This window comes from Streptomyces sp. NPDC003635 (assembly GCF_053587635.1).
On record NZ_JBSFOK010000061.1, the window covers coordinates 1 to 44,492 of the forward strand.

The following is a 44,492-nucleotide window of genomic DNA, read 5'->3' on the forward strand; positions in this document are numbered from 1 at the left end:
GGGACGACCCACGACCGGGACGTGAACGCGGCGAAGAAGATTCTGGCCGTCGGGCTGACGGCGTCTGTCTGTGGAGCCGGTGTAAGGCCTCAACGAAGCACTCCGGGCGGGCAGTCGGCGACGAAGCAGAAACCCCTACGGCGCGAGCCGTAGGAATCCCCCTCCTTCAGGAGGGGGAGGAAGTCAACGAAACTTTCCTCGTACGAAGGACTGGGACCGGTCCTGCCGACAGACGGAGGCGGGTGACACCGCCGGTGCCGTCCGTGGCGTCTGTGATCGGGTGTGCTGGCAAGCAACGGCATTGCAACGATGTAAAGGGAGTGGCAGCGGAATGACAGCACGCCGCTCGACGACTGTCCAGACCCCGTGCAGCGCTCGGCCGATCAGCGGAGGACTGGAATCCGCCAACGGAGCAAGTGAGCGGTACTGCGCGGTTGTTGAGGGTTCCTGAGTGGTTCCGTTGGAACGTGTCCCGTGCTACGTTCCCCGCACTTCACTCCTGGGCCTTCGCGCCCGGCCTGGACCGCGAGGGCTCGCAGCCCGCACCCGATTCGCTCGCCCCACACCGCACGGACTCCCGCACGCTGCCTGGACCGGCGGCCGCGCGGCGCGCCGGACTCCGCGCCCTGTCCTGCTCGGAGGAGTTCGATGCGACGCGTCATCGCCTGCCTGGCGGTGCTGTGCGTGATGGCCGGGAGTTTCCTCCTCACCGGTCTCACCGGCACTGCGACCGCCGCCGTCACCCCCAAAACACCACCGCTGAGCACCCCGTGGACCAGTCAGGTGTCCACCAGCAACCCCCTGCCGGACTATCCCCGGCCGCAGATGACCAGACCGGACTGGCAGTCCCTCAACGGGGAATGGCAGTTCCTCAACCCGCCGACCGACAGCTCGGGCAACGTCAACCGCAACGCGGCGCCCCCAGTGGGCCAGACCCTCCCCGAACGCATCCTGGTGCCCTATCCGGTGGAGTCGGCGTTGTCCGGCATCATGCGCAACGACAACCGGGACCTGATGTTCTACAAGCGCACCTTCACGGTCCCGCAGAGCTGGGCCGGCCAACGGGTGCAGCTGCACTTCGGCGCCGTCGACTACGAGGCCACGGTCTGGGTGAACGGCAACCAGGTCACCACCCACAAGGGCGGCTACGACCGCTTCGAGGTCGACATCACCCCCCAGCTCAACGGCGGCACCAACGAACTGATCGTCCGGGTCTACGACCCGACCGACGGCCGAGGCGAGAAGCAGCCGGTCGGCAAGCAGGTGAACAATCCCAGCGGCATCTTCTACACCCCCACGTCCGGCATCTGGCAGACGGTGTGGATGGAGCCCACCCCCGCGTCCTCGATCTTTTCCGTCGACATCCTGCCGAATCTTTCGGACAACACCGCGCGGGTCCGCGTCTTCACCCGCGGCAATGTCACCGGCCACACCGCCCTGGCCGAGGCGATGTCGGGCTCCCAGGTGGTGGGCAGCTCGACCGGCGGGTTCACAGAGTTCACCGTCCCCGTGCCCAATGCTCGCCGCTGGTCGCCCGACGATCCCTTCCTGTACGACCTGCGCGTCACCCTGCGCGATGCCGCAGGCAACCAGGTCGACCGTGTCACCAGCTACTTCGGCATGCGCGAAATCGGCAAGAAGATGCTCAACGGCGTCATGCGCCCCACTTTGAACGGCGAGTTCGTCTTCCAGATCGGCACTCTCGACCAGGGGTTCTGGCCAGACGGCCTCTACACCGCGCCCACCGACGCGGCCCTCGCCTCCGACCTGCAAAAGCACAAGGACCTGGGCTTCAACATGGTGCGCAAGCACATCAAGGTGGAGCCCGCCCGCTGGTACTACCACGCCGACCGGCTCGGACTGCTGGTGTGGCAGGACATCCCCTCCACGCCCGCCTTCGACGACACCCGCACGCCGGCGCAGACCGCACAACTGGAGACCGAGGCCCGCGAGATCATCGACGAGCACCGCTTCTCGTCGGCCGTGGTCACCTACGTCCCGTTCAACGAGGGCTGGGGGGAGTGGGACCTGGACGCCACCCGGCGCGTCACCACCGACCTGGAGAACTACGATCCGTCCCGTCTGATGAACGCCCACAGCGGCTACAACTGCTGTGCGTCCAAGGGCGACCCGGGCACCGGTGACGTCATCGACTGGCACGTCTACACCGGCCCTGACGCCCCACGCCCGTCGGTCACACGGATATCCGTCCTCGGCGAGTTCGGCGGTATCGGTCTGCGCACGCCAGGCCACGAGTACAGCCCGAACGGCCAGTTCTTCGCCTACGAGCAGGTCACCAGTCAGGCGCAGCTGAACGACCGCTACACCGGCATGGTCCGCGACGCACAGCAGCTCATGACCACCAAGGGCCTGTCCGCCTACGTCTACACCGAGACCACCGACGTCGAGGGCGAGTACAACGGCCTGTTCACCTACGACCGGCGCGTGCAGAAGGTCGACACCGGCCAACTGCGCTCGGCACACGGCGCACTCATCCGCGCCTCCCGCAACCTCAACGCGGCCGTCCCGCTCACCTTGGGGCACGTCCGGTCGTTCAAGGTGACCACCCCGGGTTACACCGACCGCTACCTCCGGCACGCCAACTATGCGGCCAGGACCGATGTCCTGAGCACCGCCTCCGGTGACGGCGCTCGCCAGGACGCCTCCTTCCGCACGGTCACCGGACTGGCCGATCCACGCTGCTACTCCTTCGAGTCGGTCAACCAGCCCGGCCGATATCTGCGGCACGCCGACAGCCGGGTACGCATCGACGCGGACACCGGCGGCCCGTTCGCCGCGGACGCCACCTGGTGCAGCCGGGCCGGTCTCGCCGCGGGCGGCACGTCCTTCGAGTCGCTCAATTACCCCGGCCACTACTTGAGGCACTACGCGGACACCGTGTACCTCGCCCGCAGCGGCGGCCCCAACGCCTGGGACACCGCCGCCTCCTTCGCCGCCGACGCCACCTGGAACACCGGCGAACCGGCCCTCTGGCGCAGCTCCGCACTGCTTCCCACCGACGTGCGGCGGTCGTTGCGGGTGACCACCTGGGGCCACACCAACCGCTATTTGCGGCACGCCGACAGCCTCGCTCGCACCGACATCGTCGACGCGGGCAGCAGCGCGCTGCTCAAGCAGGACGCGACGTACACCGTGCGGCGCGGGCTCGCCGACTCCTCCTGCTTCTCGTTCGAGTCGGTGAACTACCCCGGACAGTTCCTGCGGCACGCCGACAGCAGGGTGCGCAACTCTCCCGACGACGGCTCGGCACTGTTCCGGCAGGACGCCACGTTCTGCGCCCGCCCGGGAATCGGGGGTACAGGCGTCAGCTTCGAGTCGATCAACATCCCCGGCTCGTTCCTGCGGCACCACGCCTCGCAGGTGTACATCGCATCCGGCGCCGGCAGCGGCGACGCCTTCGACCGTCCGCAGACCCTCACCGCCGACAGCAGCTGGGACCTCGCGGCCCCGTGGGCGCCCTGACCGCCTGACCAACGGTTGGGCCGGCGCTGTGCCCTTCGTCGTTCACGACGCGGCGAAGGGCACAGCCGGCACCCCGCGGCGCCCGGCCCCACCTCATCACTTGGCCCGGCTCCTCCTGCGTCGTCGGAGACGAGATCTGCGTGAGCCGCGGCGACGCCTCGACGGTCACGCCCGACTTCGACGGAACCGTCCCCCTCTGCCGGAGGCACGGTCGGCGGTCAGAGCTACCGGACATACGACGGGGCCTGCGGGCTGACGGGCCAGGCCGCGGAGACGGCCTACTTGGACCGAACAGTCCACTGGGCGCATCGCTTCGAGGCAGCGGCCGCGCGCTGACGCGGCCCGGCGCCGTGTCCATGAGGACGTCCGGCCGACGCGAGCCGGCCGGACGCCCTTTCCGGAGCCCTTCCAGCCCCAGGCATGCGCACACCGCTCCTGGGCCGTCGTCCGGGCCGGTGGGGGCTCGGGCCCCAGCAGGCGTGGTGCGCGCAGGCGAGCGGCAGTCTTGACCCGAACCGCCCTCAAAGCCCACGGACGGCTGGGGGTGGGGTCGTGAGCGCCCATAGACCGCGTTCCTCGGCGCGGATCCGATGGGCGAGGCCGCGGCTCCCGCGACTGGCACCCTCGGTGCGGTAACAGCTGTTACCATGCTGGCATGGCGAAGACACAGCTGGGCGCGCGTGTGGATGAGGATGTGGCGGAACTCGCCAGGAAGCGCGCCGCCGACCTGGGACTGAGCATCGGCGACTACCTCGCCAGGCTGGTGCAGGACGACGCCAGCGGCCTTCGCGCCCGAGCGGTGGACGCGGCCGCCCGTTTCCTGGCCGAGCACCAGGCGGTCTTCGATGAGGCCGAGGACGCCCAGCAGGCGGGTCGGGGAGCACGCGCGGCCTGATGGACCTGAACATCGACGTTCCCTGGATCCTGCAGGTCGCCGAAGCAGCCGGAGCGAACGATCCGGCGCCCGACGACTACGGCGTTCCCATTTCGGCGGTCGCCCGTCACCGGGCCGAACTGTTCGAGCAGTCTGTCTATGACAGCCCCTACGCCAAGGCCGCCGCCCTGGTGCACACGCTGGGCCGCTGCCGCTGGCTGGAGCGGTCCAACATGGCCGTGGCCGCCGCCTCCGGCGTCATGTACCTCGAAGCCGCCGGAATCCCCGTCAAGCCGGCCCGCGAGGATGCCGTCGCCCTGAAGGACCTGCTCCTCGACCCCGCCTGCACCGCCGGGAAGATCGCTGCTCTGCTGCGGACCTGGCCCACCGCGACCTGACTCCCGTACTGCCGGATTCACTTCCCGGCGCCGGGAGCAGTCCGGCCGCTCTCGTTGCGGGCGCCCGGAGTCTTGCCCCGGACAGGGGGGTCTGGTTCTGTACCGCGCTACGAGTGTGTGATCACGTGGATGCGGGGAGAGGCAGCGGCGTGGAGCGAGGAACGCAGGCGGGGGTCAGGGAGTGTCTGCCGGAAGGGCTCGGTCGGGTGATACGTGAGGTCGCCGGTGACATTGCCGGGCTCCTGAACGATGCGGCGGACTCGGACATGAGCGTTCGGGTGCCGGGGCTGGAGTGGACGGTGGGGGAGACGGCCGCGCACCTGGTCCTGGCGGGTGGTCTGATGGCTGATCTGGTGTCCGGTCGGGAGCGCCCGTACGGGGACGGCACGCCGCAGGGCCTCGCGGCGGCCAATGCGCACGCTCTCGCCGCGTTCGAGGAGCGTGCGGCGGAGCCGCTGGCGGCGATGCTGGTTCAGCAGACCGGAGCGTTCCTGGACGCGTTGGAGGACGCCGTGGCGCAGGGGCGTGCGGGACGGACGCTGCTGACCCCGCTCGGACCGATGGACCAGGAGGTTCTGGCCGCTTATCTGCTGACCCACCTGCTCGGGCATGGCTACGATCTCGCCCGGGGACTGCGTCGGCCGCACATGATCGATGCGGGGCGGGTGGGGTTGTGCCTGCCGTTCTTGAAGACGGCGATGCCACGAATCGCCGACGCCTCCACGGTGACGGCCCGTTACACCTTGCGCGTCCGGGGCGGCGCGGTCTTCGGTGTCACCTTCACCGACGGCGTTGTTGAGGTCCATCCCGGCCCGCCTGAGCGTTCGGACTGCACCATCCTGACCGAACCGGTCGCCTTCCTCCTCATCGCGCTGGGACGGCTGGGCCCCTGGCAGGCCATGGCACGCGGGGCTGTCCTCGCCTGGGGCCGCAAACCCTGGCTTGCCCCGCGTTTTCCCACCCTGTTCACTGCGCCCTGAGCTCGGGTTCTTTGACACGGAGGATCCGAGGGCGCCTGGAGGCTCCCCGCGCGGTGACGGGACGTCGGGGAATGGAGCCGCAAGGAACCGCACCGTCAGGGGCGGACACCGGGCCTGCGCAAGCGGAACAGTCGGTCCGGCCGGCCGGTTGCATCGACTGAGGGAACGGCGCCGCACCGGCGGGGAACATGAGACCAGATGGTCGTCGCCCCCACCTGGGGCCGGGCCTCAGTAGTGGTATGCCCGCCCCGCAGTGGGACCAGTAGATGTTCTTGCAGGAGGACTGTTTCATGACTGACCGGCCTTTGACGCTCATGGCAGTACACGCTCACCCGGACGACGAGGCCACCGGAACCGGAGGGGTGCTCGCGCGGTACGCGGCGGAAGGTGTCCGCACGGTTCTCGTGACATGTACCGACGGCGGTTGTGGTGACGGACCGGGGGGCGTCAAGCCGGGCGATCCCGGGCACGATCCGGCGGCGGTGGCTCTGATGCGCCGTGAAGAACTCGAGGCGAGCTGTGACGTCCTGAAGGTCAGTGATTTGGAGATGCTGGACTATGCCGACTCCGGGATGATGGGCTGGCCGAGCAACGACGCCCCTGGATCTTTCTGGCAGACCCCCGTGGTGGAAGGCGCTGCCCGACTCGCGGAACTCATGCGGCACTACCGACCTGATGTGGTCGTCACCTACGACGAGAACGGCTTCTACGGCCACCCCGATCACATCCAGGCCCACCGCATCACGATGGCGGCGCTGGAGATGACCGAGCTGACGCCGAAGGTGTACTGGACCACGATGCCCCACTCGGCGATGCGGCGGTTCGGCGAGATCATGCGTGAGGTCGGCGAGGACGTGCCGGAGCCGGATCCTGCCGAGGCTGCCGCGCTGGCCGAGATCGGCCTCCCCGACGACGAGATCACCACGTGGGTGGACACCACCGCGTTCAGCGATCAGAAGTTCGACGCGCTGGCCGCGCACGCCAGCCAGGGCGAGAACATCTTCTTCCTCAAGATGGGCAAGGAGAGGTTCGGCGAGTTGATGGGCATGGAGACCTTCCTGCGTGTCCAGGACGCCACCGGCACGGCCGTACCCGAGAACGATCTGTTCGCCGGACTGCGCTGATCCAGCCAGCCAGCCAGCCAGCCAGCCGGCCGGGGTTCCGCTCCGGCCGGCCGCGGCCAGGCCGACAGGCCTGGCAGACGGCGTCGACATGTGCCCGCACCGCCGACAGGGAGGGCGCGACAGCTCAGGTCACGAGCCGGCAGTCCCCGTGGCGTCGGTAATTATGATGAGCGCGTTGTCGTCGGGTGTGGGTCGGTACGCAGGGGAGAGACCGTGAAGCTGTACCTGGCCGTGCCCCTAGTCTTGTTGGCGCTGCTCATCGCCGCCTCCGGCGTGGCGGCGGTGACGAGCGGCTGGGTGCTTCCCATGAACCGGCGCCATGTTCGCGCCCCTCGGACCTATGGCTGGGGTCAGCTGGTGGTGGCCTTTGCACTGTGCTGGCAGCTGGTTTTCGGGTTGATGATCAGCGATTTTGGTGTTCGGCCGTTTGGAACGTTGATGGGCGCCGCGATGCTCTTTGCGGGCGTCGTCGTCATGATGGTGGGCCAGCTCGCCGGCGGTAACCGGAAGGGCGGCGGCACACCGTAAACCCTGTCCGAGCCGCACCTGTCAATGATCCCGCCTTCGGCGCCGCGCCTGCGGGCAGGGGCATGCCTGCGTGAAGCGGCACCATGCCGGCCTCGCCCGCGGTCGTAGTGCCGAACCCCGCTGGCGCGGTTGGTCAGCCAGACAGCTCGTTGCGCCGGATTCCCGGGTTCGCCTGGCGGTGGTGCACATTGGCGCGCCGAGTGTCGCCGTCGTAGTGCGCTAGCACCTTGGGGTCCATCACCCGGCGCCACAACGGGGTCGCCCAGGCCAGGACGATCATGGAGGCGTAGCCGGAGGGGAGTTGGGGTGCTTCGTCGAAGTGGCGCAGTGTCTGGTAGCGGCGCAGTGGGTTGGCGTGGTGGTCGGAGTGGCGCTGGAGCTGGTACAGGAAGATGTTGCTGGTGGTGTTGTTGCTGTTCCAGCTGTGGCGGGGTGCGACCCGCTCGTAGCGGCCGTCCGGTCGCCGCTCGCGCAGCAGGCCGTAGTGCTCGAGGTAGTTGACCGTCTCCAGCAGCAGGACGCCGGCTGCCGCCTGGACGAGCAGGTAGGGCAGGACGTCGGGACCGAACGCGGCGGCGAGGGTCGCGAACAGCAGCACGGTCAGTCCCCACGCGGTCAGTACGTCGTTGCGGTGTGACCAGGTGCGGTACCGGCGGCGGCTCAGGCGGCGGGCTTCCAGGTGCCAGGCCGACCGCACGCTGCCCGCGACGGTGCGGGGCAGGAACGCCCACAGGCTCTCACCGAGTCGCGAGCTTGCCGGGTCCTCGGGTGTCGCGACACGGATGTGGTGGCCGTGGTTGTGCTCGACGTAGAAGTGGCCGTAGCCGGACTGGGCGAGCGCGAGGCGGGCGAGTCGGCGTTCCACCGTCTCCCGTTTGTGCCCGAGTTCGTGGGCCGTGTTGATGGCGACGCCGGCGACGACGCCCACCGTGGCGGCCAGGCCCAGTGCGTTGGGCACGCGCATGCCATCCGACCACAGCAGGCATGCGTAGAGCAGGCCGGCGTACTGCAGGGGCAGGTAGAGGTAGGTGCACCAGCGGTAGTACCGGTCCTGCTCCAGCAGCGCGATCGCCTCGTCCGGTGGGTTCTCCTGGTCCGGGCCGATCAGCAGGTCGAGCAGGGGGATGATCATGAAGGCGAAGATCGGTCCCCACCACCACAGCACCTGCCAGCCGCTCACCGCGACCAGCACCGCTGCCTGGAACGGCAGGGTGGGGACCGCCAGGCCGAGCAGCCACGCGTAGCGCTTGCGATCACGCCAGGGTGTGCCGGCGGGGGAGGCGGGGGGCGTCGTCGAGGGTGCTGTCATCGGGCGGTGCTCCTTGCGGGCGGTCGGCTGTGACCCGGCTGAGCGTGACAGCGGCCCGGAGCGCTGACAATCGGGGACGCACTGTCAATGTTTTGACGGTTCGTCAGGTCGGATCGGCCGGGTCAGTACGGCCGTGGCCGCCGCGGTGATGACCTCGGCCGACTCGCGCAAGGAGTGGTCGGGCGGTGGCAGCACGATGTGCGACAGGGTGAGGCGGACGATGAGGTCGGCGGCCTGGTCCGTCCGTACGGCGTCGAACTGCCGGTACTGCGTGTGGCACCACTGGCGCACCAGATGGCGCGCTCCGGTGACCACCGGCTCCGAGCGTGCGGTCAGGTAGGGCAGCAGGGAGTCCGTGCCGGTGCGGGCCGCCTTGATCACCGAGGTGACCAGCACGTTCTCCCGAGCCTCCCGCAGGGCGTACAGGATGGCGGCGGCGAGTGCGTCCGCGGCGGTGGGTGCGGGCTGCCGCAGCGCGTGCTCCACGCCGCTGAGGAAGCGCTCCGCCTCTCGGTGCACCAGAGCCTGGCTCAGACCGCCGCGGCTGCCGAACTCCTTGTAGACGGTCGGCCGTGACACCTCGGCGCGGGCGGCCACCTGCGACAGGCTGACGGAGTCCCAGCCCTTCTCCGCCGCCATCGCGCGGGCCGCGTCCAGCACGTCGTCCCGCATCTGCCGTCGCCACGCCTCACGGGGCGGCAGCGCGGAGCCGCGGTCCGCGTCCGTGGCGAAGGGTCTGTCTTCCACGATGTGTCTCCTCGCATCGGTTGGGCGGCCAGGATGCCGATGATGCGGCGCCGCGAGCTCTCTGACGAAACGTCAGAACATTGACATCGGGTCGCCCTGGGCGCCGCCCGGACGGCGTGGCACGCTGGCCGCCGGCGGGCCTCCCCCCGTGTCCCGCCGTGCTGGTGACGCGACCCGTACCGCCGTTCGCCGCCCCGTCGGCGGCGGTACGGGTCGCCCACGGTCAGGAGCCGCCGGTGGTGCAGCTTTCCGGCGTGCCGTTGTACAGGTTGGCGTCGGCGACGCCGTCGATGACGCTGCGGCGGTAGTAACCGCACACGGGACGGTCGGCGAAGTCGAAGGTCGTGCCGGGCGTCAGTCGCCAGATCTTGTAGTCGGTGTAGGTCAGCGGCCGTCCGGCCACGGCCAGCTCGGGCTGGTGGTCGCCGAGGACGACGTAGGTGTTCGCCCCGTACTGGGTGGCCAGGCCGTCGCCGTCGATGAACAGCGAGCCTCCTTCGTCGATGCCGACTCCCCAGGCCCGGCCGCCCGGGGTGAGGCCGTCCTTGATGGACCGGGCCACGAAGGCCATGGTGCGGCCCATCCGGTCGCGTTCGCGGAAGTGGGAGTCGTTGACGACACCGGCGTAGTGAGGCCACTCGAACATGCCCGTGGTGAAGGTGAGCGCGCGGTCGTACGGATCCGCCAGGGCGTCGGCGCTGGTGGCGCTGCCGCCGCAGGCGTCGTACACGACGGGGCTGCTGACGTGGTGGCCCGCGCTGCCCCCGCCCGCCCCGCCGCCCTTGGCCACCACGGATTCCACCGAGGCCTCCAGTGCCGTGCCCTTCCAGCGCACGTACCGGCACTGGTCGCCGCCCGCGAAGTACACGAACTCGGCGTTGCGGATGTCGGTGTTGGCCCGGGTGTTGTTGCCGTCGGCGGCGCGGGTGAGTGTCCAGGTGGTGCAGGAGTTGACCCCGGCGAGCTTCATGACGTCATCGCACTCCGGGGTCCTGCTGCCCGAGGACGGCGCGGAGCCGGCGAGGACGACGACGTCGAGGGAGCCGGTACCGCCGCGGATCGTGTCGATGGCGCGGGCCATGGAAGCGGCGACCACCGAGCCGCTGCCGTTCATGGTGAACGCCGGGCCGTTCCAGGTGGAGCGTTGGACGTCGGAGGCGCTGCCGAGGCGGATCCGGTCGGCTGCCGCCTCGGCGGGGGCGGCGGAGGCGAGCATGCCGGCGAGGGAGAGGAGCGCGAGGGCGGCTGCCGTGGCCGAACGGCGTGGCGGGCGGGGGGACATGGGGCCTCCAGGTGAGGAGCGTTGATGTGTTAGCGGAAGGTACAACTCGGCGATGATGGCGGGAAGGTGTACCGCGATATTTGCTGAGCGCTAGGGGATAGGTGCCCGAAATGCACCTTTTTAAGGGGTATTGGGACGGGCGGCGGGCGCTTCCGCGGCACGTTACGTGAACGTAATGTGCGATACATCTAGCCAAGGATTGAGGCGTTCTGTAATTTCCGCAGTGCAGTCGGCGGCACCTCCGCCGACGAAGGATTGACGAGAGGCCCGATCCGCCATGAACGCTCGCACGGTCCGCCGCCTGGCGGCCGCCATCGCCGTGACCACCGCCCTGACCGCGCTCACCGCCTGCTCCGGCGACGACGACACCGCACCGGCCGCGAGCGGCAGCGTCACGGTCGCCGGCGTGAAGATCAAGAAGGACTCCGCGCTGCACGACGCGCTGCCCGCGGAGATCAAGGACGCGGGCACGGTGAAGGTCGCCACGGACGTGCCGTACCCGCCCTTCGAGATGTACGTCAAGGAGGGCGAGAGCGAGCTGACGGGCCTCGACTACGACCTCGGCCAGGCCCTCGGCGCCAAGCTCGGCGTGCGGTTCGCCTTCACCCCGCAGAAGTTCGACGGGATCGTCCCGGCCATCCAGGCCGGCAAGTTCCACGCGGCGATGTCGGCCATCACCGACAACAAGGAGCGGCAGCAGGTCGTCGACTTCGTCGACTACTCGCAGTCCGGCTCGGGCATCCTCGTCGTCGAGGGCAACCCCGAGAAGATCGCCACCCTCGACGACCTGTGCGGCGAGAAGGTCGCCGTGCAGGCCGCCACGAACCAGCTCGACCTGCTCAAGGAGCACCAGGCGCAGTGCGAGAAGGCCGGCGGCGGTCAGATCGACATCCAGACGTTCCCCAAGGACTCCGACGCCCAGCTCGCCCTGCGCTCCGGCAAGGTCGTCGCCCAGCTGCTGACCAAGCCGGCCGCCGGCTGGACCGCCAAGACGGCCGACGGCGGCAAGACGTTCGACCTCGTCGAGGACCCGGCCGCACCCGGCGGCTACAACGCCTCGCCCAACGGCATCGCCGTCACCAAGAAGCTGCCCGAGCTGACCGACGCGATCCAGAAGGCCCTGCAGGCCCTCATCGACGACGGCACCGTGACCAAGATCTTCGAGAAGTACGGCGTCGCATCCATCGCGGTGAAGGAAGCCACCAAGAACGCGGCGGTCGACTAGACATGGTCGAGCTGAAGACACCCCGGGACACCGCCGCGCCCGCCCCCGGGCGCGCGGCGGAGACACTCGTCGTCGTACCGGTACGCAACTACGGCCGCTGGGTGGCCGCGGTGGCCGCCCTGGCCGCACTCGTCGGCCTCGCCGGCTCCTTGGCCAAGAACGAGAACCTGCGCTGGGACATCGTCGGCGACTACCTCTTCGCCGACCTCATCTTCGACGGTCTGTTCACCACCCTGTGGCTGACCGCCGCGGCCATGGTCCTGGGGCTCGCCCTGGGCACGCTGATCGCGGTGATGCGGCTGTCCCCGAGCCCCGTCCTGTACGGCCTCGCCACCTTCTTCGTATGGATCTTCCGTGGCACCCCGCTGCTCGTGCAGATCATCTTCTGGGGCTACGCGGCCGCGCTGTACAAGTACGTCAAGATCGGCGTCCCGTTCACCGACATCACCTTCTTCCAGGCCGAGACCAACTCGCTGCTCACCCCGGCCGTCGCGGCCCTGCTCGCCCTCGGGCTCAACGAGGCCGCGTACGCCTCCGAGATCGTGCGCGCGGGCATCCAGTCCGTCGACCCCGGGCAGACCGAGGCCGCGCACTCGCTCGGCATGCGGCCGGCCCTGACGATGCGGCGCATCGTGCTGCCCCAGGCGATGCGCGTCATCATCCCCCCGATGGGCAACGAGACCATCAACATGCTGAAGATGACCGCCCTGGTCTCGGTCATCTCCGCGCACGACCTGATGTCCAACATCCAGGACGTGTACGCCCAGAACTACCAGGTCATCCCCATGCTGGTGGTGGCGAGCCTGTGGTATCTCGCCCTGGTCACCCTGCTCGGCATCCCGCAGTCCTGGCTGGAGCGGCGCTACGGCCGCGGCACCGCCCGCGCCCAGCACGTGTCGCCCCTGCGGCGCCTGCTCGGCACCGCCGCCCGGCCCAACCGTGTGAAGAACAAGGAGGCGGGCCGGTGAGCGCCCCGACCCTGAACGACGAGAGCGCCCCGACCGTGGACGACGAGAGCGTGCCGATGGTGCACGCGCAAGGCGTGCGCAAGCACTACGGCAAGCTGGAGGTCCTCAAGGGGATCGACCTCACCGTCCGGCGCGGCAGCGTGTCCTGTCTCCTGGGGCCGTCCGGCTCCGGCAAGTCGACCTTCCTGCGCTGCATCAACCACCTCGAAAAGGTCGACGGTGGCAGGCTCACTGTGGACGGCGAGCTGGTCGGCTACCGCCAGCACGGCGGGAGGCTGCACGAGCTGAGGGAGCGCGAGGTCGCGGAGCGGCGCCGGGACATCGGCATGGTGTTCCAGCGCTTCAACCTCTTCCCGCACATGACCGCCCTGGAGAACGTCATCGAGGCACCCGTACGGGTCGGCGGGGTACCGAGGGCGCAGGCTCGCGAGGAGGCCGGGCACCTGCTGGAGCGCGTCGGTCTCGCGGACCGCGCCGGACACTACCCCGCGCAGTTGTCCGGCGGGCAGCAGCAGCGCGTGGCCATCGCCCGGGCCCTCGCCATGAAGCCCAAGCTGATGCTGTTCGACGAGCCGACCTCGGCCCTTGACCCGGAACTCGTCGGGGACGTCCTGGACGTGATGCGACAACTGGCCGACGACGGGATGACGATGGTCGTCGTCACCCACGAGATCGGCTTCGCCCGCGAGGTCGGTGACACGGCCGTCTTCATGGACGAAGGCGTGATCGTCGAGGCCGGCGACCCACGCCGGGTCCTGGTCGACCCGGAGCAGGACCGCACCCGCGCCTTCCTGTCGAAGGTGCTGTGAGCGCCCCCTCGCGGCAGCGGCCCCACCCCGTCGACCTGCTCGGTCCGGCCCACAGCCGTCTCCCGCGGTACCTGCACGACCTCGCCGAACTCGTGGCCATCGACTCCGGGTCCTACAGCGCCGACGGAGTCAACGCCGTCGCCGACTGGGTGCAGGCGCGGCTGATCTCGCTCGGGTTCACCGTCGAGCGGATCCGACCGCCCGCCGCCGACGGCCCCGGCCCCGATGCTCTCCGCACGGGCGACGTACTGGTCGCCCGCAAGGCGGGCCGGCTCACCGAGACGGACGGCGGGCGCAGGATCCTGCTGGCCGCCCACATGGACACCGTGTTCGAGGACGGCACCGCCGCCGAGCGGCCCTTCACCCACGACGGCACCCGCGCCCACGGACCCGGCGTCAGTGACGACAAGGGCGGCCTGCTCGCCGGTCTGACCGCGCTGGAGCTCCTCCAGGAGCAAGGCACGGCGGAGTACGCGGAGTTGGTGTTCCTCGCCACCCCCGACGAGGAGATCGGCGCCCCGGTCAGCCGGCGCATCACCGAGGACGTCGCCCGTGGCATGCACTACGCCCTCGGCCTGGAGTGCGCCCGGGAGAACGGAGACCTGGTGCTCGCCCGCAAGGGCGTCGCCGACTTCCGGCTCACCGTGACCGGCCGAGCCGCCCACGCCGGTATCGAACCCGAACGGGGCGCCAACGCCGCCCTCGCCGCAGCCCACCTCGTCGTCGCTCTGCAGGCCCTCAACGGCCGCTGGGACGACGTCACCGTCAATGTCGGAGTCGTCAGGGCGGGCCACCGCCCCAACATCGTCTGCCCCGAGGCGGAACTCCGCCTGGAGGTACGCGCGGTGACCGCGATGGGCCTCAGCAGAGTCAGGCAGGCCATCGAGGACGCTGCCGCCTGCCCGGCCGTCCCCGGCACCACCGTCACCGTCGAACAGCTCGACGACTGCCCTCCGATGGAGGCGACCTCGGCCTCGCACCGCATGCTCGCCGCGGCCGAGGAGGCGGCGGCCGCCCTCGGCTTCCCCCTCGGCGCCACGGCCACCGGAGGCGTCGGCGACGCCAACCTGATCGCCGGCGCGGGCGTCCCCGTCCTGGACGGCCTCGGCCCGGTCGGCGGCGCCGACCACAGCCCGCAGGAGTGGCTGGACACCGCCAGCGTGCCCGAGCGCATCGCTCTGCTGGCCGCACTGATCGTGTCGTTGGGCCACAGCAGCGACAGCGACAGCGGCGGCGGGGACGCCTGACCGCCGGGACCCCGGCCGTGCAGCGGTCCTGCCGGGGTCCCGGCTCTTCGTTCGATCTTCCGATCACCGCCCAAGGAGGCACTCATGCGCGACAGATCCCTGCCCAACCGGCGCCACATCCTGGCCGGGGCCACCGCCCTCGTGCTCACCCTCACCGCCGCGCCCGCGGCCCAGGCGAGCGTCCGCGCCGACAGGACAGCCGAGGCCGGCTCCCTGGTCCTGATCGGGGGCGCTCTCGCGGCCGACAACACGGAGGTCTACGGGGAGATCATCGAACGGGCCGGAGGATCCCGTGCCCGCATCGGCGTCCTCACCGCCGCGTCCGTTCCCGAGAGCCAGGACCCGGACGCCGGCGACCCCGAGCGGTGCAGCAACTCGGCCTGCAACGGCGCCTACTACGCCGGGCTGTTCGAGAAGCACGGCGCGGCCGACGCGCAGTGGATCCCCGTCGACCTGGATCACATCGACAACGCCGACTCCGACGCCGTCGTCGACCAGATCAACTCCATGACCGGGTTCTTCTTCGGCGGCGGCGACCAGTACCGCTACGTCACCACTCTCCTGCACGGCGACCGGCACACCGACTCCAAGGTGCTCGCCGCCATCCGCGCCAAGCTCGCCGACGGCGCGGTCGTCGCGGGTACCTCCGCGGGCGCGCAGATCGCCGCCGGCCCCGACATGGTCACCGGCGGCGAGTCCTACCAGGGCCTGCGGGACGGCAGCGCCCCCGGCTACTTCGACGACGCCACGCGTCTTGGCTACCTTCCCGCCGGCGGATTCGGCTTCCTGCGCTCCGGACTCGTCGACACCCACACCGGCGCCTACGGGCGGGAGGGCCGGGCCCTGCGCCTGGCCGCCGACACCGGACACGACCGCGTCTACGCCCTGCAGGAGAACAGCGCACTCGTCGTCGACAACGCCGGAACACACCACGAGACCATGACCGTCCTCGGCGACAACGGCGTGGGCATCCTCGACCTGCGCGACGCCCGCACCCACACCTCACCAACGGGCTGGACCCTCACCCGCGCCCGCTACTCCCACCTCACCGACGGCGACCGCTACGACACCCGCCGCTGGGCCGTACGCCCGGCCCCGGGCAAGCGTCCGCTGATCCCCCGTACGACGTCACCCGTGCCCGCCAACGACGACGTCTTCTACTCGATCGACAACCCCGCCGGTGTCCCGTACTCCTTCCTGAGCACGGCCCGGGCCCTCGCCGCGGCCAGGAACCAGCACACCGCCACAGCCACCACCTACGAGAAGGCGCCCCGCTTCACCGTCAACTTCACCAAGCGGCCCGGGTTCACGGCCTGGACCGACGACGGCACCACGGCGCGGACTCTCGTCGGTCTGCGTATCGACATCGCCCCGCGGTGACCGGTTCCGACCGCCCGCGCGGGCGTTAGGCTCGGCACCGGCGCACCGCAAGATCCGAAAGGACCCCTCATGGCCACCGGCACACTCGCCGACGACATCCGTCTCAAGCTGGGTACCCTCAGCCCCGCCGAGCGGAAGGTCGCGAGGGTGCTGCTGGCCGCCTACCCGGCCGCGGGCTTCGAGACCGTCGCCACCATCGCCGAACGAGCCGCTGTCAGCGCCCCGACGGTGCTGCGCTTCGTCGCCCGCCTCGGCTTCAACGGATTCCCCGAGTTCCAGGCCGCCTTGCGCGCCGAGCTCGACCAGCGCAACGCCTCGCCCCTGACCCTGTACGAGGGGACCGAGGACACCACCGGCGACGACTCCGCCGCGGGCCTCATGGCCCGCAGCGCCAAGCTGTTCAGCACCGCCGTCGCCCAGACCCTGGCCGAGACCCCGCCGCACGACCTGGAACGGGCCGTGGCCCTGCTGTCCGACCGAAAGCGCCGGATCACCCTGGTCGGAGGCCGGTTCACACACCTGCTCGCCCAGTATCTGGGCCTGCACCTGATGCAGTTGCGCGACGATGTCCACGTCCTGTCCGAACGCGACGTGGAACGCGCCGCGGCCCTCACCCGGTTCGGGCGCCGCGACGTGCTCGTCGTCTTCGACTACCGCCGCTACGAGAGCGACAAGATGGCCCTCGCCCAGCTCGTGCAGGAACGCGGCGGCAAGGTCGTCGTCTTCACCGACACCTGGTTGTCACCCACCAGTGGGCACGCCGAGGTCGTCCTGCCCAGCCAGGTCACCACCCCCTCCCCCTACGACAGCCTGGTGCCGACGGTCGCGGTCATCGAGACGGTCGTCGCCGGTCTCATCACCTCCCTCGGCGACGAGGCACACCAGCACATGCAGCACACCGAGGACGTGGCCCGCCGTATCGGCCTGGTGTGACCGGCTGCCGGCCGTCGGCTGCAGGCGGACGGTCGCAGCGGAAGGCACCCCGAGAAGCACGGTCTCGCGACGGTGTTCGTGGTGGCGCCGAGGAGCGGGCCGGGGGCTGGAAGTCCTTGTTCTGGTCTGCTCGGTTCACTCGCAGTGGATGCACCATGTCGGCAGGACCGGCCGAGACCGCGCACGGACGCCCTGGGCATCGGACGGCGTGAGCCTGGGACCGGGGTCCGGCTTGCCGCGGGCCTCCCGGACGCGGGCGAGCGGCACTACGGATCCGCGAAGTCGGCGCCTGCCCCGTATCCGGAGCCGGAGGCCGCCGGCGTCCTGGAACGGGTGCGCCGATGGCACGTCGGCGGCGGCTGGGACTGACCGCCGCCCCTCATGGAGCTGTGTGCCGGTCAGTCGGGGACCGTGTCGGTGTCCGTGGCGGAGCTCGTCAGTGCTTCGACCTGGGCGGCGAGGCCGGGGTGGGCGGCTGTCAGGTGGGGGTGGGTGGCGTGCAGGGGGTGGAGGAGCGCGGCCGGGTCGTCATGGGCGAGGGCTGCGTTGAGCTGGCTGAGGGGAGTGCGGGCCGCGGCGGGCAGGTCGGTGAGGGCGCTGATCTGGCCGGCGAGGCGGCGCAGGTCGGCGGCGTTGCGGCGGGCGAAGGCGGCGGCGTTGCGGTCGGCGGCGCGACGTTCGCGGACGGCCTGGACGCGTTGTTCGCCGGTGGTTCCGGCAGGGCCGGGGCGGCCGCGCAGATAGCGGCGTTCGGCGGCCTGCCGGCTGGCCACGCCGAGGGGGGCGGCGAGGTCGGCCCAGCTGGCTCCCGCGTCCCGGGCGGTTTCGATCAGACCGTTCTCCCAGCCGGCGAGCTGTTCGCGGACCTGCCGCAGCAGCAGGAGGGAGGCCAGGGCCTGCTCCGGGCCAGGCTCGGGCGGCTCGGGGACGGCGGGATCCTGGCGCTGGGCGGCGCGCAGGGCGTCGTCTATCGCTTGCAGGGCCGCCGCGGCGGCGAGGAACGAGGCCGGGCTGCGGGCGTCGGAGCCGGCGGAGACCGGTTGGTCGGCTGCGGTCACGGGCACCTCCCTCGGGTTGTCGTCCTGTCGACGACACCGTGCTTGTCATCCATTGGATGACATGTTACAACGGTTTCAGTGAAGCGCATTGGCAGCAACTGCCCAAAACTGCTGGAGGTGTTTTCACGATGTTGATGCGCACCGACCCCTTCCGTGAGCTCGACCGACTGGCGCAGCAGCTGGTGGGCCCGGGTACCTGGTCGCGGCCGTCCACGATGGCGATGGACGCCTACCGTGAAGGCGACGAGTACGTGGTGGCCTTCGACCTCCCCGGCGTGACCGCGGAGGCGATCGACATCGACGTCGAACGGAACATGCTCACCGTCAAGGCCGAGCGCCGCCCCGTCGCGAAGGCCGACGACGTGCAGATGGAACTGTCCGAGCGGCCACTGGGCGTCTTCTCCCGCCAGATCGTCCTCGCTGACACCCTGGACACCGAGCACATCAAGGCCGACTACGACGCAGGTGTGCTGACCCTGCGGATCCCGATCGCAGAGCGCGCCAAGCCCCGCAAGATCTCCATCGGCGTCGGATCCGGCGCCAAGCAGATCTCCGGCTGAACCCGGCCCGAACAGCGGCGGAGGACGGGTGACGGATCTCCCCTTCACCCCCGTCCTCCGCCTCCCCGGGGGACCGAGGAAAGGTGGCGGTGGACATGACGCTGAGACGGGAAGCGTTCCTCGATCAGGTGAAGGAACGCGGCCGGTACGACAGCCCGCACGAAGCCGAACGCGCAGCCCGCGTGGTGCTCGCCCTGCTGGGCGCGCACCTGGTCGGCGAAGTACGCGCCCAGCTGGCGGCACGCCTGCCGGAAGCCTTCGCCCTCATCCTCCTCAACCCGCTGCACAGCAGAGAGCCCCTTACTCCGGAGCGGTTCGTGCGAGCGACAGCGGCCTGGATCGAGGGAGCCACCGAGCAGACCGCGGCCTGGGACGTCAGCGCCGTCCTCAGCACCGTCGCCGACGCCGCCGGCGACGACCTGCTCGGCCAGATCCTGCTCCAGCTCCCCGCGGGCTACGACCTCCTCTTCGGCCGCCCCCAGCCCACCTGATCACCGGCACAACTCCCGCCCGCACACCGGCGGCGACGCACCACAGAAAGGCAAACACCGCAGTGATGTCCGACCGGCGTCCACCCCTGCAGCGCACGCCCGTCATGACCTACGAGCAGCTGCTGGAGAAGGTCCGATATGAAGGCGCCTATCCCACCCGGGAGAGAGCAGAGGAAGCTGTCCGCCTCGTCCTCGCAGGACTCGGACGCCAGCTGACCGGCGAGGAACGCGTCGAACTCGCCGCCCGCCTCCCCGTCGAAGCCGCGACGATCCTCACCGCACAGATCCCCGAGACCCAGCCACTCACCGGATGGGCCTTCGTCAAGGACCTCGCCACCCGCAGCGGCGCCACCGCGGCCACCACCCGCTGGGACACCGGATCCGTCCTCTCCACCGTCGCCGCCCTCGCCGGCACCGGTCTCCTCACCCGCATCCTGCACCAGCTCCCTCCCGGCCACGCCCTGCTCTTCGGCCGGGCCGAACTCATCCAAGCCGCATAGGCACCCGGGCTCTTCGACGCCGGAGCACGCCGGGGACCGTGACGCGTCCACGGGCAGCAACGACCTCCACACCGCAACTCAGCCGGGGCCCGGGGCCGGCGAAGGCTGATGCGGCTTCTTTTGAGCTGCGGAGGTCGTTGCTCCGCCGTCGGTTATCCCTGAGACCAGGAAGCGCCCATCTCATATCCTCGGGCCGTGCACGAGTATCAGGGCCTCACGTCATTGATCGAGTCGGCATGGGAGGAGCTGCACGGCTCCCGTCCCGGCCGCCGGGACCTCTGCCTCGATGTTGTCAGCGACGTTCTGGAGACCGGCCGACTGACACCCGAGGACGCGGAGCGGGCCGTCGAACGCCTCGTCACGGTCGCCCTCTCCGATGAGAGCCACCCGGTGCGGGAGTCCGCGCTGCACGCAGCCTGCACCGCCTCCACGCACTACGAACTTCCCTACCGGGTGGTGGAGCCGCTCGCGGTCGGCGCGGATGTCTTCGAACCTCCGCTCCTGGCCTACGTCATGGCCATCCTCGGCTCGACTCACGACCAGGCGGCGCTGCCGGTCGTCGAGCGGTTCCTGCACCACCCCGACCCCGAGGTGCGCAGGGAGGCGGCGGAGGCAGTGAACGAACTGCACTGGAGCCGGGAGTCCGCCCAGGGAGGAACAGCCCCGTAATTCCGGCGCTCAGGTCGCCCGCCACGTATGGTCCGGTGGCTGGGTGGGCACGTCCTGGAATCCTCAGACGGTGTAGGTGAATTGCCACCAACTGCTGCTGGGGCCTGCGCTTCCGTCCTCGGCGATGCCGGTAACCCGCCAGCGGCCCGCCTGGGCGCCCACGAAGTCGAACTGATAGGTGGTACTCGCCGTCTCGTCCCGGATCCAGGGGCGCCAGTCGGTGTCGTAGAACTCGACCTCGACGGTGTACCGGCTTGCCCCGCTGACGGGCTCCCAAGTCAGCGTGGTGGTCCGGGGGGAGGTGTCGAACACCGTGCCGTCGGCGGGGCTGACCTGCACGGGTGCCTGCATGCTCGTGTCGTAGCGGAAGTGTCGCCAGGGGCTGGTGCTTCCGCTGGTGCCGTCCGCCGTGAGGGCGGTGACCCGCCACCGGCCCTCGTTGTCGCCGGGCCAGGTGAAGTTGTGACTGGTCTCGGGCGTTGTGGTGTTGGCTTGGGGGGACCAGGCCCCAATGGTCACGCAATGGTGGCACTCGACCTCGACACGGTAGTCGGATGCGCCTTTCACACCAGCCCATTCGACGGTCGTGGTCCGCGGAGACTGGGTGAGCACCGCCCCGTCCGCCGGCTGCAGGAGCGTGGGGGCGGGCAGGGTGGACGACGCGCTGCTCTCACCCCCGCCGCGGGTCGTGGACTCGCTCTCGCCCGTACCGCCCTTGGTGGCATCGCTGTCGGTGGCACCGGTGCCTCCCGCGCCGCCGGGGATGCGGGACGAGCCACCGTCGGGGTCGCCGCTGGTACCGCCGTTCTGGTTGGTGCCTTGGGAGGGTGCGGCCGAGTTGTCGTCGGCGGGCAAGTGGTCACGAACGAATCCGGCCACCAGGACGGTGCACACGACCAGGACCGCGATCGACAGGAGGTAGGCGGCTGCATGGCCGACGCGCCTGACGGCCTCCCCTGACGGTAACGCGGTGGTGGGCCAAGCCTCAGCGGGCCGAGGCGCGGGTGGAGAAGGTGCGGGCCGGGAGGGGGCGGCGAAGGTTGTTTCCTCGTCAGGAGCGTCCTCGACGGGCTCGGCGCTCTCCATTTGACGGATCAGCGCCTGATCGACCTGGTCCAGCAGCCAAGCGGTGTTGTCCAGCATGGCGTCGACAGCGGGCGGGCGCTGAGCACCGGGGGGCGGCGTGACGATGGGCTGCGGAGGCAACGGGATTCCAGAGCTCGCGACCCGCCGGTGCAGTCGGGCGGCTTCGTCGCGGAGCTGGACAGCGGGATGCTCCCGGCCCAGGTCGTCATCGGCCGCGGACTCCGGTGGCCGGGATGCCTGCTCGGCCGCCATGGACCGCTGGCGGCGCCGGATGTCCTCCGCCTTCTTCTTCAACCGGTAGTAGGCGGCGAGTTCAGGCCGGGTGACCTCAACGGCCCGCAAATAGCGCTCCCACAGGTGTTCGCGGACGGTGTCGGTCAGCGGCTGCCCGAGGGTCACCTCGACCAGGTCCAGCAGCGCGAACAGCTCCGCGTAATCGGGGAGTCTCTGGCCGTTGGCAATCGTGCCGAGTTGCGTCTCGCTGTATCCCAGCTCCCGGCCCATCTGGACATCGGTGAAGCCCAGGTGACTCATCCGATCGAAGAAGACCGCCTGTAGCAGGTTGACGAAGTCCCCTCGCTCCGGCGGTTTCGCCCCCTCCGGCAGCCCTTTGCGCGGGTGCCCTCGAGGCCGCCCTCGCTCTGGCCGGCCGCTGGTGTTCTGCCTCGCCAAGTTCTTTCCCCCCGACCCCCGCCCAGGGCTCTGCTCCACCCCTGAACTGCGCGTTCAATCCTCAGCAGCAGGTTTCTTCTGGCCACGGGCGGGGGTGCACCCTCCCGTCGTCTGCTTCGGAAACAGCGCCCACCCGCTGCGGCAGGAGACCAGCATGGCCAACAGGAGTCACCCACCGCATTCGTTCGGACACATTCGGCACGAGCGTCACCCCCAGGGCTGGTGGCACAGGTCCCCGCTCGGCCGCCCAGCCGCACAGGCGGCGCATCTCCGGCCGGTCTGGGAGTTGAGGGCTCTGGCAGGACGCCTCGTGCAGCCGAGGCCGATCGGCGGCCTGGGTCCACTCGGCCGGATGACGCCGGGGGGTCAATCACTGCCCCCAGCTCGTCGTCGACTTCCCCGTGCTTCGGCCGAACTGCCCGCACCCGCACTTCGGGAGTGGTACCCGCGGCCTCGGTGGCCTTGTTATGTTCGGCAGGCTCGGTGGCCTTGCGCTGACGGTCTTGTGATGGTGGGCGGCGCGGGCGCGAGCCTCGCCTGCTGCCGGGGCATCCTCGTCCAGGACTGAGAAGGGGTTTGTGGGGTAGGCGCGCCCCGCGAGATCGACGCTTCGGACGTGAGGCGAACTGTATGGACATTCCTGGGCAGGATGAGAGCTCCCAGCCGTTCGTGGACCGCCCGATCTCGGTTTCCGCCGCGTACGAGGGCATCGAGGACATTGCTGAGGCTCGAGACCTGACCCGGTCGTTCCTGGCAGACCTTCAGGCCGTGCATGGGCTGGCAGTGTCCGCCCGCGCGCAGGGCATGGCTCAGTTAGTGGTGAGTGAGCTGGTGACCAACGCCCGGAAATACGCGCCGGGCCCGTGCCTGCTGACCCTGGAAGTCCGTGAGGGGGCGGTGGAGGTGACGGTGTGGGACAGCGAGCCCTGTCTTCCCGTTGCCCAGGCGGCTGACCCGGGCAGGGTGGGCCAGCACGGGCTGGAGATCGTCGTGGCGGTCTGCCGCAGCTTCGAGATGCACCGGGAGCCGGTGGGCAAGCGCATCACGGCGGCCGTGGTGCTGGCCGACGACGCGGTCGGGGACGAGGGTGGCGACGGCGTGTGCTGATCAGCCGCCAGGCACCGCAGGCGCTGGCACGCGCAGTAACTGCCGCCTCGGGCCGGCCACCGGGAGCGTGGCCAGGCCCTCAGGTGGGTGGCGGCAGACGTGGTGGCAGTCGCACGCGCTGTCGGGACGATGTGGAGGCGGATCGTGCGACCCGCGTCACGGAAGCGTGCTTCCCTGCAGGCGGTTGCCCGGGATGGCGAGGTGCGCGGTTCGAAGCTGGGTGAGCACACGGCCTGCCGGACGTAGCCGCGGCCATCGTCCGGGTCCAATTCCGCGCCCAGCACCACTCGGCAGTCCTTGACGAGGCGGTCAATGTGGAAGCTGAGGCCGCGTACGCGTTGGTCCGTTCAGTGTCGCCAAGTTCCTCAGGATGGCAAGCCGGCTGGGCAGCACCCGAGCCGTACGCCCTGACGGACCCTGCATGAGTTCGCCGACGAGGACCAATCCGCGGCCGTTACAGGATCGGATTACGTCCGTAGACGTTCTGAGCCTGGAGGCCATTCTGTGAAAGAAGCCGTTCACATCGGCAGAAACCCCTCGTCAAAGCCGGATCTCCAGGAGCTGGTGGGTCGGGTGGCGCTGGGTGACGAGGATGCGTTCGCCGCCGTGTACGACGCTGTCGCGGGCCCTGTGCTGGGGGTCGTGCGGGCCGTCCTGCGGGACCAGGCGCAGTCGGAGGAGATCGCCCAGGAAGTCCTGGTGGAGGTGTGGCGCACCGCCCCGCGGTACCGGCCGGACCGGGGCACGGCCCTCAACTGGATCCTCACGTTGTCGCACCGGCGGGCCGTGGACCGGGTGCGGTCGGTGGAGGCCGCGGCGGCGCGGGACCACAAAGCCGCACTGTTGGAGCGGACGCCCGAGTTCGACGAGGTGACCGAGCAGGTCGAAGCCCGGCTGGAGCGCGAACAGGTACGACGCTGTCTGCGCACGTTGACCGAGATCCAGCGGCAGGCCGTCACCCTCGCCTACTACCGGGGACTCACCTACCGGCAGGTGGCGGAGTCGCTGTCGCTTCCGCTGGGCACCGTGAAGACCCGGCTGCGGGACGGCCTCATCAGGCTGCGCGACTGTCTGGGGGTGACCGCGTGACGACCACCGAACTGCACCAGCTGACCGGTGCGTACGCGCTGCAGGCGCTGTCCGACGAGGAGAGCGTGGCGTTCGAGCGGCATCTCGCGGGCTGTGCGGCCTGTGCGCAGGAGACTGCCGAACTGTCCGCCACCGCGGCCCGTCTGGGGCTGGCCGCCACGGTGTCGGCTCCGCCTGCCCTGCGCGAGCAGGTGCTGCGCCGGATCGGCACTGTACGGCAGCAGCAGCCGTACGGGGCGGCTTCGGTGGTGGACCCGGTCCGGGCGAGGCTGCGCGGCCGTCACCTTGCCCGGTGGGCGCTGGCCGCCTGCCTCGCGGCCGCCGCCGCGCTCGGCGGCACGGCCCTCTGGCAGCACGAGCGGGCCGAGGACGCGATCCGCGAGGCACGTCGGGCGGAGCAGGTGACGGACGAGATCGCCACCGTGCTGGCCGCGCCGGATGCCAGGACGAGGGCTGCGGCGCTCGGCGACGGCTCCACCGGCACGGTCGTCGTGTCCCGCAGCAGGAATCAGGCCGTGTTCGTCGTCGCGGGGATGCCGCATCCCGACCGCGGCAAGGTCTATCAACTGTGGTTCGACGACGGCGACAGCATGCGGTCGGCCGGTCTGATGGACCCCGGCCGGACCGACCAGGCTGTCTTGTTGCAGGGCGGAGTCGGCGGGGCCTCGGCCATGGGGGTCACGGTGGAACCGGCCGGCGGCAGCGAGCAGCCCACCTCCGCCCCGGTGGCCCTGTTGTCCTTCCCGACCTGACCGCAGGATGCGCACCGCAAAGACCGCCCGGAATCGGCTCCGGGCGGTTTTTGCGTGCCCTACTGAATATCCGCCAGCCCATTGATCCGTAGCCGTACGGGCCGCGGATTGGTCTGCGAAAAAATTCCATCCGATCGTGGGAGCGACCAATCCGCCGTCTTTGCGGAATCGGATTCCCCACGTGACGGACGACAAGAAGGAAGCACGCGCCTTGGGCGCCTGGACCCGCCCGACGGCCGGTGCGGTGAGCGGTGGCGTCGCGGGTTTCGCGGCACTCTCCGTGGCCGAGCTGGTCTCGGTGGCCGTGCGCCCGCAGGCCGGACCCGTCATCGCGGTGGGAGGCGCGGCGATCGACCGTACGCCTACCGCCGTGAAGGACTGGGCGATCCGCAATTTCGGGACGGACGACAAACTCTTCCTGCAACTCGGGATTTTCGCCGTGCTGGCGCTTTTCGCGCTGGTTCTGGGAATGGTCGCCCTGCGATTTCGGCGCACTGGCGCCGTCGGTGTTCTGCTGTTCGGCGTGGTCGGAGCGGCGGCGGCCTTGACCAGGCCCGACGCGCAGGGGCCGGTCGACGCCCTGCCGTCCCTGGTGGGCGCCTTCGTCGGTGCCGTGACGCTCTACCTCCTCGCAGCGCTGTCGGCGCCGCTAGGCGCAGGGTCTGATGGGCCGGCCGGTGCCCGAAGTGCTGGCGGGTTGGCCGGTGCGGCAGATGCCGGTGGGCCCTCCGGTGGGGGAGGAGGCGACACCGGTGGGCCGGGCTGGGACCGGCGCCGGTTCGTCATCGCGGCCTCCGCTGCCGCCGCCGTGTCCGCCGGAGTCGGTGCGCTGGGCCGGGGTCTGAACCGGGCGAGCGGGCGGGACGCGGTCGCCTCACGCGACCGGCTCGTCCTGCCCAAGCCCGCCTCGACCGCGCCCGGCGTGCCCAAGGGCGCCGAGCTGCGCCTTCCCGGGGTGAGCGCCTTTTTCACCCCGAACGACTCCTTCTACCGCGTCGACACCGCCCTGGTGGTGCCGAAGGTGGACGCAGGGAGCTGGAAGCTGCGCATCCACGGCAAAGGGGTGCGGCGCCCGCGCACGCTCTCCTTCGACGAGCTGCTGCGGCGAGAGCTGATCGAGCGGGACATCACGCTGACGTGTGTGTCGAACGAGGTCGGCGGGCCCTTCGCGGGCAACGCCCGCTGGCTCGGCGTACGGCTGGCCGACCTGCTGGCCGAGTGCGGGGTCATACCGCCGTCCAAGGGCGGACCGGCCGACCAGCTGGTGGCTCGTTCGGTCGACGGCATGACCCTCGGCACCCCCGTCGAGGACGTCATGGACGGCCGGGACGCCCTCCTCGCGGTCGGGATGAACGGCGAACCGCTGCCCTTCGCGCACGGCTTCCCGGTCCGCATGGTGGTGCCCGGCCTCTACGGGTTCGTGTCCGCCTGCAAGTGGATCGAGGACATCGAACTGACCACGTTCGACTCCTACGACCCCTACTGGGTCAAGCGGGGCTGGGCGCGGCGGGCGCCGGTGAAGACGCAGTCGCGCATCGACACACCCAAGCCGTTCGCCCGCCCCAGGTCCGGCACCGTCCAGGTCGCCGGGGTCGCCTGGGCCCAGCACCGCGGCCTCGACAAGGTCGAGGTCCGAGTCGATGACGGTCCCTGGCAGCCGGCCCGGCTGGCCGCCGAGGACAGCCGGGACACCTGGCGCCAGTGGTCCTTCCCCTGGGAGGCCACCAAGGGAGGTCACACCCTGACCGTGCGCGCCACGGACCGCACCGGCCGGGTGCAGACCGACAAACGCACCCGGACCGTCCCCGACGGCGCGAGCGGATGGCACTCCGTTGTCGTGACCGTCGACTGACCCCCCGTACCACCTGCCCCTTTTCCCAACACCGCAGCCTCCGCTGCATTCACCACAGGAGAATGTTCATGAGCACTCGTATCCGCCGTACCGCCGTCGCCCTGGCCGCCGCGGCCGTCCTGCCGCTCGCCCTGAGCGCCTGCTCCGACAGCGGCAGCGATGCCGCCGAGTCCGACAGCTCCTCCAAGGCGTCCGCGTCGACCCCGGCCTCCGACGAGAGCATGGCCGGCTCCGACAGCACCGCCGGCATGGACGAGCCCTTCGGGCCGGCCTGCTCGTCGGTGCCGACGTCGGGTGCCGGTTCCTTCGACGGCATGGCGCAGGACCCGGTGGCGACCGCCGCCTCCAACAATCCGGCGCTGTCCACCCTGGTGTCCGCGGTGAAGAAGGCCGGACTGGTCGACACCCTCAACAACGCGCAGAACATCACCGTCTTCGCGCCGACCAACGACGCCTTCGCCAAGATCCCCAAGGCCACCCTTGACAAGGTCCTCAACGACAAGGCCCAGCTGACGAAGATCCTCACCTACCACGTGGTGGGCCAGAAGCTGACGCCGGCGGACCTGGAGAACGGCTCCTTCGAGACGCTGGAGAAGTCGAAGCTGACTACCTCCGGTTCCGGTGAGTCCTACACCGTCAACGAGTCCGCCAAGGTGGTGTGCGGCAACGTGAAGACCGCCAACGCCAACGTGTACATCATCGACACGGTGCTGATGCCCAGCGCCTGACGCCGAACCGGGAATGAGGGGGCCGAGGCCGGATGGCCTCGGCCCCTACCCGCCCACCGGTTCAACGGACTCCGCGTTCAGAGCAGCGGTGCGTCCGCGCCTGCGGGAACGCAGGTGACGGCCGAACTCATCGGTCAACTGCCCTTTGGTGTCTTCCTCCGCATCGCGGATGTCCTGGACGCGCTCGGCCTGGCCGAGGTCTCGGCCAATGCCGAGGGTGAAGTCAAGTGGAGATCGCACGGTCACCTGAACGACGGAGGCTATGGCTCCCGCCACGGCTCCCGGCCTTGACTCGGCGTGTGCACCACGCTCAGAGGTTCGGTTTGCGCCGGGGCCGGTTCAGTGCGGTGGAGTGGGGAAGCGGCGTCGGCGGAACCGTCTGTCGTTCCTTAAGCGGATGGCGTCATAGGGTGTGGTCTCCACGAGGACCGCCAGGTGCTCGAAGGATCTCCACAGGCCGCCGGCTTCGCGCCTGCCGAGGAGTTGACGTTCTCCCTGAATGAACGGTTCCAGTGCCTGCCATACGGTTTTGATGCCGGTGTAGTGGATGGCGACGGCGATGTCTTCTTCCAGGGTTCTGGTGACGACGAGCATTCCCAGATCCTGGTAGAAGCCTCCGACGAGCAGCACTTTGTCGCGTTCGGACGGCGGAAGGCCTGAGATGCCCAGGGCGGGGTCGCGTCCGTCCAGGGATGTCGTGACGAAGTCGGTAGCTTCCTTGAACTCGGGTGCACGCGCGCGGGATCCCAGTTCCAGGATGTACAGCAGCAGGTTCGTGCGTCGCGTGTCGGATGCCTGCCGCAAAGCCGAGGCCGCAGCGATCACGACGGCCACCAGGGCGACGGTCAGGGTGAGAAGGTTGAACAGCAACATCGGCCCCCAAAGTGTGCTGCGCAACGTGAGGTCTGCCCGACGCCAGCTCCCGCCACACCCTGGAAGCAGGTCCTATGGCTGTCGTGGCTGGGCTTCGTCGGGGCGCGGGCGGGCTCGGTTCTCCCCGCGGCGCGGTCTGGGCCCTGGCGCCCGCCGCCTGACGGTTCCCGCATCCAGGCCCCGGGCCGGTGGCGGCTCGAGGGTGGCCCTGCCCATGGAGGCAGCGGGCACAAGGACTGCGAGTGCGGATTCTGCGGCAGTCCGAAGCCCGCTGCACTGCAACGGCAAAGGGTGCTCCGGAGGCCCGCTGAGGTCGGAGTGCAGGGCTGATCATGACGACTGTCTCTTCGCATGGTCCGTCGGCGAACACCTTCAACTCCTCAAACTCGGCTGCATCGCCGCCAGGTTGCAGCGGAGTGTTGGTGACCACTGACTCCGAAACCGAGCGGCACTGCTGCTCGGCGGGCGTCGGCAGCCACCGAGCGGGGTCCTGGCCGCCCGATTCAAGTCGTTGCTGCGTGCGGTGACCGCCACGAGAAAGACGGCAGCGGCCGCTCGTGGGCGTAGGGCCTCGCGACGGACGGCCGTGCCGCACAGTTCTCCCAGCCGGCAGTACGCGCCATTCGAGGTGAGCAGTCCCCGGCGTCGACGCCGACCGCTGGTGCTCCACGCCGGCCTGGGGACGGGCATCATGGTCGGTTCCGCCGGGGGTGTCAGTGGCGTCCGGCATAGTGCCGGGAATGATCAACAACTTGGAGAGCATCGACTGGGCGTCCATGGGGCACGCCTACGGACCCGCCGGTGATGTTCCGCAATGGCTGCGCGACATGGCCTCGCCCGACGCCGAGGTCCGGGAGCAGGCGTTCAGCAGCTTCTACAGCGCAGCCCACCACCAGGGGGACGTGTATCCCTGCACGGTTGCCAGTTTGCCGTTCCTGTTCGCCATGGCTGACACCCCCTCCACGCCGAATCGGGCATCGGTGGTCGCACTGATCGTGAACATCGGTCGTGAAGCCGTCAATCGTGACGAACCCGGCGCCGTCTGGATCGGTCCCGACGGTGAGGAGTCCACTGCCTATCAGGACGCCGCAGCGTTCATACGCCGGCGCGGCGAGGCCTTCATCGGCTATGCGCGCAATGCCGACTCGCAGGTGCGTCGGGCCGCCATCGCGGGCTTGGGACTGTTCCTGGATGACGCCGAGCGGGCGGCAGGGGCCCTGCGGGACCGGCTCACCGTCGAGGACGGCATCACGGAGCGGCTGCTGGTGGTCCGGACGATGGGCGACCTGGCGCTTCGGCTCCCGGCGGCGCGGGTACCGGCGCGGGAATGGTTCGACCTCCTCGCCGACGGGATGGCAGTGGATGCCGATGTCCGTCTTGCGGCGCTCGTCCAGCGGGCCCGCTGCGTTCCCGAGTCCATCGACGACACCACAGTGCCCACCGCGATCGGACTCCTCCGCCGGATCACGCCGATACCCCGGCCCGAGGAGAGCGAGGTACAGGACGAGAGCAAGGGACCGTCGGGACCGTGTACGTGTCCTGTCGAGGCCGACCGCGACCCTGGTGTGCCTGCGCACATCGCCGCGGCCTTCGCCGACCTCGAACGCCACGGACGCGTCCACGCACCGACGACCTCCCTGCTGGTGACCTTCCACGAGGTGCTCGACTCGCGTGTCGAGGACCGGACGGCGCTGCTCCGCGAGCAGCTGCGCAGCCCCGATGCGGCCACCCGGTACGACGCGATCAAAATGGCACGCGGCCTGATCGCTTCCTGGCGGGGAGAACACACTCACCTGGTGCGGCTCCTCGCCGAGTGTCTTCTGCCATGCGACTCCTATACGTCGGCGGCAGCGGCAGAGGCCCTCGGGTCCCTGGGCCGACTGGCCGAGCCGGCCCGGGAAGCCCTCGCCGCCTACGTCATCACCCACCGCACCACACACCGGCCCGATGTATGGGCGAGCCCGCACCCCGAGCTGCGCCGAGCCCATCAGCAGGCCGTTCTGGCGCTGGCCCAGCTGGGAGACGAGCGGGCCTTGCCGGGACTACTGACCGCGCTGGATACCGGTGTTGACGCCTGGCGAGCCGTGAACGCGGCAGGACATCTGCCCCAGGCCGCCGCCGAACTCACGTCCCGACTCGTTCGCCTCCTCGCCGCTGTCGATCACTCACGGGAGTGGCCCGATGTCAGCCCGGCGTCGCTCGCCTCCGCCCTCGCCGAACTGGGGGATCCGGCGGCCGTACCTGCCCTCGCCGACGCCCTCCAGGCCGCCGTCCGGCACAAGCAGTGGCGCACCGTCGAGCCCGTGCTCAGGGCACTTGCCGCGTTCGGTACCCGCGCCGCCTCCGTCCTGGACACCGTCCGGCCCCTCACCGAGGCGGACAACGCGGACGTCCGTACGGCCGCGGCAGCCGCTGTATGGGACATCGAGCACCGTCCCGAAGGTGTCGTGCCGCTGCTGGAACGCCTCCTTGACGACCGACGGAACTTCGCCGCCATCGGCCTCGCCGGCCGGATCGGACCTCCCGCCGCTCCTGTCCTGCCTCGCCTGCGACAGATACTGACCGAGCAGACGGAGATGAACGCACGGAACGTGCAAGACGATGCCGCGGTACTGAATGTGGGGAGCGCGTGGACTCTCGTCCGCACGGCATCAGCACTGTGGGACATAGGGGGAGTCAGCGAGGCCGACACCGTTGTGTCGGCGCTCCTGAACGCCTGGAAGGACAACGACGCCACCGCGCCCGATGTCCTCGCCTGCCTGAATCGCATGGGCCAGGCTGCACGCCCTGCCCTGCCCCGGATCCAGATGGCGCTCGCGCAACCCCACCGGACCAACGACCCGTGGAGTGCGGCAGTCGCTCCCGACCTTGAGATCGAGCGCATCTGCCGTGCCCTCGTGACGCGGCTGCGAGACCTCCCGCAACCTGCCCCCGCCGAGGAGGAATAGGCACCACCGTGTCGGTATGCAGAGCGCAGACCAAGGCCGGACATCGACGTATGGGTGCGAGGTTTTCACCGAGGTCGTTTGATCATGTCACTGTCGGTTGTGCTTCGTTGTGGACCCTGGCGGGCCAGCAGCCCGGGCAGGGTGGCCAGTTGGCCGCAGGCCTCGCTGACACAGGCGAGAGCCACGTGCCACGGCGCGTCGTTGGCGGACAGATTTGCGGCGGTTTGCTCGATTGAGGGATGAGCCACTGCCGGTGGCCGCGCAATATTCCGGTCAGGGTCTCCAGTGTGGCCCGACCGGTGGGGGGTGTCGGGCGGGAGTACCTGAGCGACGTTCGTGCTCGCGCGCATCGTGGCGATGCCCATCGGCGGCGCGCACGGGTCCTGGTGTGGCTTGATGCCATGAACTGGCTGCCTCGCCGTCTTCCGTCGGCGAGGACGCCACCCACGATGACCAGGGTCAGCACGTCCGGCACCTGGCAGGGTTTGCCCGGCCTTGTCCCCGGCACCGCCCAGCATGAGCTGAGCGTTGGGATTCACGGGCAGGATCAGGCTTGCTCGATTCGACGGAGCAAATTCGAGCCGAGTTCGAGAACCATGATGCCGCGCGGCCCTGCCACGACTGCGCGATTGCGGGCGAGGAACCTCGTGCACCACAGGGGCGAGCCGACTCGAAGATGGTGCTCCCGGAGGCTCGCCGGGGACCACAGGGCCGCAGAGCAAGTGTGTCCGCCAGTGAGGACGAGAGGCTGCGTGTCGACCTGGATGGAGTCAACAGTTGACAGTGCCATGTGATGAGCCTGCTCGAGTTGAGCGTTGGCGATGAGGGAGCCGTCTTCGGTGTTCCAGATGTGCAAATGTGAATAGACACCGGCTCCGATGGCGACCGGAGTGTCACCCATGCGGCCGAAGGTGACAGCGGAGATGGCCGACGGGTCACCATTGTCCAGGGTAAGGACGGGTAGGTCGAGATGACGCGTCTCGTTCCTGGTCACGGTCCACAGCCGGGGCACCGGGGCTTCCCGGGCCCAGGTAATGAACCGATGGGCTCCGGTCGGCTGTTCTGGAAGCGGAGCTACCAGGAAGTGGCCAGTGTGGCAGGTCACCGGTGGCCGCGCGGACTCACCGGAGGCCAACTCTGTGAAACTCATACGTCCGCTCGCCGCCGTGGCGAGCAGCAGCGGCCGCTCGCTGTTCATGACGGCGATGCGTCTCCACTCATCGTCCGCGGCAAGCCGGAAGTCGTACGACGGTTGCCCGTCCGGAAAGTTACGTAATGTAACAAGACCCTGCGCATCCAGCGTGACGAAGGATCGTGGGTTGCCCGGCACCGTTGCTGCGCAACGGAAGCTCTCCTCGTCGTCTTGCCTTAGCTCGGCAAGCACGGTGCCGCTGTCCGCATCGAAGATCACGATGGACCCGTCGGCCCTGATAGCCCCGACGCAGCCGCCCCCTGCGGAGTCGGCTCCACAGATGAGGTTGTGGTGTTCACCTGCGGAAGCCGTCGGGTCGGGTGCAGAGATTTGACTGGCGCGGACGGCGCCGTCACGTCCGCCGGTGACGAGGAGGCCGACACCGTTGATTTCACAGTGTGCGAGCGACTGCACTCCGCCGTCGTGAATGGCCAGTTGTCGAACTTCCCGCTGGCCGGAACCGCGTAAGTAGAGGTTGCCGTTCCAATCGCCCCAACACCACAGATCATTGTCGCGGCCCGCGATGAGAGTGGTGAACACTCCGGCGCGGCCGTGATGCGGGTCTCCGACAGGTTCTCCGCGTAGCGGGTCCCAGGCGATCACCTGGCCTGAGTCACTTCCCAGAAGCACCACGGCGCCGTCCTCGTGTTGAGCGAGTGACGCCGCCCAGAACTGCGTGTCACCACGGAGGTTCGGCGACTGCGCTTCGGGGCGGAGCGGTTCATTGAGCGGGCGCCCGACAGTGAGATCCCACGTCGTGACGGCGCCCTCGCTGTCACGTACCACCGCTAGGCAGCGCGCGCCGACGTTGTCCACGGCGAGAACCTGGTCGTCCTGGCCGATGGGAACGCGCGGCATAGCCAGCGCATGCCCGTTCCGGGCCAACAACACGTCGATCACGTGGTCTCGGCTGACCGTAGCCACTGCGGCTTGACCTGCGATCTGTAATGGCCAAACACCCATGGGCTCACGATTGCTTGCCAGAACCCGCTGGGGTACCGCCGCGGCCGTCGTCGTGCGCAGCAAGGTTCCATCCTCGTGCAGCGTCACGATGGAGAGGTTGTCATCCTCCGAGAAGGCCGCCATGTCGACGATGGGGGAATCCGGTTCTCGTGCGCCAGTAGCCACGGGGGCACCATCGATGAGGCGCCACGACCGGACGTTCCACGCGCTCGCCGAGACCACCACTACGCCCATTGCTGTCTCAACGGTGGCAATGGCGAGAACGTAGTCATCATGATGACCGAGCATGCGGCTCTCGATCAGGGCATCCCAGCGAGCCCAGAGCACCGACCAAGGGTGACTGTCGACTGCTGCGCCCAGTTCCGCAGCGAGGTGATCGTCGCCGGCCATACGGGCCGCCATCTCGAGGTAACAGATGCGTTCGTCTTCCGGCGCGACGAGGAGTTGCTGGCCAACTCGCTGAATGATGCGAGCTACTCGTCGGCCTGACTCGGTGACGGCACCAGGTAGCGCCGCCAGCAGGCGCGCCGGATCCACAGCACCAAGAAAGCCCGCGTCATCCAGGAGCCGGTCCAGCACCTGGCCCTCTCTCGCGTGAAACGGCAGATGACTACAGGTGTATGCGTCAGCGCGTGTCCAGTCTGGCCCGTCGGCGACGGACGCGGGCAGGTTCTCAACGAGGATGTCCGTGAGCCGACGGTGGATTGCGGATGCTGAACGCTGTCGAGTGCTCAGCTGACGCAGGTGTTCGCCGAGCGCTTCGTGAAAGAGCCGGAAGGCGACAAGGTCTCCCTGGGTGGTGCGCTGGAGCAGGTCCGCCGCACCGCTGTCCAGAAGTAGCCGAGTGACATCGCGTTCGGTGTATGCGCCTGTTCCCAGCATTCTGGCCGCGTCCGCCCAAGTCCGTGGATCGCAGAAGCCGTCCCCTTGAGACCAGGACAGAGCCATCAGAAGATCGCGCAGCCATGGGCCCCCTGGCCGAATATCGCGAAGGTATCGGTCCATGGCGGCACCGACTGTGGTGGGAAACGTCTCCGCCCACCCAGAGCTCGTCGTGTCTACGGGTGCTTCAGAAGCCATCAAGGACAGTGCCGTCAGCTGCGCCACCAGAAAACTGGAACCGGCGCGGGCTGCTACGGCGGCAGCGACCATGGTGGCCAATTCGGGACGGGCGCGATAGGGGCTGCGGATCTGCGGGTCCGGTTCGGCCAGCAGGGTGCGACGGACGTACTCGGTCACATCGCGTCGATCCAGATACCGCTCCTCGTCGAGGTCGAGTACGACTGCCGAGGCTCCGAACAGACGCAGCAAGTGACTCTGGCCTCCTCGCCGAGTACCAACGAGCAGGCGGATTCCCGTTCGCTCGGACGCTGCTGCGAGCGGCTCCAGCAGGTCGATGATGAGCTGGGAGGCATCAGCAGACTCATCAACCCCATCGACCACGATCACACCAGGCTGGGGCGACGAAGCCTCACGGAGATGTGCCAGGAGGCCGCTACACGTCACCTCGTCGATCGCTAAAGCGCGTGTGATTTCGGCGGCCACCTCGTCTGCCGTGCGACCGCGGACGTGCACGGCGGCACTGATGGAACCGACCGGCGGTCGTGTCTCCAACGGTGCGGTGGCAAGCACCGCGCTGCGCAGTTCGGCATGGGCGAGACTCACCAGCCGTCCGAGTATCGCCGACTTGCCAGATCCTGGGGCGCCGGTGACGACGCGAGACCGCGTGATGTCCGGACCGTTGCCGTTGATCCAGTCCACCAGTTCACGTAGCGCTTGAACACGTCCGATGAAGTAGGAGCCGTCGCGCACGATTGAAGGCAGGATCCCACGGCCTCGTGGGTGGAAGTGACTCCGCAATTGCTCCGCCCGCTCTGACGCTGCATGCTCAGCCTGACGAGTCATCAGCTGCTGATGCTGTGCCCGCTGTGAGACTCGATCCCGGAGCTCGTCCACGACCGGTGGCGCCACGAACCCCAAGACCACGATCAGGACTGTGAGGATGACTATGGCTGGGGTGACCGGGTCCGACGTGAGCAGTCCCAGCAAGGCCCCGAGTGCGATCGCCAGGCCAGGCAGGATGTAGATCAACAAGCGCTCGGTAAGCGACCGCCGGTTGCCGCGTTGGCGCAATGGGTGCACGGACTCATTCGTATAGGCAGCCTCCCCTCGTTGTCCATGGCACCCCTCGATTGACCACGTGCGCTGCTCCTGCTCGGCGTGACAGGAGTTGCCACGGCGAATGGGCATAACTGATGAGAGAAGGGCGTCGAGCGGGACGGCTCGACGTGAGTCATCAAGCCGTTTTCACAGAGAACGGGCGGGCTGAGCGCGGACCAAAGCCATAGGTAGTGGGCAGTGCACGCGCTGGAGATCGGCGCCTGGTGCGGCAAGACCGTCTCCACATGCTCTGGCGCTGACTGACGGCTCGTCTCCCGCAATTGCGCTGCCCGCTCCGAATCGGCAGGTCCGCCTCCGGGATCCGCTGCAGATGACACCCGACGGAACTTGTTCCTGTGTGCTGCACCGGCCGCAAGTGCGGGGTGAACTCGGTGACGGGGAAGATGCACTGCGGGAGGTCACAATGGCTTACACCCTCGATCCCGACTGCTACGTCTGGGCCCGCTACGAGTACGCCCCCGGGCTGCTTGCGCCGGCCGTCCGCAGGAGGTACGCCTGCAGGCGGACATGGCGACCCGTCACGAGTCCATCCCGTAGCGAGAGTTAGGACCCTGACGCTTGAACCCACGCGGATAACCCGGCCGCCGTCAACGACGCACTTGGCGCGGAGCGCCAGGCCCACCGCTGGTGGGTACCGCGCTCGCCTACAGCCACGCTTCCTGAGGTTGGCGGACTTACTCGACAACCTCGCCGGGTTGGTCGCGTCCTACCCGTATGTGCAGGCCTCCGCACGCAGTTGGGCCGAGCGGCCCGGCATCCCAACCCCTTCGCGCAGGCCTGACTACGCAACGGTGCCTTCTCGCCTGGCTTCGGCAGACGCTAGTGCTGTGACCGCAAACATTCACCGGCCTGACGAGTGCCCCTCCTTTGACTGAGCAGACGTTCAGGAACACTCAAGCAAGGGAGGTGTCGCAGGAAGGTGGCGCATCACAGATCGGCGGATGAGCCTTGTCGTCGGGAGAGGGCTAGCCTGCGTCGCTCTCGGTCGATCTCGGTGACGACCACCGTGACCTTGTCGCCGACCTGGACGACATCTGAGGGAGTCTCCACCGGTGTCCAGGCGAGCTCTCGCAGGTGAACCAGTCCCTCGATTCCGTCGGCGACCCGGACGAAAACGCCGAACGGGATCAGCTTGGTGACCTGGCCAGGCAGTTTCTGCCCCACCGCAATGGTGTCAGCGAATACCTGAAAGGGGTCCGGTTGTGTGGCTTTCAAGGACAGTCTGGCCTCCAGGTTCCACGTGTCGAACTGGAGGAACTCGCACGAGAGGCGCTGTCCAACCTGCACGACCTCGGTGGCCGCCTCGAAACGTCGCCAGGACAGTTCAGCGAAGGAGATGAACCCGACGCCGGGGAAGACCGGATGGTCGGGTCCGTCGTCCAGCGCAACGAACACACCGAACCGTTCGATCGCTGTGACGGTGCCGGAGAGCAACTCGCCGGGGTGCAGTGATTCCAGGAAGGCCCAGAGTTCCGGGTTCTCAGACGGTCCACCCAACATGCTCCCAGCCTTTCACGAGGACCCGGGCACTGGGTGGGAAGTGCGCTCACGCTGCGGTCCTTGAGGGGACGTCCGCCCCAGCGGATGCCTTTCTCGCTGCGGATGCGGGCGCGTTCACGTCGTTGGCCAGGCCGATCTCATTGAACCGGTGGATCACGTCCCGGACGGTGTCCTCGTCGGCCTGCACCAGCTGGGCGATCACGGGCACCCGGTTCCCGTTGGCCGAGGCCAGCAGCATCATCGCGCGCCGGGAGCGCACCGAGCTGGTGCTGCCCCGACGCACGATCTGCTGCAGCTTCTGCCCCTCGTGGTTGGTCAGTCTGCGCCCGCGGACAGGCTCAGCCACCGCACCTCAAGCGGTTGGATCGGACGTCACCACTGGCCGGGCCGTGGTGGTGCGTCACAAGCCCGTGTGGGCGCGGCCCTGTTGACGGTCAGCGGTGACACCCCCGTCACCCTGCCCGGTGAGCTGGGCCGTGGGGGAGCACCAGCGGTTGATGGTTGGCCGGGCCGTGTGTACCGGCGTTTGCGGGGCATTCGCACGGCACACGGGCGACGAGCCTCAACCCGAAGGGATGCACCCCATGTTGGCCATCATCTCAGCAGTACTGTTCTTCATCGCCTACCTGATCAACGCTGCAGACATCTCCACCAACGATGCCTTCAGCTCGACCAATGTGATGCTCCTCGGGCTGACCGTGCTCGCCCTGCACCTCGCTGGGATCGGCAGCGGTTGGTCGCGTGGCGGTCGCAGACGCTGACGCCGCGGGCGCGGCACACCGGTGCACGGGAGGCACGCGCGCGACCCGGGTGGTATGGGCTGCCCGGGCAGCGTGCGCCGCGAGGCTCGAGCGACCGCTGCCGACCCGGGCCGACGGCACTCCGCGCGGCGTATCCTGCGCTGGTGGATTTGCGTTTCGTGACACGTCGGTCGGACTCGTTGTGGGTTGACAGTGTGTGGACCTGCACCAGTGAGCAGGTCACGGCGATGACGTCGGTTGCGGGGGTGCGCTGGGGCTTGGTGTTCTGGGAGCAGGACGGCCAGTGCTACGCGGCTGTCACCGGCCCCGAGACGCGGACGAGCACGGCTCCGGTGCCGGAAGGGGCTGTGTTCACCGGTATCGACTTCGCGGTGGGCACCTCGCTGCGGGCCCTGCCCACGGCGCAGCTCGTCGACGGTGGTGTCGAGCTTCCGGACACCACACGCCGGACGTTCCGCCTGGATGGCGGACGCTGGGAGATACCGGTCGCCGATGACGCCGAGGCTCTGGTGGAGCGGCTGGTGAAGGCCCAGATCGTGGTGCGCGATCCGCTGGTCGCCGAGGTCCTGCAAGGCCGTGACCCGGCGGTGTCGGGGCGGACCGTGGAACGCCGTTTCCGGGCCGCGACCGGCCTGACGCGGGGCAGCATCCGGCAGATCGAGCGGGCCCGTACGGCGGCGGAGCTGCTGGCGGCCGGTAGCACGGCCGCCGACGTGGTCGTCAAGCTCGACTACTTCGACGAGCCGCACCTGGCCCGGGCGCTGCGCGCCTATGTGGGGCGCACTGTCGGGCAGCTGCGGGAGGGTGCGGGCGGCGCGATCGCGCTCGACCTGGGTCAGCGCCTCACGTCGTAGACCAGTTTCAGGATGCCGTTGGAGTAGCTCTCCGACTCCCGCAGCGACAGCATCTGCTTGTCCCGGTCGGACCGGTCGAACAGGCTCTTGCCGGCACCGAGCAGGACGGGGAAGACGAGCAGGTTGTACTGGTCGATCAGGCCGGCCTCGGACAGCCGCCGCGCCAGCTCGGCGCTGCCGTGGATGTAGACGGAGCCGCCCTCGCTCTCCTTGAGCTCGGCGACGTCTTGCGTGGTGCGCAGGATCGTCGTCGGCCCCCACCCCTCGACGAGAGCATTGTCGGGCAGCGTGCTGGAGACCACGTACTTGGGCAGCTCCTTGTAGGCGGCGTGGTCTTCGGAGGCGGGCCAGACCGAGGCGAAGGCCTCGTAACTGCGGCGGCCGAACATCAGCGCCGTCGTGTCGGACAGTTCCTCGCCCTTCAGCGACCAGGCCTCGGGGACGAACTCCAGGTCCTTGACGACCCAGCCGCCGCTCCGGTGCCCTTCCTCGGGGCCGCCGGGCGAGTCCAGAACGCCGTCGAGCGACATGAATCCGGTGTAGACCAACTTACGCATCTGCTGTCTCCTCATTACGGGCTGAGCTCCTGAGATCAGGCTAGATCGAGGCCGGGAGCGGCGTCTTGGACGGAAACGACACCGGCTGGGGGCGGCCGGGGAGGCCGTGCGGCCCTGGCCCGGCATGCCGGCGGGGGCCGGGGTCTGCCGGGAGCGTCTCCGGCTGGCCGGGCGTGTGTGCATCCGGCCGAGTGAACGGGCCGACTGGTCCCACCGCCGGTGTGAGGCTTCCGTCCGGGCGTTCTGCCGGTGGTATGCCGTCAGCTGCCCGCAGGGCCCCTCGGTTCGTGGCGCGTCCGGCGGGTGTCTGCTGGCCTTGTGATCGCGGCGGTGACCGGGGAGTACGAGTGTCACGGATCGCGGGTGCGCGTCGGGTGGGTGGTCGCTGGGTGAGGAAGGACGAGAGGCTTTCAGCATCGGTTGCGGCACGCCGGCACCAGACGTTCGACACCGGGGTCGTGGTCCTCACGTGCACGCGGGCAGACTCGTCTGCGTCCGTGGCGGCACAGCCACTGGAGCGTTGCCCGCCGGCCCGGCCACCGCCGGGGCGGCGACGGGCCGGCCGTCACGCAGCTCCAACCTCGTGCCGGCGAAACGGGCGCGCAGGCGTCGGTCGTGCGTGACGACCACCAGAGCGCCCGTGCAGGTCGCCAGCGCAGCCTCCAGTTCCTCGACCAGCGCGGGCGCGAGGTGGTTGGTGGGCTCATCGAGCAGGAGCAGGTCGACAGGTCCACTGACCAGCCGGGCCAGCTCGATGCGGCGCTGCTGTCCGTACGAGATCTCTCCCACGCGCAGGTCCAGATCCGCTCGCTGGAACATGCCCAGCGCGAGCAACGCTTCGCGGTGCTCGTCCGGGCTGCCTTCCCGGCCTTGCCCGAACGCCTGCACGACGGTCAGTTCCGGCGACCACCGTGCCCCTTCCTGGCGAAGGTGTCCGACCCGTCCGGCGATCCGCACCGAACCCCCGTCGGGCCGCAGCTCGCCCGCGAGGACGCGCATGAGCGTGGACTTGCCGGCGCCGTTGGGGCCGGTCACCAGCAGTCGTTCGCCGGGCCGGATCCGCAGTGCGTCGATGTGCAGCCGCCCGGCGACGTGGACGTCGGTCAGCTCGGCCGCCGCCGTGGTGCTTTTGCCTTCCGTGGTGGCGAAGTGGGCGGTGAGGACGAGGGGTTCGGCGGGTGCCACGACCGGGGCGCTGGTCAGCCGGGCCGCACGTTCCTTGGCATTGCGGATTCGCGACATCGCGCCGTGGCCGCCTCCCCGCGCGCGGAATCCGCCGTGGCCGAAAACGCTCAAAGCCATCTTGCGGGGGATGGCGTCCAGGCGCGCGACATTCGACTGCGCGATCTGCCGGTTGCGGGCCAGCTCGGTACGCCAGGACTCGTACGCCTGCAGGCGTCGGCGCCGCTCCGCCGCCTTGGCGCGGAGGTAGCCGTCGTATCCGTTGCCGTAGCGCGACACCTTGCCGGCGTCGACCTCGAGCACGGTCGTGCTGAGCCTCGCCAGGAACTCCCGGTCGTGGCTCACCGCGACCACCGTCCCGGGGTGCGTGCGTAGGAACTCCTCCAGCCAGCCGACGGCCTGGTCGTCCAGGTCGTTGGTGGGCTCGTCGAGCAGGAGCAGCTCCGGTTGCGCGGCGAGCGTGGCGGCCAGCGTCAGGCGGGACAGCTCGCCGCCGGAGAGCGTCGCCAGCTCCCTGTCGAAGTCCAGGTGCGGCAGGCCCAGTCCGTGCAGCGCGATACCGACGCGCGTGTCGGCCTCGTAGCCGCCGCGCGCTTCATACTGCGCGATCAAGTCGGCGTATGCCGCGTACGGGTCATCCGCACCGGCCCGGTCGGACCGCTCGGCATGCGCCAAGGCCGCTTCGGCCTCCCGCATGCGGGATTCCAGCTCGCGGAGGTCGGCCAGCGCCAGGTCGACGGCGTCCCGCACCGTGGCCCAGGCCGAGTGCGCAGGCTTTTGAGGCAGGTAGCCAGTGCCACCGGGCGCGGCGACGGTCAGTTCGCCGTTGTCGCTCGGTTCCTGCCCGGCGAGGAGCCGCAGCAGCGTCGACTTGCCCGAGCCGTTGGCGCCGACGACGCCGACCTTTTCGCCAGGGCTGACGGTGAAGGAGACCCGGTCGAGCACGACGCCGGTGCCGTACCGCTTGGTGACGTCGCGGAGGGTGAGTTGTGAGGTACGCATGGAGGTCTTCCCCATTCCCGGCCAGGCCGATCGAAGTGATGTGCAGACGTATCCGGTGCCCTCGCGGGAGACGGGGTCCGGCTGGGGTGGGGTGGTTGCGGTGCGTCCTACGGGATGCCTCTTCTCGTTGCCGTGATGACTCGGGTGCGCGTCGGCCGTGCGCCGGGCGGCGCTGGGTCCTTCGGTGGATCAACCCGAGTAGAGACGAGACGGTTCGTCTTGCCTTGGGGGATCACTATGCAGGCTGCCGTCGCGAGTGTCAAGACGGAACGTCACGTCTTCCGTGAAGGCCCGTTGGGCGGGTGGGGGAGTGTCGCCTGCCCGAACAGCAGCATGGATCCAGGGATGAGCGCGGTCAGCCGATCGTCAGCCGCCACCTCTTCCGGCGGCTGTAGGCCGGCGCCCCTTATGGTGTTGACCGCCGCCGGGAGGCGGTGTTGAAGTCGGGCGCGTGGACAGCATCTTCGCCAACCGGCGGCTCTGGAATGAGATCAGCGGCGATTACCAGCGCGAGCACGATCCGCAGATCGGTGCTGCACCCCGGTTGTGGGGGATGTATTCCATCCCCGACGCGCGCCTTGGCGCGCTGGGTGACGTCACCGGTAAGCGTGTCCTCGAATTGGGTTGCGGTGCCGGGCAGTGGTCCAGGGCGCTCGCTGCGGAGGGCGTCAACGTAGTCGGGCTGGACCTGTCCGATGCCCAACTCGCCGCAGCGGCCGACGCGATGGGAGCGGCCCGATACCCCCTGGTGCAGGGCGCCGCCGAACAGCTTCCCTTCGCCGCCGGCAGCTTCGATGTAGTGTTCTGCGACTTTGGCGGGCTCAGCTGGGCGCCCCCGCACCTGGCCGTACCCGAGGCCGCACGCGTCCTGGCCCGCGGCGGGCGCCTGGTGTTCAACGTCGCCAGCCCCTGGTTCGAGGCGTGCTACGACGAGGCCGGCAGCCGGGTGACCACGACGCTGCAACAGGACTACTTCGGGCTGGACACGATCGCCGAGGGCGACGGCGCGACCAGCTATCAGCTCACCTACGGCGACTGGGTCAGGGTCCTGCGCGGGGCGGGTCTGGTCATCGAAGACCTCATCGAGCCGCGGCCCGAACCCGGAACAGCCAACGGCTACAACGAAACCGACCCGCCCGACTGGGCACACCGCTGGCCTGCGGAACTGCTCTGGGTCACTCACAAACCGTAGAGTTTCCGCCGCGTGGGGAACAGGCGCCGCCGCATCTGCCGTAGGCCCATGGCCCCGAGGGCTGCGGCATCACAGTGAGCATTGGCGAAGGCCCCGTACACGTGCATGGCGCGACCACCATGGGCCTCGCGCTGTGGCACCGAACGACGCCGCTCGTGATCAGCGGGGGAGCTCGCTCGGGGCAGTACTCCTGGAGGCGCCCTTGTCCGGCATTCTTGCGATCCGACGAAGCGGCTCCCGGGCCCGACCCCCGTCCCGCCTCACTGGGCCGTCTCCCCTCTCGCGGGTGAAGTGTCCGCAGTACGGTCGCCCCATCACTTGGTGGGAACGTGCCCATAGAGTGCGGGGTGTACCGCGAGCACCGCCGAACAGGAGAAGCACGTGAGTGAACAGCCCGTCCGTTGGGGTGTCCTGGCGACCGGCGGTATGGCCGCCGCCTTCACCGAGGATCTGCTGCTGTTGCCGGACGCCCGGGTCACCGCGGTCGGGTCCCGGTCGGCGGAGTCCGCGCAGGCATTCGCGGACCGCTTCGGCATCCCCCGCGCCCACGGCAGCTGGCGGGAGCTGGCCGCGGACCCGGAGGTCGACGTCGTCTACGTCGCCACCCCGCACGCCCAGCATGTCGCCGCCGCGACGGCCTGCCTGGAGGCCGGCAAGCCGGTGCTGGTCGAGAAGCCCTTCGCGCTCAGCGGCAAGCAGGCCCGTCGGCTGACCGAACTGGCGGAGAAGCAGAACCTGTTCGTGATGGAGGCGATGTGGACCTGCCTCAACCCGGTCGTCCTGCGCATCGCGGAGCTGGTGGGCGAGGGTGCCATCGGTGCGGTCCGTGCCCTGCACGCCGACTTCGGCGCCCGCGTGGACGCGCCCCAGGACCACCGCTTGTGGGACCCCGCGGCAGGCGGCGGCGCCCTGTTGGATCTGGGCACCTATCCGGTCGCCTTCGCCCACCTGATCCTCGGCGCTCCCGAGACGGTCGCCGCCCACGCGCGGCTGTCGCCGCGCGGTGTCGACGAGCAGACGGGCATCCTGCTGGGCTACCAGGACGGCGCGATGGCCGTACTGACGTGCTCGCTGCTCGCGCAGGACGAGCACCGGGCGACGGTGTACGGCACCGCCGGCCGCATCGAGATACCGGCCGACTTCTACAATCCCCGCTCCTTCGTCCTGCATCGGGACGGCCATGAGCCCCGCACTGTGACCGCCGCGCCGCAGGAAGGAAACGGCTACGGGCACCAGGCCCGAGAGGTGATGCGCTGTCTGCGGGCGGGCCTGACGGCGTCACCGCTGCTGCCCGCGTCCCACACCCTCGCGGTGATGGACACCCTGGACCGGGTGCGCGAACGGACCGGGGTGCGCTACCCCGGGGAATGACGCACGCGAGCCCGCCGTGGGGGCCCGGGGTGCGGGGGCCCCCGCGGGCGGGGGGGGCCCGCCCC

General features: G+C 69.4%; 36 protein-coding genes and 4 pseudogenes. 29 read left to right on the plus strand and 11 right to left on the minus strand.

Features of this window, described 5'->3' with window-relative positions; all coding sequences use genetic code 11:
- From ACWDRW_RS35905 to ACWDRW_RS35940, 8 genes and pseudogenes are all read left to right on the plus strand, one after another.
- A pseudogene (locus ACWDRW_RS35905) lies at window positions 1-153 on the plus strand (RNA-guided endonuclease TnpB family protein); the annotation flags it as partial.
- Between the two features lie 495 nt (window positions 154-648).
- Window positions 649-2,985, plus strand: a pseudogene (locus tag ACWDRW_RS35910) (AbfB domain-containing protein); the annotation flags it as partial.
- Window positions 2,986-3,045: 60 nt separating this feature from the next.
- Window positions 3,046-3,483, plus strand: a pseudogene (locus ACWDRW_RS35915) (AbfB domain-containing protein); the annotation flags it as partial.
- A gap of 655 nt (window positions 3,484-4,138) precedes the next feature.
- A complete protein-coding gene (locus ACWDRW_RS35920) occupies window positions 4,139-4,378 on the plus strand; it encodes a hypothetical protein (RefSeq protein WP_451731329.1) in 240 nt (79 codons plus the stop codon).
- Window positions 4,378-4,755, plus strand: a complete 378-nt coding sequence (locus ACWDRW_RS35925; RefSeq protein ID WP_451731331.1) for a fic family toxin-antitoxin system, toxin component — start codon at window positions 4,378-4,380, stop codon at window positions 4,753-4,755. Before ACWDRW_RS35920 ends, ACWDRW_RS35925 begins: the two co-directional genes overlap by 1 nt.
- A 149-nt stretch (window positions 4,756-4,904) precedes the next feature.
- The gene (locus ACWDRW_RS35930) at window positions 4,905-5,735 is read left to right on the plus strand and encodes a maleylpyruvate isomerase family mycothiol-dependent enzyme (RefSeq protein WP_451731334.1); all 831 of its coding nucleotides are present in this window, start codon (window positions 4,905-4,907) and stop codon (window positions 5,733-5,735) included.
- A 290-nt stretch (window positions 5,736-6,025) separates the two neighbouring features.
- Window positions 6,026-6,859 carry a PIG-L family deacetylase gene (locus ACWDRW_RS35935; protein WP_451731337.1) on the plus strand — a complete coding sequence of 278 codons (834 nt, stop codon included), beginning with the start codon at window positions 6,026-6,028 and terminating at the stop codon, window positions 6,857-6,859.
- A 213-nt stretch (window positions 6,860-7,072) separates the two neighbouring features.
- On the plus strand, window positions 7,073-7,387 hold the full coding sequence (locus ACWDRW_RS35940; protein WP_451731339.1) for a hypothetical protein: 315 nt from the start codon (window positions 7,073-7,075) through the stop codon (window positions 7,385-7,387).
- Window positions 7,388-7,520: 133 nt separating this feature from the next.
- Here ACWDRW_RS35940 and ACWDRW_RS35945 read toward each other — a convergent pair whose 3' ends face one another.
- The 3 genes from ACWDRW_RS35945 to ACWDRW_RS35955 all read right to left on the minus strand — a co-directional run bounded on the left by ACWDRW_RS35945 (window position 7,521) and on the right by ACWDRW_RS35955 (window position 10,725).
- The gene (locus ACWDRW_RS35945) at window positions 7,521-8,696 is read right to left on the minus strand and encodes an alkane 1-monooxygenase (RefSeq protein WP_451731342.1); all 1,176 of its coding nucleotides are present in this window, start codon (window positions 8,694-8,696) and stop codon (window positions 7,521-7,523) included.
- Window positions 8,697-8,780: 84 nt separating this feature from the next.
- Window positions 8,781-9,443, minus strand: a complete 663-nt coding sequence (locus ACWDRW_RS35950; protein ID WP_451731344.1) for a TetR family transcriptional regulator — start codon at window positions 9,441-9,443, stop codon at window positions 8,781-8,783.
- A 223-nt stretch (window positions 9,444-9,666) separates the two neighbouring features.
- On the minus strand, window positions 9,667-10,725 hold the full coding sequence (locus ACWDRW_RS35955; protein WP_451731347.1) for a hypothetical protein: 1,059 nt from the start codon (window positions 10,723-10,725) through the stop codon (window positions 9,667-9,669).
- A gap of 277 nt (window positions 10,726-11,002) precedes the next feature.
- On the opposite strand from ACWDRW_RS35955, the gene ACWDRW_RS35960 reads away from it, so the two are divergent.
- The 6 genes from ACWDRW_RS35960 to ACWDRW_RS35985 all read left to right on the plus strand — a co-directional run bounded on the left by ACWDRW_RS35960 (window position 11,003) and on the right by ACWDRW_RS35985 (window position 17,287).
- Window positions 11,003-11,950 (plus strand): ABC transporter substrate-binding protein, encoded by a 948-nt coding sequence (locus ACWDRW_RS35960; RefSeq protein ID WP_451731349.1) that lies wholly within the window; start codon window positions 11,003-11,005, stop codon window positions 11,948-11,950.
- Between the two features lie 2 nt (window positions 11,951-11,952).
- Window positions 11,953-12,918 (plus strand): amino acid ABC transporter permease, encoded by a 966-nt coding sequence (locus tag ACWDRW_RS35965; protein WP_451731352.1) that lies wholly within the window; start codon window positions 11,953-11,955, stop codon window positions 12,916-12,918.
- Between the two features lie 56 nt (window positions 12,919-12,974).
- Complete coding sequence (locus ACWDRW_RS35970; protein ID WP_451731425.1) at window positions 12,975-13,727, plus strand: amino acid ABC transporter ATP-binding protein; 753 nt, start codon at window positions 12,975-12,977, stop codon at window positions 13,725-13,727.
- A complete protein-coding gene (locus tag ACWDRW_RS35975; RefSeq protein ID WP_451731355.1) occupies window positions 13,724-14,974 on the plus strand; it encodes a M20 family metallopeptidase in 1,251 nt (416 codons plus the stop codon). Before ACWDRW_RS35970 ends, ACWDRW_RS35975 begins: the two co-directional genes overlap by 4 nt.
- An 84-nt stretch (window positions 14,975-15,058) precedes the next feature.
- On the plus strand, window positions 15,059-16,354 hold the full coding sequence (locus ACWDRW_RS35980) for a cyanophycinase (protein WP_451731358.1): 1,296 nt from the start codon (window positions 15,059-15,061) through the stop codon (window positions 16,352-16,354).
- Between the two features lie 69 nt (window positions 16,355-16,423).
- Complete coding sequence (locus ACWDRW_RS35985) at window positions 16,424-17,287, plus strand: MurR/RpiR family transcriptional regulator (protein WP_451731361.1); 864 nt, start codon at window positions 16,424-16,426, stop codon at window positions 17,285-17,287.
- A 398-nt stretch (window positions 17,288-17,685) separates the two neighbouring features.
- Here the strand turns inward: ACWDRW_RS35985 and ACWDRW_RS35990 are convergent, their stop codons facing one another.
- Window positions 17,686-18,345 carry a type III effector protein gene (locus ACWDRW_RS35990; RefSeq protein ID WP_451731364.1) on the minus strand — a complete coding sequence of 220 codons (660 nt, stop codon included), beginning with the start codon at window positions 18,343-18,345 and terminating at the stop codon, window positions 17,686-17,688.
- A gap of 128 nt (window positions 18,346-18,473) precedes the next feature.
- On the opposite strand from ACWDRW_RS35990, the gene ACWDRW_RS35995 reads away from it, so the two are divergent.
- From ACWDRW_RS35995 to ACWDRW_RS36010, 4 genes are all read left to right on the plus strand, one after another.
- The gene (locus ACWDRW_RS35995; protein WP_451731367.1) at window positions 18,474-18,905 is read left to right on the plus strand and encodes an Hsp20/alpha crystallin family protein; all 432 of its coding nucleotides are present in this window, start codon (window positions 18,474-18,476) and stop codon (window positions 18,903-18,905) included.
- Between the two features lie 95 nt (window positions 18,906-19,000).
- A complete protein-coding gene (locus ACWDRW_RS36000) occupies window positions 19,001-19,396 on the plus strand; it encodes a DUF2267 domain-containing protein (protein WP_451731370.1) in 396 nt (131 codons plus the stop codon).
- Between the two features lie 65 nt (window positions 19,397-19,461).
- Window positions 19,462-19,896: a DUF2267 domain-containing protein gene (locus ACWDRW_RS36005; RefSeq protein WP_451731373.1), complete on the plus strand. Its 435-nt coding sequence runs from the start codon at window positions 19,462-19,464 to the stop codon at window positions 19,894-19,896.
- 195 nt (window positions 19,897-20,091) lie between these two features.
- The gene (locus tag ACWDRW_RS36010; protein ID WP_451731376.1) at window positions 20,092-20,565 is read left to right on the plus strand and encodes a HEAT repeat domain-containing protein; all 474 of its coding nucleotides are present in this window, start codon (window positions 20,092-20,094) and stop codon (window positions 20,563-20,565) included.
- Between the two features lie 63 nt (window positions 20,566-20,628).
- Here the strand turns inward: ACWDRW_RS36010 and ACWDRW_RS36015 are convergent, their stop codons facing one another.
- Window positions 20,629-22,185 (minus strand): hypothetical protein, encoded by a 1,557-nt coding sequence (locus ACWDRW_RS36015; protein ID WP_451731379.1) that lies wholly within the window; start codon window positions 22,183-22,185, stop codon window positions 20,629-20,631.
- A 768-nt stretch (window positions 22,186-22,953) separates the two neighbouring features.
- On the opposite strand from ACWDRW_RS36015, the gene ACWDRW_RS36020 reads away from it, so the two are divergent.
- The 6 genes from ACWDRW_RS36020 (at window position 22,954) to ACWDRW_RS36045 (ending at window position 28,142) form a co-directional block, all read left to right on the plus strand.
- On the plus strand, window positions 22,954-23,430 hold the full coding sequence (locus tag ACWDRW_RS36020; protein WP_451731382.1) for an ATP-binding protein: 477 nt from the start codon (window positions 22,954-22,956) through the stop codon (window positions 23,428-23,430).
- A gap of 504 nt (window positions 23,431-23,934) precedes the next feature.
- Window positions 23,935-24,519 carry a sigma-70 family RNA polymerase sigma factor gene (locus ACWDRW_RS36025; protein WP_451731385.1) on the plus strand — a complete coding sequence of 195 codons (585 nt, stop codon included), beginning with the start codon at window positions 23,935-23,937 and terminating at the stop codon, window positions 24,517-24,519.
- Entirely contained in the window at window positions 24,516-25,271 is a 756-nt protein-coding gene (locus ACWDRW_RS36030) for an anti-sigma factor (RefSeq protein WP_451731387.1), read from the plus strand. The genes ACWDRW_RS36025 and ACWDRW_RS36030 overlap by 4 nt, the downstream gene beginning before the upstream one ends.
- A 181-nt stretch (window positions 25,272-25,452) precedes the next feature.
- A complete protein-coding gene (locus ACWDRW_RS36035) occupies window positions 25,453-27,123 on the plus strand; it encodes a molybdopterin-dependent oxidoreductase (protein ID WP_451731390.1) in 1,671 nt (556 codons plus the stop codon).
- Between the two features lie 68 nt (window positions 27,124-27,191).
- Window positions 27,192-27,851, plus strand: a complete 660-nt coding sequence (locus ACWDRW_RS36040; RefSeq protein ID WP_451731393.1) for a fasciclin domain-containing protein — start codon at window positions 27,192-27,194, stop codon at window positions 27,849-27,851.
- Between the two features lie 114 nt (window positions 27,852-27,965).
- Entirely contained in the window at window positions 27,966-28,142 is a 177-nt protein-coding gene (locus ACWDRW_RS36045; protein WP_451731396.1) for a hypothetical protein, read from the plus strand.
- Between the two features lie 48 nt (window positions 28,143-28,190).
- Here the strand turns inward: ACWDRW_RS36045 and ACWDRW_RS36050 are convergent, their stop codons facing one another.
- Entirely contained in the window at window positions 28,191-28,724 is a 534-nt protein-coding gene (locus tag ACWDRW_RS36050) for a DUF4760 domain-containing protein (RefSeq protein WP_451731399.1), read from the minus strand.
- 740 nt (window positions 28,725-29,464) lie between these two features.
- Here ACWDRW_RS36050 and ACWDRW_RS36055 point away from each other — a divergent pair.
- Window positions 29,465-31,672, plus strand: coding sequence for a HEAT repeat domain-containing protein (locus tag ACWDRW_RS36055; RefSeq protein WP_451731402.1), 2,208 nt, complete (start codon window positions 29,465-29,467; stop codon window positions 31,670-31,672).
- 547 nt (window positions 31,673-32,219) lie between these two features.
- Here ACWDRW_RS36055 and ACWDRW_RS36060 read toward each other — a convergent pair.
- The 3 genes and pseudogenes from ACWDRW_RS36060 to ACWDRW_RS36070 all read right to left on the minus strand — a co-directional run.
- Window positions 32,220-35,918, minus strand: coding sequence for an NACHT and WD repeat domain-containing protein (locus ACWDRW_RS36060; protein WP_451731404.1), 3,699 nt, complete (start codon window positions 35,916-35,918; stop codon window positions 32,220-32,222).
- Window positions 35,919-36,935: 1,017 nt separating this feature from the next.
- Entirely contained in the window at window positions 36,936-37,508 is a 573-nt protein-coding gene (locus tag ACWDRW_RS36065) for a S1 RNA-binding domain-containing protein (protein ID WP_451731406.1), read from the minus strand.
- A 124-nt stretch (window positions 37,509-37,632) separates the two neighbouring features.
- Window positions 37,633-37,854 (minus strand): annotated as a pseudogene (locus ACWDRW_RS36070) (helix-turn-helix domain-containing protein); the annotation flags it as partial.
- Window positions 37,855-38,092: 238 nt separating this feature from the next.
- Between ACWDRW_RS36070 and ACWDRW_RS36075 the strand changes: the two are divergent.
- Together ACWDRW_RS36075 and ACWDRW_RS36080 are read left to right on the plus strand one after the other, a co-directional pair.
- Window positions 38,093-38,269: a hypothetical protein gene (locus tag ACWDRW_RS36075; RefSeq protein ID WP_451731409.1), complete on the plus strand. Its 177-nt coding sequence runs from the start codon at window positions 38,093-38,095 to the stop codon at window positions 38,267-38,269.
- A gap of 143 nt (window positions 38,270-38,412) precedes the next feature.
- On the plus strand, window positions 38,413-39,123 hold the full coding sequence (locus ACWDRW_RS36080) for a helix-turn-helix domain-containing protein (protein ID WP_451731411.1): 711 nt from the start codon (window positions 38,413-38,415) through the stop codon (window positions 39,121-39,123).
- Here the strand turns inward: ACWDRW_RS36080 and ACWDRW_RS36085 are convergent.
- Window positions 39,105-39,680 (minus strand): dihydrofolate reductase family protein, encoded by a 576-nt coding sequence (locus tag ACWDRW_RS36085; RefSeq protein WP_451731414.1) that lies wholly within the window; start codon window positions 39,678-39,680, stop codon window positions 39,105-39,107. The genes ACWDRW_RS36080 and ACWDRW_RS36085 overlap by 19 nt on opposite strands.
- A gap of 465 nt (window positions 39,681-40,145) precedes the next feature.
- A complete protein-coding gene (locus ACWDRW_RS36090; RefSeq protein WP_451731417.1) occupies window positions 40,146-41,864 on the minus strand; it encodes a TlrC/CarA/OleB/SrmB family ABC-F type ribosomal protection protein in 1,719 nt (572 codons plus the stop codon).
- 451 nt (window positions 41,865-42,315) lie between these two features.
- Here ACWDRW_RS36090 and ACWDRW_RS36095 point away from each other — a divergent pair, with 451 nt between their 5' ends.
- Both ACWDRW_RS36095 and ACWDRW_RS36100 read left to right on the plus strand, forming a co-directional pair.
- Window positions 42,316-43,056 (plus strand): class I SAM-dependent methyltransferase, encoded by a 741-nt coding sequence (locus ACWDRW_RS36095; RefSeq protein ID WP_451731419.1) that lies wholly within the window; start codon window positions 42,316-42,318, stop codon window positions 43,054-43,056.
- Between the two features lie 381 nt (window positions 43,057-43,437).
- Window positions 43,438-44,427, plus strand: coding sequence for a Gfo/Idh/MocA family protein (locus ACWDRW_RS36100; protein ID WP_451731422.1), 990 nt, complete (start codon window positions 43,438-43,440; stop codon window positions 44,425-44,427).
- The last annotated feature ends 65 nt before the right edge of the window (window positions 44,428-44,492 follow it).

Bases quoted from the DNA above. Each gene is read 5' to 3' on its own strand.
- ACWDRW_RS36040 (WP_451731393.1), top strand. From the start codon at position 27,192: ATGAGCACTCGTATCCGCCGTACCGCCGTCGCCCTGGCCGCCGCGGCC.
- ACWDRW_RS36005 (WP_451731373.1), top strand. From the start codon at position 19,462: ATGTCCGACCGGCGTCCACCCCTGCAGCGCACGCCCGTCATGACCTAC.
- ACWDRW_RS35970 (WP_451731425.1), top strand. From the start codon at position 12,975: ATGGTGCACGCGCAAGGCGTGCGCAAGCACTACGGCAAGCTGGAGGTC.
- ACWDRW_RS36020 (WP_451731382.1), top strand. From the start codon at position 22,954: ATGGACATTCCTGGGCAGGATGAGAGCTCCCAGCCGTTCGTGGACCGC.
- ACWDRW_RS36000 (WP_451731370.1), top strand. From the start codon at position 19,001: ATGACGCTGAGACGGGAAGCGTTCCTCGATCAGGTGAAGGAACGCGGC.
- ACWDRW_RS36015 (WP_451731379.1), bottom strand. From the start codon at position 22,185: ATGAGTCACCTGGGCTTCACCGATGTCCAGATGGGCCGGGAGCTGGGA.
- ACWDRW_RS36055 (WP_451731402.1), top strand. From the start codon at position 29,465: ATGATCAACAACTTGGAGAGCATCGACTGGGCGTCCATGGGGCACGCC.
- ACWDRW_RS35955 (WP_451731347.1), bottom strand. From the start codon at position 10,725: ATGTCCCCCCGCCCGCCACGCCGTTCGGCCACGGCAGCCGCCCTCGCG.
- ACWDRW_RS35995 (WP_451731367.1), top strand. From the start codon at position 18,474: ATGTTGATGCGCACCGACCCCTTCCGTGAGCTCGACCGACTGGCGCAG.
- ACWDRW_RS35965 (WP_451731352.1), top strand. From the start codon at position 11,953: ATGGTCGAGCTGAAGACACCCCGGGACACCGCCGCGCCCGCCCCCGGG.
- ACWDRW_RS36065 (WP_451731406.1), bottom strand. From the start codon at position 37,508: ATGTTGGGTGGACCGTCTGAGAACCCGGAACTCTGGGCCTTCCTGGAA.
- ACWDRW_RS36050 (WP_451731399.1), bottom strand. From the start codon at position 28,724: ATGTTGCTGTTCAACCTTCTCACCCTGACCGTCGCCCTGGTGGCCGTC.
- ACWDRW_RS35980 (WP_451731358.1), top strand. From the start codon at position 15,059: ATGCGCGACAGATCCCTGCCCAACCGGCGCCACATCCTGGCCGGGGCC.
- ACWDRW_RS35945 (WP_451731342.1), bottom strand. From the start codon at position 8,696: ATGACAGCACCCTCGACGACGCCCCCCGCCTCCCCCGCCGGCACACCC.
- ACWDRW_RS35920 (WP_451731329.1), top strand. From the start codon at position 4,139: ATGGCGAAGACACAGCTGGGCGCGCGTGTGGATGAGGATGTGGCGGAA.
- ACWDRW_RS35925 (WP_451731331.1), top strand. From the start codon at position 4,378: ATGGACCTGAACATCGACGTTCCCTGGATCCTGCAGGTCGCCGAAGCA.
- ACWDRW_RS36075 (WP_451731409.1), top strand. From the start codon at position 38,093: ATGTTGGCCATCATCTCAGCAGTACTGTTCTTCATCGCCTACCTGATC.
- ACWDRW_RS35960 (WP_451731349.1), top strand. From the start codon at position 11,003: ATGAACGCTCGCACGGTCCGCCGCCTGGCGGCCGCCATCGCCGTGACC.
- ACWDRW_RS35935 (WP_451731337.1), top strand. From the start codon at position 6,026: ATGACTGACCGGCCTTTGACGCTCATGGCAGTACACGCTCACCCGGAC.
- ACWDRW_RS35985 (WP_451731361.1), top strand. From the start codon at position 16,424: ATGGCCACCGGCACACTCGCCGACGACATCCGTCTCAAGCTGGGTACC.
- ACWDRW_RS36085 (WP_451731414.1), bottom strand. From the start codon at position 39,680: ATGCGTAAGTTGGTCTACACCGGATTCATGTCGCTCGACGGCGTTCTG.
- ACWDRW_RS36090 (WP_451731417.1), bottom strand. From the start codon at position 41,864: ATGCGTACCTCACAACTCACCCTCCGCGACGTCACCAAGCGGTACGGC.